This is a genomic window from Kibdelosporangium persicum (assembly GCF_013280595.1).
GTDB lineage: Bacteria > Actinomycetota > Actinomycetes > Mycobacteriales > Pseudonocardiaceae > Kibdelosporangium > Kibdelosporangium persicum.
On record NZ_JAAATY010000014.1, the window covers coordinates 1 to 44,523 of the forward strand.

The 44,523-nt window shown below is 65.9% G+C and carries 40 protein-coding genes, 2 tRNA genes and 3 rRNA genes; 28 read left to right on the forward strand and 17 right to left on the reverse strand.

Annotated elements, in window-relative coordinates; all coding sequences use genetic code 11:
* Positions 1-4: 4 nt before the first annotated feature.
* The 9 genes from GC106_RS23955 (at position 5) to GC106_RS23995 (ending at position 12,009) form a co-directional block, all read left to right on the forward strand.
* A 16S ribosomal RNA gene (locus GC106_RS23955) occupies positions 5-1,523 on the forward strand.
* A gap of 306 nt (positions 1,524-1,829) precedes the next feature.
* Positions 1,830-4,949, forward strand: a 23S ribosomal RNA gene (locus tag GC106_RS23960).
* 85 nt (positions 4,950-5,034) lie between these two features.
* Positions 5,035-5,151: ribosomal RNA gene (rrf, locus tag GC106_RS23965) — 5S ribosomal RNA — on the forward strand.
* Together the 16S, 23S and 5S rRNA genes form the textbook arrangement of a ribosomal RNA operon.
* Before the next feature lie 113 nt (positions 5,152-5,264).
* Entirely contained in the window at positions 5,265-6,083 is an 819-nt protein-coding gene (locus tag GC106_RS23970; protein ID WP_173134884.1) for a GNAT family N-acetyltransferase, read from the forward strand.
* Positions 6,084-6,102: 19 nt separating this feature from the next.
* Positions 6,103-6,921 (forward strand): GNAT family N-acetyltransferase, encoded by an 819-nt coding sequence (locus GC106_RS23975; protein WP_173134887.1) that lies wholly within the window; start codon positions 6,103-6,105, stop codon positions 6,919-6,921.
* Positions 6,922-6,931: 10 nt separating this feature from the next.
* Complete coding sequence (locus GC106_RS23980) at positions 6,932-7,678, forward strand: type 1 glutamine amidotransferase (protein WP_173134890.1); 747 nt, start codon at positions 6,932-6,934, stop codon at positions 7,676-7,678.
* Between the two features lie 67 nt (positions 7,679-7,745).
* Positions 7,746-8,882, forward strand: a complete 1,137-nt coding sequence (locus GC106_RS23985) for an inorganic phosphate transporter (RefSeq protein ID WP_173134893.1) — start codon at positions 7,746-7,748, stop codon at positions 8,880-8,882.
* A complete protein-coding gene (locus tag GC106_RS23990; protein WP_173134896.1) occupies positions 8,882-9,067 on the forward strand; it encodes a hypothetical protein in 186 nt (61 codons plus the stop codon). Before GC106_RS23985 ends, GC106_RS23990 begins: the two co-directional genes overlap by 1 nt.
* A gap of 11 nt (positions 9,068-9,078) precedes the next feature.
* Complete coding sequence (locus GC106_RS23995) at positions 9,079-12,009, forward strand: bifunctional [glutamine synthetase] adenylyltransferase/[glutamine synthetase]-adenylyl-L-tyrosine phosphorylase (protein ID WP_173134899.1); 2,931 nt, start codon at positions 9,079-9,081, stop codon at positions 12,007-12,009.
* Here the strand turns inward: GC106_RS23995 and GC106_RS24000 are convergent.
* Positions 12,006-12,671 carry a hypothetical protein gene (locus GC106_RS24000; protein ID WP_173134901.1) on the reverse strand — a complete coding sequence of 222 codons (666 nt, stop codon included), beginning with the start codon at positions 12,669-12,671 and terminating at the stop codon, positions 12,006-12,008. The genes GC106_RS23995 and GC106_RS24000 overlap by 4 nt on opposite strands.
* Positions 12,664-13,311, reverse strand: a complete 648-nt coding sequence (locus GC106_RS24005) for an RNA polymerase sigma factor (protein ID WP_217280910.1) — start codon at positions 13,309-13,311, stop codon at positions 12,664-12,666. Before GC106_RS24005 ends, GC106_RS24000 begins: the two co-directional genes overlap by 8 nt.
* A 152-nt stretch (positions 13,312-13,463) precedes the next feature.
* Here GC106_RS24005 and GC106_RS24010 point away from each other — a divergent pair, with 152 nt between their 5' ends.
* Both GC106_RS24010 and GC106_RS24015 read left to right on the forward strand, forming a co-directional pair.
* Complete coding sequence (locus tag GC106_RS24010) at positions 13,464-14,012, forward strand: isochorismatase family protein (protein ID WP_173134904.1); 549 nt, start codon at positions 13,464-13,466, stop codon at positions 14,010-14,012.
* A 35-nt stretch (positions 14,013-14,047) separates the two neighbouring features.
* Positions 14,048-14,236, forward strand: coding sequence for a hypothetical protein (locus GC106_RS24015; RefSeq protein ID WP_173134907.1), 189 nt, complete (start codon positions 14,048-14,050; stop codon positions 14,234-14,236).
* 771 nt (positions 14,237-15,007) lie between these two features.
* Here the strand turns inward: GC106_RS24015 and GC106_RS24020 are convergent.
* The 3 genes from GC106_RS24020 to GC106_RS24030 are packed head-to-tail and all read right to left on the reverse strand — an operon-like array spanning position 15,008 to position 16,293.
* The gene (locus GC106_RS24020; RefSeq protein WP_173134909.1) at positions 15,008-15,472 is read right to left on the reverse strand and encodes a protein-export chaperone SecB; all 465 of its coding nucleotides are present in this window, start codon (positions 15,470-15,472) and stop codon (positions 15,008-15,010) included.
* Positions 15,465-15,941 (reverse strand): helix-turn-helix domain-containing protein, encoded by a 477-nt coding sequence (locus tag GC106_RS49740; protein ID WP_376777762.1) that lies wholly within the window; start codon positions 15,939-15,941, stop codon positions 15,465-15,467. The genes GC106_RS24020 and GC106_RS49740 overlap by 8 nt, the downstream gene beginning before the upstream one ends.
* A gap of 1 nt (position 15,942) precedes the next feature.
* On the reverse strand, positions 15,943-16,293 hold the full coding sequence (locus tag GC106_RS24030; RefSeq protein WP_173134912.1) for a type II toxin-antitoxin system RelE/ParE family toxin: 351 nt from the start codon (positions 16,291-16,293) through the stop codon (positions 15,943-15,945).
* Positions 16,294-16,624: 331 nt separating this feature from the next.
* On the opposite strand from GC106_RS24030, the gene GC106_RS24035 reads away from it, so the two are divergent.
* The 4 genes from GC106_RS24035 to GC106_RS24050 all read left to right on the forward strand — a co-directional run bounded on the left by GC106_RS24035 (position 16,625) and on the right by GC106_RS24050 (position 19,103).
* The gene (locus tag GC106_RS24035; protein WP_173134914.1) at positions 16,625-17,866 is read left to right on the forward strand and encodes a helix-turn-helix domain-containing protein; all 1,242 of its coding nucleotides are present in this window, start codon (positions 16,625-16,627) and stop codon (positions 17,864-17,866) included.
* On the forward strand, positions 17,866-18,426 hold the full coding sequence (locus GC106_RS24040; RefSeq protein WP_173134917.1) for a flavoprotein: 561 nt from the start codon (positions 17,866-17,868) through the stop codon (positions 18,424-18,426). The genes GC106_RS24035 and GC106_RS24040 overlap by 1 nt, the downstream gene beginning before the upstream one ends.
* A 195-nt stretch (positions 18,427-18,621) precedes the next feature.
* Positions 18,622-18,849, forward strand: coding sequence for a hypothetical protein (locus tag GC106_RS24045; RefSeq protein ID WP_173134920.1), 228 nt, complete (start codon positions 18,622-18,624; stop codon positions 18,847-18,849).
* Entirely contained in the window at positions 18,849-19,103 is a 255-nt protein-coding gene (locus GC106_RS24050) for a hypothetical protein (protein ID WP_173134923.1), read from the forward strand. The genes GC106_RS24045 and GC106_RS24050 overlap by 1 nt, the downstream gene beginning before the upstream one ends.
* Before the next feature lie 199 nt (positions 19,104-19,302).
* Here GC106_RS24050 and glnA read toward each other — a convergent pair whose 3' ends face one another.
* Positions 19,303-20,727 (reverse strand): type I glutamate--ammonia ligase, encoded by a 1,425-nt coding sequence (gene glnA / locus GC106_RS24055; protein WP_173134926.1) that lies wholly within the window; start codon positions 20,725-20,727, stop codon positions 19,303-19,305.
* A 178-nt stretch (positions 20,728-20,905) separates the two neighbouring features.
* On the opposite strand from glnA, the gene GC106_RS24060 reads away from it, so the two are divergent.
* Positions 20,906-21,379, forward strand: coding sequence for an RDD family protein (locus tag GC106_RS24060; protein ID WP_173134929.1), 474 nt, complete (start codon positions 20,906-20,908; stop codon positions 21,377-21,379).
* Positions 21,376-23,370: a sensor histidine kinase gene (locus GC106_RS24065; RefSeq protein ID WP_173134932.1), complete on the forward strand. Its 1,995-nt coding sequence runs from the start codon at positions 21,376-21,378 to the stop codon at positions 23,368-23,370. Before GC106_RS24060 ends, GC106_RS24065 begins: the two co-directional genes overlap by 4 nt.
* Positions 23,371-23,375: 5 nt before the next feature.
* On the opposite strand, the gene GC106_RS24070 is transcribed toward GC106_RS24065, so the two are convergent.
* A complete protein-coding gene (locus tag GC106_RS24070; protein WP_173134935.1) occupies positions 23,376-24,104 on the reverse strand; it encodes a DUF4191 domain-containing protein in 729 nt (242 codons plus the stop codon).
* 293 nt (positions 24,105-24,397) lie between these two features.
* On the opposite strand from GC106_RS24070, the gene GC106_RS24075 reads away from it, so the two are divergent.
* The gene (locus GC106_RS24075) at positions 24,398-26,479 is read left to right on the forward strand and encodes an ATP-dependent DNA helicase UvrD2 (protein ID WP_173134938.1); all 2,082 of its coding nucleotides are present in this window, start codon (positions 24,398-24,400) and stop codon (positions 26,477-26,479) included.
* On the opposite strand, the gene GC106_RS24080 is transcribed toward GC106_RS24075, so the two are convergent.
* The 3 genes from GC106_RS24080 to GC106_RS24090 all read right to left on the reverse strand — a co-directional run bounded on the left by GC106_RS24080 (position 26,468) and on the right by GC106_RS24090 (position 28,474).
* Entirely contained in the window at positions 26,468-27,064 is a 597-nt protein-coding gene (locus GC106_RS24080) for a TetR/AcrR family transcriptional regulator (RefSeq protein ID WP_217280896.1), read from the reverse strand. The two genes, GC106_RS24075 and GC106_RS24080, sit on opposite strands and share 12 nt — an antisense overlap.
* Positions 27,065-27,922, reverse strand: coding sequence for an aldo/keto reductase (locus GC106_RS24085; protein WP_173134942.1), 858 nt, complete (start codon positions 27,920-27,922; stop codon positions 27,065-27,067).
* Positions 27,923-28,078: 156 nt separating this feature from the next.
* Positions 28,079-28,474: a contact-dependent growth inhibition system immunity protein gene (locus GC106_RS24090; RefSeq protein ID WP_173134944.1), complete on the reverse strand. Its 396-nt coding sequence runs from the start codon at positions 28,472-28,474 to the stop codon at positions 28,079-28,081.
* Positions 28,475-28,724: 250 nt separating this feature from the next.
* Between GC106_RS24090 and GC106_RS24095 the strand changes: the two genes are divergently transcribed.
* From GC106_RS24095 to GC106_RS24115, 5 genes are all read left to right on the forward strand, one after another.
* A complete protein-coding gene (locus GC106_RS24095) occupies positions 28,725-28,955 on the forward strand; it encodes a hypothetical protein (RefSeq protein WP_173134947.1) in 231 nt (76 codons plus the stop codon).
* A 122-nt stretch (positions 28,956-29,077) separates the two neighbouring features.
* Positions 29,078-29,449: a WhiB family transcriptional regulator gene (locus tag GC106_RS24100; RefSeq protein WP_281368596.1), complete on the forward strand. Its 372-nt coding sequence runs from the start codon at positions 29,078-29,080 to the stop codon at positions 29,447-29,449.
* The gene (locus GC106_RS24105; RefSeq protein ID WP_173134950.1) at positions 29,446-29,652 is read left to right on the forward strand and encodes a hypothetical protein; all 207 of its coding nucleotides are present in this window, start codon (positions 29,446-29,448) and stop codon (positions 29,650-29,652) included. Before GC106_RS24100 ends, GC106_RS24105 begins: the two co-directional genes overlap by 4 nt.
* A gap of 66 nt (positions 29,653-29,718) precedes the next feature.
* Entirely contained in the window at positions 29,719-30,600 is an 882-nt protein-coding gene (locus tag GC106_RS24110; RefSeq protein WP_173134953.1) for a class I SAM-dependent methyltransferase, read from the forward strand.
* A gap of 37 nt (positions 30,601-30,637) precedes the next feature.
* The gene (locus tag GC106_RS24115; protein WP_312872810.1) at positions 30,638-30,811 is read left to right on the forward strand and encodes a hypothetical protein; all 174 of its coding nucleotides are present in this window, start codon (positions 30,638-30,640) and stop codon (positions 30,809-30,811) included.
* A 5-nt stretch (positions 30,812-30,816) separates the two neighbouring features.
* Here GC106_RS24115 and GC106_RS24120 read toward each other — a convergent pair whose 3' ends face one another.
* The 4 genes from GC106_RS24120 to GC106_RS24135 all read right to left on the reverse strand — a co-directional run bounded on the left by GC106_RS24120 (position 30,817) and on the right by GC106_RS24135 (position 35,411).
* On the reverse strand, positions 30,817-31,167 hold the full coding sequence (locus GC106_RS24120) for a YciI family protein (RefSeq protein ID WP_173134959.1): 351 nt from the start codon (positions 31,165-31,167) through the stop codon (positions 30,817-30,819).
* A gap of 889 nt (positions 31,168-32,056) precedes the next feature.
* Positions 32,057-32,953 (reverse strand): hypothetical protein, encoded by an 897-nt coding sequence (locus tag GC106_RS24125; RefSeq protein ID WP_173134961.1) that lies wholly within the window; start codon positions 32,951-32,953, stop codon positions 32,057-32,059.
* A 101-nt stretch (positions 32,954-33,054) separates the two neighbouring features.
* Positions 33,055-34,356, reverse strand: a complete 1,302-nt coding sequence (locus tag GC106_RS24130; protein WP_173135416.1) for an ABC1 kinase family protein — start codon at positions 34,354-34,356, stop codon at positions 33,055-33,057.
* A 50-nt stretch (positions 34,357-34,406) separates the two neighbouring features.
* A complete protein-coding gene (locus tag GC106_RS24135) occupies positions 34,407-35,411 on the reverse strand; it encodes a ThiF family adenylyltransferase (protein ID WP_173134964.1) in 1,005 nt (334 codons plus the stop codon).
* A gap of 119 nt (positions 35,412-35,530) precedes the next feature.
* Here GC106_RS24135 and GC106_RS24140 point away from each other — a divergent pair, with 119 nt between their 5' ends.
* A complete protein-coding gene (locus GC106_RS24140; protein WP_312872811.1) occupies positions 35,531-36,061 on the forward strand; it encodes a M48 metallopeptidase family protein in 531 nt (176 codons plus the stop codon).
* A 49-nt stretch (positions 36,062-36,110) separates the two neighbouring features.
* On the opposite strand, the gene GC106_RS24145 is transcribed toward GC106_RS24140, so the two are convergent.
* Positions 36,111-37,406, reverse strand: a complete 1,296-nt coding sequence (locus GC106_RS24145) for a zinc-dependent metalloprotease (RefSeq protein WP_173134970.1) — start codon at positions 37,404-37,406, stop codon at positions 36,111-36,113.
* Between the two features lie 44 nt (positions 37,407-37,450).
* Between GC106_RS24145 and GC106_RS24150 the strand changes: the two genes are divergently transcribed.
* Entirely contained in the window at positions 37,451-38,551 is a 1,101-nt protein-coding gene (locus GC106_RS24150; RefSeq protein ID WP_173134972.1) for a YlbL family protein, read from the forward strand.
* A gap of 60 nt (positions 38,552-38,611) precedes the next feature.
* Here the strand turns inward: GC106_RS24150 and GC106_RS24155 are convergent, their stop codons facing one another.
* Complete coding sequence (locus GC106_RS24155; RefSeq protein WP_173134974.1) at positions 38,612-39,127, reverse strand: PPA1309 family protein; 516 nt, start codon at positions 39,125-39,127, stop codon at positions 38,612-38,614.
* Between the two features lie 123 nt (positions 39,128-39,250).
* Between GC106_RS24155 and GC106_RS24160 the strand changes: the two genes are divergently transcribed.
* Both GC106_RS24160 and GC106_RS24165 read left to right on the forward strand, forming a co-directional pair.
* Positions 39,251-42,277: a UPF0182 family protein gene (locus GC106_RS24160; RefSeq protein WP_173134976.1), complete on the forward strand. Its 3,027-nt coding sequence runs from the start codon at positions 39,251-39,253 to the stop codon at positions 42,275-42,277.
* A gap of 79 nt (positions 42,278-42,356) precedes the next feature.
* A tRNA-Met gene (locus GC106_RS24165) sits at positions 42,357-42,430 on the forward strand.
* Positions 42,431-42,979: 549 nt separating this feature from the next.
* Here the strand turns inward: GC106_RS24165 and GC106_RS24170 are convergent.
* Positions 42,980-43,921, reverse strand: coding sequence for a GlxA family transcriptional regulator (locus GC106_RS24170; protein WP_173134978.1), 942 nt, complete (start codon positions 43,919-43,921; stop codon positions 42,980-42,982).
* 116 nt (positions 43,922-44,037) lie between these two features.
* Between GC106_RS24170 and GC106_RS24175 the strand changes: the two genes are divergently transcribed.
* A tRNA-Met gene (locus GC106_RS24175) sits at positions 44,038-44,111 on the forward strand.
* The last annotated feature ends 412 nt before the right edge of the window (positions 44,112-44,523 follow it).

The following is a 44,523-nucleotide window of genomic DNA, read 5'->3' on the forward strand; positions in this document are numbered from 1 at the left end:
AGCATTGTTGGAGAGTTTGATCCTGGCTCAGGACGAACGCTGGCGGCGTGCTTAACACATGCAAGTCGAGCGGTAAGGCCCTTCGGGGTACACGAGCGGCGAACGGGTGAGTAACACGTGGGTAATCTGCCCTGCACTCTGGGATAAGCCCGGGAAACTGGGTCTAATACCGGATACGACTTCGTTGGGCATCCAATGGGGTGGAAAGTTCCGGCGGTGCAGGATGAGCCCGCGGCCTATCAGCTTGTTGGTGGGGTGATGGCCTACCAAGGCGACGACGGGTAGCCGGCCTGAGAGGGCGACCGGCCACACTGGGACTGAGACACGGCCCAGACTCCTACGGGAGGCAGCAGTGGGGAATATTGCGCAATGGGCGAAAGCCTGACGCAGCGACGCCGCGTGAGGGATGACGGCCTTCGGGTTGTAAACCTCTTTCGCCAGGGACGAAGCGAGAGTGACGGTACCTGGAGAAGAAGCACCGGCTGACTACGTGCCAGCAGCCGCGGTAATACGTAGGGTGCGAGCGTTGTCCGGAATTATTGGGCGTAAAGAGCTCGTAGGCGGTTTGTTGCGTCGGTCGTGAAAACCTGGGGCTTAACCCTGGGCTTGCGGTCGATACGGGCAGACTTGAGTTCGGTAGGGGAGACTGGAATTCCTGGTGTAGCGGTGAAATGCGCAGATATCAGGAGGAACACCGGTGGCGAAGGCGGGTCTCTGGGCCGATACTGACGCTGAGGAGCGAAAGCGTGGGGAGCGAACAGGATTAGATACCCTGGTAGTCCACGCCGTAAACGTTGGGCGCTAGGTGTGGGGCTCTTTCCACGGGTTCCGTGCCGTAGCTAACGCATTAAGCGCCCCGCCTGGGGAGTACGGCCGCAAGGCTAAAACTCAAAGGAATTGACGGGGGCCCGCACAAGCGGCGGAGCATGTGGATTAATTCGATGCAACGCGAAGAACCTTACCTGGGCTTGACATGCGCCAGACATCCCTAGAGATAGGGCTTCCCTTGTGGTTGGTGTGCAGGTGGTGCATGGCTGTCGTCAGCTCGTGTCGTGAGATGTTGGGTTAAGTCCCGCAACGAGCGCAACCCTCGTTCCATGTTGCCAGCGGGTAATGCCGGGGACTCATGGGAGACTGCCGGGGTCAACTCGGAGGAAGGTGGGGATGACGTCAAGTCATCATGCCCCTTATGTCCAGGGCTTCACACATGCTACAATGGCTAGTACAGAGGGCTGCGAGACCGTGAGGTGGAGCGAATCCCTTAAAGCTGGTCTCAGTTCGGATTGGGGTCTGCAACTCGACCCCATGAAGTCGGAGTCGCTAGTAATCGCAGATCAGCAACGCTGCGGTGAATACGTTCCCGGGCCTTGTACACACCGCCCGTCACGTCACGAAAGTCGGTAACACCCGAAGCCCACGGCCTAACCCCTTGTGGGAGGGAGTGGTCGAAGGTGGGACTGGCGATTGGGACGAAGTCGTAACAAGGTAGCCGTACCGGAAGGTGCGGCTGGATCACCTCCTTTCTAAGGAGCATTCGACCCTCGCAGAGTCTGAAGCTTTGTCGAGTGGGAGGCCACTAGCAGCGGCGTATGTTCGCTGGGTGGAGCTCAAAGAATCGTGGAACTACTGGTTTTCGGCGCTCAGACAGCGCAGATGGGTCGGCACACTGTTGGGTCCTGAGGCAACACGCGTAGGCGTGCGAGGCTTCTGGTGACCGGAGTTGCTCCGAGTTCAAACCGGCCAGGGTGACCTGGAAGAGGTGTTCTCAGTAGTGGGCGGCTTTCTGGTGTGGTGTTTGAGAACTGTACAGTGGATGCGAGCATCTTTGTGGTCAAGTTGTTAAGGGCATACGGTGGATGCCTTGGCATCAGGAGCCGATGAAGGACGTGGGAGGCTGCGATATGCCTCGGGGAGCTGTCAACCGAGCTGTGATCCGAGGATTTCCGAATGGGGAAACCCGGCACCCGTTATGGGGTGTCACCTGCACCTGAATATATAGGGTGTGTGGAGGGAACGCGGGGAAGTGAAACATCTCAGTACCCGTAGGAAGAGAAAACAACCGTGATTCCGTGAGTAGTGGCGAGCGAAAGCGGATGAGGCTAAACCTACTGCGTGTGATACCTGACAGGGGTTGCGTAGTGGGGGTCGTGGGACCCACTGGCTGGGGCTGTCAACTCAGCGGAGAGTCATAAAATCATGTTGCTAGTCGAATCAGTCTGGAAAGCTGAACCGTAGAGGGTGAGAGTCCCTTAGGCGAAAGCGCGTGATCTCTCTTGGTGGTGTTCCCGAGTAGCAGCGAGCTCGTGGAATTTGCTGTGAATTTGGCGGGACCACCCGTTAAGCCTAAATACTTCCTGGTGACCGATAGCGGACTAGTACCGTGAGGGAAAGGTGAAAAGTACCCCGGGAGGGGAGTGAAAGAGTACCTGAAACCGTGTGCCTACAAGCCGTCAGAGCCTTTCGGGGTGATGGCGTGCCTTTTGAAGAATGAGCCTGCGAGTTAGTGCTGCGTGGCGAGGTTAACCCGTGTGGGGTAGCCGTAGCGAAAGCGAGTCTGAAGAGGGCGTTGAGTCGCGTGGTCTAGACCCGAAGCGGAGTGATCTACCCATGGCCAGGGTGAAGCGCCGGTAAGACGGTGTGGAGGCCCGAACCCACCAGGGTTGAAAACCTGGGGGATGAGCTGTGGGTAGGGGTGAAAGGCCAATCAAACTCCGTGATAGCTGGTTCTCCCCGAAATGCATTTAGGTGCAGCGTCGTATGTTTCACGGTGGGGGTAGAGCACTGGATGGCCTAGGGGGCCTACAAGCTTACTGAAGTCAACCAAACTCCGAATACCATCGTGTGAGAGTGCGGCAGTGAGACTGCGGGGGATAAGCTTCGTAGTCGAGAGGGAAACAGCCCAGAACACCAGCTAAGGCCCCTAAGTGTGCGCTAAGTGGGAAAGGATGTGGGGTCGCCCAGACAACCAGGAGGTTGGCTTAGAAGCAGCCATCCTTGAAAGAGTGCGTAATAGCTCACTGGTCAAGTGGTCCTGCGCCGACAATGTAGCGGGGCTTAAGCGTACCGCCGAAGCTGTGTCATTCATGCATATACATCCAGTGATGCTTTCGAGTGTCTCTGCAGTGGCATGGATGGGTAGGGGAGCGTCCTGCACCCCTGGAAGCGAGCGTGGAAACGACTCGTGGAGGGTGTGGGAGTGAGAATGCAGGCATGAGTAGCGATAGCAGAGTGAGAACCTCTGCCGCCGGATGACCAAGGGTTCCTGGGCCAGGCTAATCCGCCCAGGGTAAGTCGGGACCTAAGGCGAGGCCGACAGGCGTAGTCGATGGACAACGGGTTGATATTCCCGTACCCGCGTGAACGCGCCCATGATGAACCCAGCGATACTAACCACCCAAAGCTATGTGTTGAGCCTTCGGGCGATTCATGTGGTGGAGCGTGGGACCTGAACTGGTATTAGTCAAGCGATGGGGTGACGCAGGAAGGTAGTTCCGCCAGTGAGTGGATGTACTGGTGTAAGCGTGTAGGGCGGTGTGTAGGCAAATCCGCACACCATTGAGCCTGAGACGTGATGCGTAGCCGATTGAGGCGAAGTGGATGATCCTATGCTGCCGAGAAAAGCCTCTAGTGAGTGTTCAAGCGGCCCGTACCCTAAACCGACACAGGTGGTCAGGTAGAGAATACTGAGGCGTTCGGGTGAACTGTGGTTAAGGAACTCGGCAAAATGCCCCCGTAACTTCGGGAGAAGGGGGGCCGTGTGGCGTGAAGGGATTTACTCCTGGAGCGTTGTGTGGCCGCAGAGACCAGCGAGAAGCGACTGTTTACTAAAAACACAGGTCCGTGCGAAGTCGTAAGACGATGTATACGGACTGACGCCTGCCCGGTGCTGGAACGTTAAGAGGACGGGTTAGTCACCTTGTGTGGCGAAGCTCAGAATTTAAGCGCCAGTAAACGGCGGTGGTAACTATAACCATCCTAAGGTAGCGAAATTCCTTGTCGGGTAAGTTCCGACCTGCACGAATGGCGTAACGACTTCTCGGCTGTCTCAACCACAGGCCCGGTGAAATTGCACTACGAGTAAAGATGCTCGTTACGCGCGGCAGGACGGAAAGACCCCGGGACCTTTACTATAGCTTGGTATTGGTGCTCGGTTCGGCTTGTGTAGGATAGGTGGGAGACTGTGAAGCTCGGACGCTAGTTCGGGTGGAGTCGTTGTTGAAATACCACTCTGGTCGAATTGGGTGTCTAACCTCGGACCATGATCTGGTTCAGGGACAGTGCCTGGTGGGTAGTTTAACTGGGGCGGTTGCCTCCTAAAGGGTAACGGAGGCGCTCAAAGGTTCCCTCAGCCTGGTTGGCAATCAGGTGTTGAGTGCAAGTGCACAAGGGGGCTTGACTGTGAGACTGACGGGTCGAGCAGGGACGAAAGTCGGAACTAGTGATCCGGCCATGGCTTGTGGAAGCGTGGTCGCTCAACGGATAAAAGGTACCCCGGGGATAACAGGCTGATCTTGCCCAAGAGTCCATATCGACGGCATGGTTTGGCACCTCGATGTCGGCTCGTCGCATCCTGGGGCCGGAGTAGGTCCCAAGGGTTGGGCTGTTCGCCCATTAAAGCGGTACGCGAGCTGGGTTTAGAACGTCGTGAGACAGTTCGGTCCCTATCCGCCGCGCGCGTAGGAGACTTGAGGAAGGCTGTCCCTAGTACGAGAGGACCGGGACGGACGAACCTCTGGTGTGCCAGTTGTTCCGCCAGGGGCATGGCTGGTTGGCTACGTTCGGAAGGGATAACCGCTGAAGGCATCTAAGCGGGAAGCTCGTTCCAAGATGAGGTCTCCCACCTTTTATAGGGTAAGGCTCCCAGCTAGACGACTGGGTTGATAGGCCAGAGATGGAAGCGCGGTAACGTGTGGAGTTGACTGGTACTAATAGGCCGAGGACTTGTTCACAAAGGTGTTACGCATCCACTGTACGGTTTCTGAGATACCAGGCTGGGCACCTCGGGTGGGGTGTGGTCTGTGAATTTCATAGGTTTACGGTGATAATAGCGAAGAGGAAACGCCCGGTCCCATTCCGAACCCGGAAGCTAAGCTCTTCAGCGCCGATGGTACTGCACTGGGTACGGTGTGGGAGAGTAGGTCGTCGCCGTAATTTATTTCCGGAAGGGCCCCACAGGTATCTGTGGGGCCTTTTCCGCATGTCATGTTCGTGAGTGTTTGTCGGGGTTAGAACACGGATAAACACTCACGAGGGGAGACGGGACGATGGAAGCACGGGCGTACGAGACGACTGCGGCGTTCCGGGAAGCCGCCGGACGGCTGCTGGCCGCGGACCCGATCAGGAACACGGTTCTGCTCACCGCGACCGCCAAACCGCTGACCGGTGCCCTGCTGCTGACATTGCACGACAACGGGAAAGTTGTCGGCGCGGTCATCCGTACTGACCCGTATCCACTCCTGGTGAGCGCCATGCCGGTCGATGCCGCGGAGTTCACCGCCGAGGCGGTCCACGACCTGGTGCCGGACCTGCCGGGTGCGAGCGGATCGCTCAAGCAGGTCGAAGCCTTCGTCGCGGCATGGACCGCCATCACAGGCAAGCAGGCCACCCGGACCTTGGCGCACCGGCTGTTCCGGCTCGACCACCTCCAACCGCCCCAAACCGCGGGCTCGCCCCGTGAAGCGACAGAAGCCGACCTCCCGCTCCTGGTCGACTGGAAGACCCGGTTCCTTCGCGAAGCCCTGCCGCCGACGGTGAAACGGGCCTCCCCCGAAGAAATCGCCAAGGAGAAACTGGGACCTGACGCGGTCACGATCCTCTGGGAAGTCGACGGAACACCCGTGTCCCTCGCAGCGGCCCGTGGCCCGTTCGAAGGCATGGCGAGGATCGCACCGGTCTACACCCCGCCCGAACACCGCGGCCACGGCTACGCCTCCGCCGCCACAGCCGCCGCATCCCAATGGGCGCTCGACCGAGGCGCCACGGACGTGTTGCTCTTCGCCAACCTGGCGAACCCGACGACCAACCGCATCTACCCGGCTATCGGCTACCGGCCTGTCGAAGACACGGCCGAGTACACGTTCTGACGCGATGGAGCCTGGACCGATGGAAGCACGGGCCTACGAGACCGCAGCGGAGTTCCGGGAAGCTGCCTGGCCGGTGCTGGCCGCCGACCCGATCAGGAACACGATCCTGCTCACCGTGACCACGAACCCGCTCCCCGGCGCACTGCTGCTGACGTTGCACGACAACGGGAAGCTGATCGGCGCGGTGATCCGGACCGATCCGTATCCCCTCGTGGTGAGTGCCATGCCGGCGGAAGCCGCGGCCTTCACCGCCAGGACAGTTCACGAAGTCCTGCCTGACTTGCCCGGGGCGATGGGACCGGTGGATCGGGTCGAAGCGTTCGTCGACGCCTGGACGAAGATCACAGGCGCGTCGGCCACCCGGGTCCTGGCCGTCCGGATGTACGAACTCGGCGAGCTCGTCCCGCCCGTGGCCGCAGGCTCACCACGTCATGCGGAAGAGAAGGACGCGCCTCTGCTGATGGACTGGTTCGCCAAGTTCGCGCTGGACACCCGTCCGGCGGGATCAAAGCTTCCCCCGGTGGAGCCGATGGTGAAGGCGACGCTCGCCCCAGGTGCGGGCGGCATCCTGTGGGAAGTCGACGCGACACCAGTGTCCTTGGCGGTGGCCAATGGTCCGGCCGAAGGCGTGGCGAGGATCGCACCGGTCTACACCCCGCCCGAACACCGCGGCCACGGCTACGCCTCCGCCGTCACGGCGGCCGCGGCCCAATGGGCGCTCGACCAGGGTGCCCGGCATGTGTTGATCAACACAGACCTGGCCAACGCGACCACCAACCACATCTATCCGGCGATCGGCTTCCGGCCCCTCGACGACACCGCCGAATACAGGTTCTAACGTGGCAGGTATGACACGCCTGCTCGTGATCCAGCCGGACGACTCCGACCCGGCTGCGAACCTCGGCGACTGGCTGACCGCCGCCGGTGCCGAACTGACCGTCGTGCGCCCGTTCGCCGAACCGCTGCCGGCACTCGACGACTACCAGGGCGTGGTCTGCCTCGGCGGCGCGATGGGCGCCCTGGACGACGCGGAACACCCATGGCTCAAGGACGTCCGCCAGCTGCTCGCGTCCGCGACCGGAAACCGCATGCCGGTCCTCGCCGTGTGCCTCGGCAGCCAACTGCTCACCGTCGCGCTGGGCGGACGTGTCACCGTCGGCGACGCCGGTCCGGAGGTCGGTCCGTCACTGGTCGCCAAACGAGACGTGGCGTGGACCGACCCGCTTTTCGCCGAGGCCCCGCTGATGCTCGACGTGATGCACTTCCACGTCGACACCATCGACCGGCTGCCACCCGGTGCCGAGCTGATGGCGTCCTCCGGCAAGTACCCGAACCAGGCGTTCCGCGTCAACGGCTGTGCGTACGGGTTGCAGTTCCACATCGAGACGACTACCGACATGATCCTCAAGTGGGCCGAGCTGGGTCCGCAGGCAGCTGCGACGGCACGTCCCGGGGCGCTCGACCGGGAGAACCTCGACCGTGTGCACGCGGACATCGCCGAGACGTGGCAGCCCATTGTCGAGCGGTTCGTGCGGCTGGCGTCGGGTGAACTTCCGCCCGCCGACCAGGCGCGGCCGACGTTGCCGCTGGTCTGATCGTCACGTTCACTTTCCGGTTAGGTAGCGTTCACTCGCAAGTTACCTTCAAACCGGAGGGGCAGGCGTGGATCCCGCGCTTCTCGTCGTCGTGGTCGTGGCCACCGCACTGGCTTTCGACTTCACCAACGGCTTCCACGACACGGCCAACGCGATGGCCACCTCGATCGCGACCGGCGCTCTGCGACCCAGAACGGCCGTGGCGCTGTCGGCAGTGCTCAACCTCGTCGGCTCGTTCCTGTCCGTCGAGGTGGCCAAGACCATCTCCGGCGGGATCGTCGACGACGCCAAGATCACCCCGGCGGTCATCTTCGGCGGCCTGATCGGCGCGATCATCTGGAACCTGATCACCTGGTACGTCGGCCTGCCGTCGAGTTCCTCGCACGCACTGTTCGGCGGCCTGATCGGCGCGACGTGGGTGGCGTCCGGGATCGACGCGGTGCACTTCGCCAAGGTCGTCGAGAAGGTGCTCGTGCCCGCCGTGGCCGCACCGATCGTCGCCGGCCTTGTCGCCGCGGGTGCCACGTACCTGACCTATCGGCTCACCCGCAACGGTGACACCAAGACTGTGGAGCGCGGCTACAAGGCCGGGCAGGTGGTGTCCGCGTCGCTCGTCTCACTGGCGCACGGCACCAACGACGCGCAGAAGACCATGGGCATCATCACCCTGGCGTTGATCGCGTCCGGTTCGCTGGCCGCGGGCTCCGGGCCGCCGATCTGGGTGATCATCAGCGCCGGGGTGGCCATCGCCCTCGGCACGTACCTCGGCGGCTGGCGGATCACCCACACCCTGGGCAAGAAGCTCACCACCATCGAGCCGCCGCAGGGCTTCGCCGCGCAGACCAGCTCCGCCGTGGTCATCCTGGCGTCGTCGCACGTCGGCTTCGCACTGTCGACCACGCACGTGTGCTCCGGCGGTGTGATGGGCTCCGGGCTCGGCCGTGCGCCGCGCGGCGTGCGTTGGGGCGTGTTCGGCCGTATGGCGCTCGCGTGGCTCATCACGTTGCCCGCCGCAGGTGCCGTTGGCGCGGTCGCGGGCATGGTGGCCGAGCGCGGCACGGTCGGCGTCATCATCGTCGCCGCCGTGGGAGTTCTGGTGTCCCTGGGGATCTGGCTCGCGTCTCGGCGTCGTCCGGTCCGGCCGGAGCATGTGGTCGACGAGATCGCGCCTCAGGCCGAGCCGCACGAGATCAAGGTGGCCTGATGCACGTCAACTGGACTGCCCTGGGCAGCGTCTTCGCGGTCAGCGTGCTGGTGACCTTGCTGGTCACGGTTCTCTTCGCCTTCGGCGTCGTGGCCCAGGGCAAGGGCAGGAACGTCGTGGCCCTCGGCAGCTTCGCCGTGTGCGGAGTGGTGACGTTGCTCGGGATCGCGGTCATTCTGGCGTAGTTTCTACGGTGATGGCTGATCGCGCGCGTACCGTCACGTCCACTGCCCGCTTCGGGCTGACGGACGACCGTGCCGACGCCGCGTTGCGAGCGGCGGGATGGTGGGGTGACGGAGGCCCGGTGCAGGGAGCCGAGCCCATGCTGACCGCTCTGTCCCGGAGTCCCGATCCGGATCTCGCGCTACGCGGAATCGACCGGATGCGGGAGTGCGTCGCCTGGGCCGACCTGGAAGCGGCGCTCCGCGACGACACGGCGCTGCGCGGCAAGCTCATGGCCGTGCTCGGTGCTTCGACCGCGCTCGCGGATTTTCTCGTGGCCAACCCGGACGCCTGGCGCTCGGTGCGCACCGGCACCGGGCCGGACCTGGTCTCCACGGTGGACGGGCTGACCGGTGCGGACGCGGTCAAAGCGTTGCGGGCGGCGTATCGGGAGCGGCTGCTGCTGATCGCCGCGGACGACCTCGGGCACCTGGTGGAACCCGATCTGCCGGAGCCTGCGTACGACGACGTGGCCGCGCGGCTGACCGTGCTCGCCGAGGAAGCACTGCGAGCCGCACTCGTGGTCGCGCAGACCGAGATCGGGCCGAACGACGCGCGGCTGGCCGTGATCGCGATGGGCAAATGCGGCGGCCGCGAGCTGAACTACGTCAGTGACGTCGACGTGGTGTTCGTCGGCGAGGACGACCTCGACGTGGCGACCAGGCTGGCCAGCCGGATGATGACGGTCGCGGGCTCGGCCTGCTTCGAGGTCGACGCGGCGCTGCGGCCGGAAGGCAAGGCGGGCGCGCTGGTACGCACCTTGGACGGGCACACCGCGTACTACCGCCGGTGGGCCCGGACCTGGGAGTTCCAGGCGCTGCTCAAAGCCCGCCCGGTCGCCGGCGACGCCGCGCTCGGCGAGGCGTATCTGGACGTCGTCCGGCCGATGGTGTGGACCGCGGCCGATCGCGACGGGTTTGTGGCCGATGTTCAGCAGATGCGGCGCCGCGTGGAGGACCACGTGCCTGCGGAGCTGGTCGAGCGTGAGCTCAAATTAGGCCGCGGCGGCCTGCGGGACGTCGAGTTCGCCGTGCAGCTGTTGCAGCTCGTGCACGGCCGTAGCGACGAGACATTGCGTCTCGGTTCGACCACGGCGGCGCTGGCCGCGTTGGGCGCGGGCGGATACGTCGGCCGCGCTGACGCGGCGGGCCTTGGCGAGTCGTACCGCTTCCTGCGCACGTTGGAACACCGTCTCCAGTTGCAGAAGCTACGGCGCACGCACCTGTTCCCTGAGGAGAACAACCTCGTTGACCTGCGGTGGCTGGCGCGTGCGGCGGGCATCCGGCCAGACCGGGGCCGTGCTGAGGAACAGGTGTTGCTCTCGGAGTTCCGGCGGCAGGCCAACCGGGTTCGCCGCCTGCACGAGAAGTTGTTCTACCGGCCGCTGCTGGAGTCCGTGGCCAAGGTGCCGACCGAGGCGCTGAGGCTGACCGCGTCGGAAGCGGCGGCACGGTTGGGCGCGCTCGGCTACGCGAGCCCGCAAGGCGCGTTGAACCACATCTCGGCGTTGACCAGCGGTGTCTCACGGCGGGCCGCGATTCAAGGCGCGCTGCTTCCCGTGCTGCTGGATCTCCTCGCGCAGACGCCGGATCCCGACGGCGGGCTGCTGTCGTATCGCAAAATGTCCGAAGCACTGGCCACAACGCCGTGGTACCTGCGATTGCTGCGCGACGAGGGCGCCGTTGTGGAGCGAATCGCACAGTTGCTGGGCACGTCGAAGCTTGTGCCGGAGATGGTCGCGCGGGCGCCGGAAGTGTTGCGCCTGCTCGCCGACACCGACGAACTCGCCGGCCGGGACCCCGCCGAAGTGGCGATGTCCTTGCGTACAGCCGTTGCGCGGCACCGTGACCTGCATAGTGCCGTGACCGCGGCCAGGTCACTGCGACGGCACGAGCTCGCGCGAATCGCGTGCGCCGACTTGCTCGGGTTGATGGAAACACCCGCGGTGTGCAGGGCACTGTCGAGCGTATGGGTTGCCGTGCTGCAGTCCGCGCTCGCGGCGGCCGAGCGCGAGAAGTCCGTCGAGTACGGCGGCTGGCCGAAAGCGAAGATCGCGATCATCGGCATGGGCCGGCTCGGCGGCGCCGAACTGGGCTACGGCTCGGACGCCGACGTCCTGTTCGTCTGTGAGGCCGTCGACGGCGGCAGCGACGACGAGGCGGTCAAGTTCGCGTCCACTGTGGTCGAATCGATGCGCAGGGCACTCGGTTCGCCGAGCCAGGATCCGCCACTGGAAGTGGACGTCGGACTGCGGCCACAAGGACGTCAAGGTCCGCTGGTGCGGACGTTGACCTCGTACATCGCCTACTACCGGCAGTGGAGCGAGGTCTGGGAAGCGCAGGCGTTGCTGCGTGCCGCGTTCGTCGCGGGTGACGCGGACCTCGGTTCGCGGTTCATCGCGGCGATCGAGGAGTTCCGTTATCCCAGAGGCGGTCTGGACTCGACCAGTGTGCGTGAGATCCGCCGGATCAAGGCCAGAGTGGACAACGAACGGCTGCCGCGCGGCGCCGACCCGGCCACACACACCAAACTCGGCCGCGGCGGCCTGGCCGACATCGAGTGGACCGTGCAGCTTCTGCAGTTGCAGCACGCGCACGAGATCCCCGCGCTGCGGACCCCTCGAACCCTCGAAGGCCTTGCCGCCGCCCAGGAAGCCGAGCTGATCACGCCCGCGGACGCCGCGGAGCTGCGCGCCGCGTGGCTGCTGGCGACCAGCGTCCGCAACGCGGCCACGTTGGTCCGTGGCAAACAGTCCGACCAGGTACCGACTTCCGGACGCGAATTGCTCGCCGTGGCAACCGCTTTGGGCTACCCGAGCGACGCCGACCCCGGCGAGTTCCTCGACGCCTACCGCCGAATGACACGACGTGCCCGAGCAGTCGTGGAACGAGTCTTCTACGACTAGCTGGACGCGATCCGGATCGCTTCGTCCTTGGTGAAGTCGCCTTCGAGCCGCATCGTGATGCCGTTCTCCAGCCAGATCAAGGTTTTGCCGGACATCCGCGCGGACTCGTCCTGCCACACGCCGTTGGGGTCGATGTACATGACCTCGTGCGGGCGCGGAATCCACAGGCCTTCGTGGCCGTTGACGCGGACTCGTTCGATGTCCTGGGCGTGCGCGAACTTCGCCATCGTGGGACGGAAGTCGCCTTCGAACTGGTCCAGCCGCTTGCCGGGGTACAACAGGGACACGACCCGTTCGGTCACCCGGACCTCGGCTGGCTGACCAAGCGCTTGGGGAACCTTGACGTCAAACCGTCTCCTGGCCTCGTCCAGGGTCGTCTTCCGCTCCCCGGGAACCGTCGGCGTCTCCGGGATCGGCGGAGGCGGCTGCCGGCTGAACTCGATCCCGGCGAACCGCAGGAACTCCGAGACCGCCGCCCGGACGTCCGGCGACACCGCGAACGCCAAGGCGAACGCCAGGAGGACGGCGGCGGCCGTGACCAGCACCGGCCTTCGCCTGCGAGGTTCGCTCAGCCGCGCGCGGACCTGCGCCTCGACGTTCGGCGGTTCCGGCACGTCGACGCGGAGTTGCCGGAGGGCGGCCTCGAGCTGGTCGTCAGTCATGGCTCACCGCCTCCCGCAGCTTGGTCAACGCCCGGGAGAGCCGGGACTTCACGGTTCCCTTGGCCAGGCCAAGCGTTTGCGCGGTCTCGGCCTCGCTCAGGTCGAGCAGGTACCGGCAGGTGACGACCAGCCTGTCCTTGTCCGGCAACGCCCTGATCGCGTTGAGCAGTTCCGTCTTCGCCGCGTCCCGCACCGCGAGGTTCGCCGGGTCCCGGTGATCGACGGGGTCCTCGGCGACCCGGAGTTCGAGGAGGTTGCGCCGCTTCTTCGTCCGGTGCAAGTTCTTGGTCTCGTTGGCCACGATGCTCAGCAGCCACGGCCGGAACTGCGCGCCGTCCCGGAACCGGGGCAGCGCTTTGAACGCTTTCACGAACGCCTCCTGCACCACATCGCTGGTGTCAGGACCGGCGCCGAGGAGGTAGGCGGTGCGATGTGCGAGCGCGGTGTAGCGGGCGACCAGGGTGCCGTAGGCGTCCAGGTCACCTGCCCTCGCCAGGGCTATGGCTTCCTCGTCCGTGATGACACCCCTTGTACACCGCGGGGTGCGTGCGGGTTCCGTTTTGTTAGGGCTCGCCGGCCGGCCGAGTGCTGCGCGCGTCGGTGAGAAGGCCGACCGGCGAGTCCGATGGTCCCGGCCCAGGACGAGTCGGGGTGATCCCGGGCCGGGCCACGATCTTCGTGACCCTTTCGTTACTCCATACGAGCAGTGCCGGGCACCGGTTCAGCGTCAGCCGGAAAAGTCCGGCGACTGTCCCCATCGCGCTGTCGGTACCCAAGCCTATGGTGACGGCCATGACAACACTGCCCAACCGGCCGAACACAGCGCTGATGGTGATCGATGTGCAGAACGGCGTGGTGAAGGACGCCCACAACCGCGATGCGGTGATCGCCAACATCAACACCCTGGTCGAGAAGGCGCGCGCGGAGAACGTCCCGATCGTCTGGGTACAGCACTCCGACGAAGACATGCCCCGCGACAGTGAGGCCTGGCAGTACCATTCTTCGTTGAAACGCGATTCCTCCGAGCCCTTGGTGCACAAGTCCTACAGTGACTCCTTCGAGGACACAGACCTCGAAACTCATCTGGCAGCCCTCGGCGTCGGCCACCTCGTAGTGACAGGTGCCCAAACCGACGTCTGCATCCGCGCCACCCTCCACGGCGCCATGGTCCGCGGCTACGACGCCACCCTCGTCGCGGACGCCCACACAACCGAAGACTTCACCTCCTACGGCGCCCCTTCCCCCGACCAAGTCATCGCCCACACCAACCTGTACTGGAAGTACGAATCGGCCCCCGGCCGCAAAGGCGGCACAACCCCCACCGCCGAGGTCGCATTCTGACTTCCCCTGGGATGCACCGTCCCCACGTAACCCGGGTGCCTTCCCTCGATGCCGACCGCGCCACCCTCGGCGCGCTCACCGACTCCGGCCAGGCAAGCGACGCCGAAATCTCGTACTACGAGGCCTTCGTCGACCCCGACGCCCGAGCTTTGGACGCGTCACGCCGTCGCCGCAGCGGACAGCACCTCCGTCGCCTGCGCCGTACTACCGATCAGACGTCGTAGCTCTGTCCCTCGCCCTTTCCGACCTGCTTTCGATGGCCGCGTACCCGCTCTGACCTGCTGGTTCTTAGTTGATGTTGATGGTCGTTGACGGTCACTTTCGAACGTCTGACGGCCTGGAGACGGCCTGATCTTGGTCCTTCGCGGCCTGCTCGGTGCGAACGTCTGACTGAGTTCGTACCTCGTCCAGAGCACCATCTGCGCGTCCATCCCGGCGGTGTCAAGGGTGGGCGCTTGCGACCATGGCGCAGCCACGCCGTAGGCGCCCTTGATGCCGATGGCCTGGTGTTAAACGATCAATCGCGAGGGACCACAAGGTGACGGTCTCTTGTCGCAATCAGGCAGAGGCCGGCGGGCATCTCGTCAGCCCGCCTGCCGGTCGATTCCGCGGTGACTTTCCCAGTTTGACCTGTGCTGGTTCATGCCGTCCGCTCTATGCCATGTGCGCCGCCGTCGGCCCAAGGAACTCACGCGGGCAGCTCGGGGTCCAGCCGATCGACCGACCGGGCGTAGCGAAGCGGGAGCCCGGTCGTCTCGGGATGGACTGGCCTGAGCTGCCAAGCGTGACGCGCGCCGCCAACGGCGGCGCGCCTTGATCCCTTAGAGCCAAATTCGGCACGTTCGTACGGCGTTTGCTTGTCGCGATCCGGCTGATGGTTGACACAACTTGTTCAGGATCGAACACTGGCCTCTGGTTTATGACGGACTAGAATTTTCACTGCTCCATCAGAACTCGGAGACGTCAAAGCTGTCCTGGTGCGCGTCAGTAGACCCCTAGGTCGGTTCGCTGGAATCTATCTCCAGGCCGCCAAGGTCACCTTCAAGATCCTTCAAGCGCAGCATAGAAAGTACATGCGGCTCAACGCCTATACGTCGCGTCGCTTCGGCGATCGCTTCGCGAAGGAAGGGGAAAATGGTGAAGATTGCATCCTTTGCGACAAATTGCTTTATCGCCCTCTCGCTGTACAATGCTTCATTCGGTACGGTGTAGATTGCAGCGAAATCTGCCCGTACTTCAGCTTCGTCGGAAAGGATCTCTGCGCGAATTCTAACGCCGAGCTCACCCTTCCTTCGTTGGATAAAGACTCTTAGCTCGGTAGGCATCTCACGGTCATCGCGAGCCTTAGGCAGTTTGAAGCCAGCGCGAGCTTTTGCGCCAATTTCGTAGCATCGCACGTCGAGCAGTTCGGCCTCGTCGAGCAGGCGGCTAACTTCAGCGTCTACCACCTCATCAGGCACTACACGTCTCACTTCCGCCACTCAGGGTCCAGTCGACCAGTCGAGCCTCGTGGTGACGATCGGAACGTGGTTGGACATGGCTTCTAGCCCGGAGGCGTCCGGCCGTCTTCCACTCGTCGTTTACGACGAGGGTGCGAAGTTTGAGCGCAGCTCCTACGGCACGCGCATACCGTTGCAGAGTTGTTACCTGTGGGTCGATCGCGGTACGCTCAAGATCGGAAACAGCCGACTGGGTGGTGCCCATGCGGTTTGCCACCTCAGCCTGCGTTAACCCCGAGGATCGACGCAGCTCGTAGAGGCTTCGCATGAGGTTGGCGAGGTCAGCGTCGTCTTCTCGGGCGGACTTTACGACCTGACTGTCAGGGTCGACTCCAAGCAGCCTGAGCAGGTCGTTTGCCATGGCGGCCTCCTCACGTGGTTCTACCATGGTGCATCGGTCCGGACCGATATCGCAAGCTGGACGCCGCATGTTACTCCTCCTCTTCCCAGTCTCTGAGACGGTCCCTGGCTTTCTTGATCGCCCGCGGTATCCGCTGTCGTTTCTTCTGTACGAAATGTAGGGCTAAGAAGACAAAACCTTCCTGTGTCCGCGCATAGAACAGTCGCCACTCGTTGCGTTGGACGCTCAGTCGGCCCTCGTAGAGACCTTGGCCTAGGTGCTTCACGTCGCGCGGCAGCGTCTGGCCAGTTCGAATTCGCTCTTGCAAACCGGTAAGCTTTACCAGCAGATTTACGTCTGACCCCAGTTCAGCCGCTATCTCTTTGATCACCACATCGCCGCCACCTGAAGCCTCGTAGTACTGCCAACTCGGCTCGGTCAACCCAACCCTCCAGCTGCCGTGACTTCAGATGGGTGACATCGACCGTACGTCATAAGGGTCGCTGCTTGCAGTGATGGATCTGCTTGATTGCCAATTTGTCATCAATGACGGCGCGATCTCACTCGAATGGCTTATTTTTGTAACGAGTCAGCCTGGAGGTGGGGGCGACGCGCTTACCGGCTGTTAGTGGTCATTTTCGGGCGGCGATTGGTTTGATCCAATGGCCAGCCTGGCCGACCACCGTTTGTGGATCAAGAGCGCTGTGTCTGCTTGGGCGGAGTGATCTCGGTTGTCATCACGCGCGAGAGCACACCAGCTGTAGCCTCGTGGTATGCGTGGGGCTGGTGATCCGCTGACGGTCGGGGAGCGTGTGGCGTTCTACCGGCGGCGTCGTGGGTTGGCGCAGTCGACGTTGGCGGGTCTTGTCGGGCGGTCTGAGGACTGGTTGAGCAAGATCGAGCGTGGTGAGCGGGACATCAACCGGTTGGATGTGCTGGTTGAGGTGGCTCGGGCGCTGCGGGTGTCCCTCGGTGACCTGCTCGGTGAGCCGGTGTTGCTGGAAGATGAGCAGAAGAACGATGACGTTCCGGCGATTCGTGATGCGTTGATGACTCCGCGTCGGTTGTCGAAGACGTTGTTCGGGCCGTCGATCTCGCCGGAGTACGTGGATCCGAGGCCGGTCGCCCAGTGGACTGAGGCGGCCTGGATGGATTACCAGGCGGGGCAGATCGGGCGTGTGGTCGCGGTCCTGCCGAGGTTGATCAAGACGGCGCAGCAGATGGAAGCGAACAACGTCGACGAGGCATACAACCGACTGGCGGCGACGGTGTCAGCGCGGATTCACCATCTCGCGGCCACGACGTTGAGCAAGATCGGTGAAGCGGACTTGGCGTGGATCGCGGCTGAACGCGCAATGCACGCGGCCGACATCGCTGACGACCCGCTGGTGTTGGCCTCGGCGGCCAGGTCGGGCACGCACGCGCTGTTGGCAACGGGGCGGTTCGAAGACGCGTTGGAGCTGGGAGACGCGGCGGCGAAGTACCTCGAGCCAAGATTGAGGGAAGGCCACCCGGGCGCGCTGAGTCTGTACGGGATGTTGCATCTGCGGGCGGCGGTGGCTGCGGCGCGGCATCAGGAGCGGGCGACGGCGAACGAGCTGTTGGGCAAGGCGGAGCGGGCGGCGAACGCGCTGGGGCGGGACGCGAACTACTGGCAGACGGGGTTCGGTCCGGGCAACGTGCAGCTGCATCAGCTCTCGGCGTCGCTGGACCTGGGGGATATCTCCTATGTGGTCGACCGTGGCGGCCAGGTGGACACAGACGGGTTGCCGGTCGAGCGGCAAGTGACGCACCTGATCGATCTGGGGCGGGCGTTGAGCCTGCTCGCCAAGGACGAAGAGGCGTTGCAGGTGCTGTTGTCCGCGGAACAGAAGTCACCCTCACTGCTGCGGCACAGTTCGATCGCGCGTGAGGTCGTGCGGACGTTGTATCGGCGGGCACCTGTGACGGGTGGCAAGAAGTCCTCGTTGCTGCTGGTGCTGGCGGAGCGGTGCCGTGCGGTGAGCGAGAGTTGATGAACGCGCCTGTGGTGGGTCTGGTTGGCTGCGCGGCCGGCGGGTTGGAAGAGGTCGCGTCGAAGCTGATCGAACCGGTGATGCAGCGTGGCTTGCGGGTGGCGGTGACGCTGACTCCTACGGCGTGGACGTGGCTGAATGCCATGGGTGCGGTCGACAAGATCGAGCAGCTGACCGGGCTGCCGGTGCGGCACAAGCCCCGGATGCCGTGGGAGGACAGTCCACACCCGAAGGTCGACTGTTACGCGGTGGTGCCAGCGACGTCCAACACGGTCGCGAAGATGGCCCTGGGCATCGCGGACAACCAAGCCTTGACCCAGGTCTGCGAGGCGATCGGGCTCGGTGAAGTGCCGGTCGTGGTGTTCCCGCGCGTCAACGCGGCGCACGCGAACCAGCCTGCCTGGGATGACCACATCACCAAGCTGCGCCAGGCCAACGTGCGGCTAGTGATGGGTGAGGACATCTGGCCGTTGCACGAGCCGCGCTCGGCTCCGGGCAAGGAGCTGCCGTGGGCTGCGATCCTTGAGGCCATCGTGTCGGCAGTTCAGAAGCGCCACTGAGGTATACCCGGACAGTTTGTCCGGGGTGTTGTAGCTGATCGCCGGTTTCCTTGACCTGCACGCACCCAATCCCGGGTGTCATCAAGGGAGCCGGAGGAGCCATGACCATTTTGCCGATTATGGCTGTGCCACAAGGAATGTCGCTCGCGACCATGCTGCTCAACCAAGCCGCTGGCGATGAGAAGGCGGCGTGACATGACCACAGGGACTCAGTGGCAGATCGGGGCAGACACGCGAGTAATCGTGCACCCACAGGACGAGTGTGATGCGGCGCGGCTGTTCATGGCAGACGCGTCCTACTCGGTCACGCTGATGCCGCCCACCGATCCCGAGACGTACCCGCAGTTCACCAAGTTCCTGGAGGACTTGGCGGAGGCAGCGTCTGAGCTGGCGGCGGTGTATCAGACGCCGGAGCAGACGTGATGACCATGCAGCGACCGGACCGGTCGCCAATGGAGGTGGTGCGCGCGTTGCGGTCCAAGGCGTCGTGTTTCACGGTGCTGGCGGACGTGCTCGACGGTGTGGACGAGACCAATGCCGCTATGGCGCGAGAAGAGGCTGTGCAGTTGGGGTGTCGCGCGGCGGTAGTCGAGCAACTGTCCGAGTTGTACGAGGACTTGGGCGAGCAGGCCCGACAGTGGAGTGCGCTCACGGCCACGTTGAGAGGCACGCCGTGACTACGCCATCTGGAAACGACAAGCACTGGTTAACCAGCTTCGGAAACTACGTGAGCGGGTTCCGATGACGCAGGAGGACGCGACGACGCGCTCAACGAACACGTAGATCAAGTCTTCGGGACAGCGGCATGAACGTGATCAGGCCGGGTGGCCGAGGAAACCCTCGACCACCCGGCCTGGTGCCGTTACGTACTACCGATCAGACGTCGTAGTACAGCGAGAACTCGTACGGGTGCGGGCGGAGGCGGAGCGGGTCGATCTCGTTCTCGCGCTTGAAGGCGATCCACGTCTCGATCACGTCCGGCGTGAAGACGCCGCCCTCGAGCAGGTAGTCGTGGTCGGCCTCGAGGGTGTCGAGGACGGTGCCCAGGTCGGCGGGGACCTGCTTGACGTTCTTGGCCTCCTCGGGCGGGAGCTCGTAGAGGTCCTTGTCGATCGGGGCGGCCGGCTCGATCTTGTTCTTGATGCCGTCGAGGCCTGCCATCACCATCGCGCTGAAGGCGAGGTAGGGGTTGCCGGAGGAGTCCGGGCAGCGGAACTCGATGCGCTTGGCCTTGGGGTTGTTGCCGGTGATCGGGATCCGGACGCAGGCCGAACGGTTGCGCTGCGAGTAGACCAGGCTGACCGGGGCCTCGTAGCCCGGCACGAGGCGGTGGTACGAGTTCACCGTCGGGTTGGTGAAGGCCAGCAGCGACGGCGCGTGGTGCAGGATGCCGCCGATGTAGTGCCGCGCCACGTCCGACAGGCCAGCGTAACCGGACTCGTCGTGGAACAGCGGCTCGCCTTCCTTCCACAGCGACTGGTGGCAGTGCATGCCCGAGCCGTTGTCGCCGAACAGGGGCTTCGGCATGAAGGTGACGCTCTTGTTCGCGTGCCAGGCGGTGTTCTTGATGATGTACTTGAACAACTGCAGGTCGTCGGCCGCGTGCAGCAGCGTGTTGAACTTGTAGTTGATCTCGGCCTGGCCTGCGGTGCCGACCTCGTGGTGGCCGCGCTCGACCGAGAAGTTGGCGTTCATCAGGTTCAGCACCATCTGGTCACGCAGGTCGGCGAAGTGGTCGACCGGCGAGACGGGGAAGTAGCCACCCTTGTACTTCGTCTTGTAGCCGCGGTTCCCGCCTTCTTCGTCGGCGCCGGTGTTCCACCAGCCCTCGACGGAGTCGATCTCGTAGAAGGCGCCGTTCTCGGCGTTGTCGAAGCGGATCGAGTCGAAGATGTAGAACTCGGCCTCAGCACCGAAGTAGGCGGTGTCGGCGATACCGGACTCGTTGATGTACTGCTCGGCCTTGCGCGCGATGTTGCGCGGATCACGGCTGTAGGCCTCACGCGTGAACGGGTCGTGCACGAAGAAGTTCAGGACCAGGGTCTTCTCCACCCGGAACGGGTCGATCCGGGCGGTGTAGGGGTCCGGCAGCAGCAGCATGTCCGACTCGTGGATCGACTGGAAACCACGAACCGACGACCCGTCGAAGGCGAGGCCGTCCTCGAACGCCGAGGCGTCGAACGACTCGGCGGGCACCGTGAAGTGCTGCATGATGCCCGGCAGGTCGCAGAACCGGACGTCGACGAACCGAACCTGCTCGTCCTTGATGAAGCGCAAGACCTCGTCGGGGCTAGTGAACACGCTCGTAGGCTCCTTACTCAGTGCTTGGCGCCGACGGGCGCCCCACTTCCGTCGTGAAGCTATGAGCGTGGTGTTGCCCGACCGTCACCCGGGTGTTTCGCCGATGTTAACGAGCCGCGTGATATTCGAAATGTCGACCGTTGGACGCCGCCGGGTGACGTCGTTCTACTCTGGTGGGGTGACAAGGTGGACCGGATCGTGGTTGTCCGGGCCCCGCGCCGCGCTCGAACCTGGCGCGGATGCCGGCGACCGTCCCGTACAGAGCTACCCCGGCGAGCGCCTCGGCCTGCCCAAAGACGGCCCCGGATCGGTGGCCGGAACGGGTGTGCGCGCGCTCGCACTCGTGATCGACGCGGTGCTGGCCGGCCTGGTCGCCGGCCTGTTCACCGCGCCCGAGCTGCCCCGCAACTGGAGCCTGCTCGCCTGGTTCGTGATCACCGTGATCGCCGTCGCCTTCTTCGGGTCCACCCCCGGCATGAAGGTGCTCGGCATCCGGGTCGCCCGCCTCGGCGAGAACCCGCTCGTCGGCCCGCTGCGCGCGGTGCCGAGAACAGTGCTGGTCGCGTTGATCATCCCCGCCGCGATCTGGGACGCCGACCGCCGGGGACTTCACGACAAGCTCTTCGGCACGGTGGTCGTGCGCACCCGTTGACCGGCAGGGTCGTCGCCGCGAGCCTGGGAGCGCTCGGGCTGGTCACCGGCGTCGCCGCGGCGGTCGTCACCGAGGCGCTCGACGCGTGGGGCTACTCCGGCTACGCGGCCATGCCGCTGGACGTCGAGATAGCCATCTTCTACGCCGTCATGGGCGTCCTGGTGACCTGGCAGAAGCCGGGCAACCTGGTCGGCTGGGCGCTGGTGACGATCGCCGCGTGGGACGGCGTCATGGCGTTGGCCACCGCACTGGTCGGCGCGTTCGATTCACCGGACCAGCCGATCGTGCTCTTCCTCGAGGCGATCCAGCACGCGGGGTGGTCGCCGCCGATCTGGGCGATCGCGACCCTGCTGCCCCTGATCTATCCGGACGGACGGTTGCCGAGCCCGCGTTGGTGGTGGGCGGTCGGACTCGCGTCGTTCGGGATCCTGGCGTATCTCGTCGGCGGAACGTTGTCCGAAGGCGTGCACGGCAGCAAGTACACCGTTCACAACCCGGCTGCTGTGCCCGAGCTGCAAGGGTTCGCCACGTTCCTGACCGATGCGGCCGTGGTGATCCTGGTCGCTTCGTCGGTGATCGCTTTGCTCAGCTTGGCGATGCGGTGGCGCCGGGCGACGGGCGTGCAGGCGCGGCGCCTGTCGTTGCTGCTCTGGGTTCTGCTTTACGGTGGGGCGCAAGCGGTTGTGCGCGAGTTCGTGCCGATGCCCCTGGTGCTGCACCACATCCTCGAGGTGCTCGCGTCGGCGCTCATCCCCGGCGCCGTCGCGATCGCGGTGACGCGGGATCGCTTGTACGACTTGGATCTCGCGGTCCGCCGGGCCATCGTCGCGGTTGTCGTCACGGCCAGCCTGATCGCGTGTTACCTCGGTCTGTACGCCGTTTCGTCCTTCGTCATCCCCATCGATTCGGCCTTCGAGGCCGGGATCATCGGTGCGGCGATCTTCCCGATCGCGTTGCTGTTGACGCGGTGGGTCCGGCAAGTCGCGTGGGGCCGACGTGTCGACATCGTCGAGGCCGTGACCGCGTTGGGACAACGGATGCGCGACCGCATCGAGGTCTCCGAAGTGCCCGCGGCGGTGTGCGAGGAGATCGTCAACTCGCTGCACCTGCGGTTCGCCCGGCTCGAACTGGAGATCAACGACGGCGTGCGCACCCTGGCCGAAGTGCGCAAATGCGTGGACGACGAAGCCGAACCGGTGACCTTCGATCTCCGGCACCGCGGCGTGGTCGTCGGCAGGCTGCTCGTCGCGCCGCCTGAAGGCCGTACGCACCTGGACGAAATGCTGACCCAGGCGCTGGCGTCGTTGGCGGACCAAGTGGCGCCCGTTGTCGCCGCGCTGCGGTTGGACGAAGAACTGCTGCGTAGCCGCGAACAGCTGGTCACCGCACGCGAGGAGGAACGGCTACGGCTGTCGCGCGACTTGCATGACGACGTCGGGCCGACGCTCGCGGGTATCCGCCTACAGCTGGACGCGGTCCGTGCGAAGTTGCCAGACGACACGCCCGCCATCGAGCTGATGGACCGTGCGGTCAGTGCGATCCACGACGCGTTGGGCATCGTGCGTCGCGTCGCGTACCGACTGCGGCCGCCGGAGCTGGAAACGCTGGGGCTGGTGGGTGCGCTTCGTGAGCTGGCGGTGTTCCTGTCCGCGCCGACGCTGAAGGTGGAGACCCACCTTCCGGACGACGTGTCCGCGTTGTCGCAGACCATCGAGGTCGCCGCGTACCGGATCGTCGCGGAGGCGTTGACCAACGTGGTCAAGCACGCGAAGGCGACCTCGGCGTCGGTGCGCCTGTCGATCAACGGCGAAGGTGTCGTGCTGGAGATCAAGGACGACGGCGTCGGGCTGCCCGCGGACGCCGGCAGCCGCGGCATGGGACTGAAGTTCATGGCCCAGCGGGCGCAGGAGATAGCTGGTCAGTTCTCCTGCCGCACCACTGAGCACGGAACGCTCGTCCGGGCTGTGCTTCCGTTACGAAATCGTGTCTGACCGGGTCACCGGCGGCGGATGGTGCGCTGCACGTTGCGCATCTTCGCGCCCTGCGGCATCGGGCCCTTCGGCAGCGCCGCACCGCGGCTGGCCAGCGCGGACAGCCGCTTCTCGATCGCGTCGACCTGCTTGGGGCCGAGGTTGCGCGGCAGCTTCATCAGCCGCGACTGCAGCTTGGCCAGCGGAACCTGGCCTTCCTCGTTGCCGATGATCATGTCGTAGATCGGGGTGTCGCCGACCAGCCGCGAGATGCGCTTCTTCTCCTGCGCCAGGAGCGTCTTCACCCGGTGCGGGGCGCCTTCGGCGACCAGCACGATGCCCGGACGGCCGAGCACCCGGTGCACCGCGTCGAGCTGGGTCGTGGCGGCGACGGTCGGCGTGACGCGCCAGCCCCGCTTGAGGTTCTCCAGCGCCCACGCCCCCGCGCCCGGCTGGCCGTCGGCCTTGTTGAAGACGTTCTTCTGCACCCGGCGGCCGAACACGATCACCGCGCCGAGCACACCGAACATGATGCCGACCGGCAGCGCCATCCACTGGATGTCCAGCAGCATGCCGAGCAGGAACACCGCCCCGGTGATCACCAGGAAGACACCGAGCATCCAGGGGATCAGCAGCTTGTCTTCCTTGCGCTGCATCTTGAAGGCCTGCCAGATCTGGCTCCGCTTGGCCTTCGACTCAGCCTTGCGCGCGGCCTTAGCCGCCTTGAGGGCTTCCTTGTCCTGCTTACCAGCCATGAATCCAGGATACGGCCCGGGCGAAACCGTACGAACGGACCGTTCGACCTGGCGCCCACAGCGCCACAGACCCCCGCACCGACGTCCTGCGGCCCTTTGCGCCCCGCACCGCCCCCTTTGCATCCCCCACCACTCCCGGGGGGCGACCCCGAGCCCAGTCTACCGGTGATAAGGGCTGGTCACAGGGGTTACTGGCGGGTTGTGGACAACTAAATTCGCGAACGGACCGTTCGCACCGACACGCCCGGCCAACGCGTTGACGGCGCCGAGAGGGGCTCTGTCAGGATGAAATCATGGTCGGCGACGCAGAAAAAAACCTCCTGGAGGGCCTGGATCCGGAGCAGCGCGCGGCTGTGCAGGCCCCGCGCGGACCGGTCTGCGTACTCGCCGGCGCGGGAACGGGCAAGACCAGAACGATCACCCACCGGATCGCCTACCTCGTCCACACCGGGCACGTCGCGGCGGGACAAGTCCTCGCGGTGACGTTCACCAACCGCGCGGCCGGTGAGATGCGCACCCGGCTGCGGGCACTGGGCATCCCGGGCGCGCAGGCACGGACGTTCCACAGCGCGGCCCTGCGTCAGCTGCGGTACTTCTGGCCGCGGGTCGTCGGCGACGCGCCCTGGGAGCTGATCGAGGGCAAGCTGCGGCTGATCGGCCAGGCAGCGCACAAGGCCGGCGCGCCGACCGAGATCGAAGTCCTGCGTGACTTGGCGAGTGAGATCGAATGGGCGAAGGCGTCGCTGATCTCGCCGGACGACTACCCCGACGCGGTCCGGCGCAGGCACCGCACGCCGCCGATCCCCGCCGACCAGGTCGTGAAGGTCTACCAGGGCTACGAGAAGCTCAAGAACAACGCCAAACTCCTGGACTTCGACGACCTGCTGCTGCACACCGCGGCCGTGCTGGAGGAACACCCGCAGGTCGCGGAGGAGTTCCACGAGCGCTACCGCTGCTTCGTGGTCGACGAGTACCAGGACGTCACGCCGTTGCAGCAACGAGTGCTCAACGGTTGGCTCGGACAGCGCGACGACCTGACCGTCGTCGGTGACGCGAACCAGACCATCTACTCGTTCGCCGGTGCCTCGTCGCGGCCCTTGCTGGAGTTCACCCGGCGCTTCCCCGAAGCGACCGTGATCCGGCTGGAACGCGACTACCGCTCGACACCGCAGGTTGTCGGCCTGGCCAACCAGGTGATCTCGGCGGCGCGCGACCGCCCGGCCGGATCGCGGCTCAAGCTGATCGGCCAGCGTCCGGCCGGTCCAGTGCCGCAGTTCCACGAGTACGACGACGAACCGACCGAGGCCGCGGCAGTCGCGAAGCGGATCCAGGACCTGGTCGACGCGGGCACGCCGCTGAGCGAGATCGCGGTGCTCTACCGGGTCAACGCCCAGTCGGAGGCGTACGAGCAGGCGCTGACCGAGGCCGGCATTCCCTACTTGGTCCGGGGCGGCGAGCGGTTCTTCGAGCGGCAAGAGGTCCGTCAGGCGATGTCGGCCCTGCGTGCGGCCAGCATGGACGCGCCCGAAGGCGAGTTGCCGGAACTTGTGCGGCGGCTGCTGGAACGGGTCGGTCTGACGGCCGAACCACCCGCGGGCGGATCGGCGCGGGAGCGTTGGGAGTCGTTGCTGGCGATCGTGGAGCTCGCCGAGGAGCTCACCGCCACAGTGGAAGGCGCGGACCTGCCCAAGTTCGTGGCCGAACTCGAAACCCGTGCGGCCGCGCAGCACCCGCCGACCGTCGAGGGCGTCACGCTGGCTTCGCTGCACGCGTCCAAAGGTCTCGAATGGGACGCGGTGTTCCTCATCGGACTGGTCGACGGCACTCTGCCGATCCAGTTCGCTGACGGCGACGAGGCGGCGGTGGAGGAGGAGCGCCGGCTGCTCTACGTGGGCGTCACGCGTGCTCGTGAGCACCTATGGCTGTCGTGGTCGCTGTCGCGTTCACCAGGCGGGCGTCGGCACAGGCGACGCTGCCGTTTCCTCTACGGCCTCATCCCGGAGGAGCACCCGACCGCTCGGCTGGCGCGCAGCAGCACCAACGGCGCCAAGGGCCCGGCGCAGAAACTGTCGTGCCGGATCTGTGGCCGTTCGCTGGTCGGCACGGTTGCGACCAAGCTCGGCCGGTGCACGGACTGCCCGTCGGACGTGGACGAGGAGCTGCTGAGCAAACTGCGCGACTGGCGGATGACGCGGGCCAAGGAACTCAAGGTCCCGGCGTATGTCGTGTTCACCGACGCGACCCTGATGGCCATCGCCGAGCAGCGCCCGACCGACCCGGCCGGCCTGGTCTCGATCTCCGGGATCGGCGCGGCCAAGCTCAACCGGTTCGGCGGGGACGTCCTGGCTTTGGTGAACGGCACGTCAGCGGAGTAGCCCGCCCAACGCGGCCGCGGTGATCTTGTCGGCCTCTTCCGGGGTGAGCGGCTGGTGGCCGCTCATCAGCCGGAAGACCAACGGGCCGAACAGCACGTCGGTGGCTGTTTCGGCGTCGATCTCCGGCTTGGCCTCGCCGCGTTCGATCGCACGCTGCCACAGCGTCGCGATCGCCTTGCGCCGATCGGCGAGGAAGAAATGCCGGAAGTACGGCGCACCGGTTGGATCGGTCACGCAGGCCGCGAGGAGCTGGGCGAACACCGGCTGGGCGGCGTAGAACGCGCTGACCTGGCGGACCTGCTCGGTCAGGTCACCGACCGCCGATCCGGTGTCCGGCAAGGGCAGCGCGTCGCCCATCAACGTGCCGAAGGCTTCCGCCGCGATGGCCGTTTTGGACGGCCAGTGCTTGTAGATGGTCGCCTTGCTGACACCGGACCGAGCCGAGACCGCGTCACACGTCGCCGCGGTGAGCCCGCCTTCTTCCAGCAGCTCGATGGCTGCCGCGACGGCGGCGTCGTGCACCCGTTGGCTGCGAGCGCCACTCGGAAAGGCCTGGATGCCGGTCCCGGGCTCAGACGCTGACAATCACACCGCCTTGGCCAAGGCTTCGAACTCGTCGTCGCTGAGCTGCACGCCGGCCGCGGCGATGTTGTCCTCCAGGTGCGCCACCGTGGACGTGCCCGGGATCGGCAGCATCACCGGCGAGCGCTTCAGCAACCAGGCCAACGCCAACTGCGACGGCGTGGCGTCGTGTTGCTTGGCGAACTTCGCCAGCGGGCTGGTCTCCTGGGCCAGGGCACCGACCGCGAGCGGGTTCCACGGGATGAAGCCGATGTTGTTGGCCGTCGAGTAGTCGAGCACGTCCTCGGCCGACCGGTTGCCGAGGTTGTAGAGGTTCTGCACCGACACGATTGGCGCGATCTTGTTCGCCGCCTTGACCTCGTCGACCGAGACCTCGCTCAGCCCGATGTGCCGGATCTTGCCCTCGTTCTGCAGTTCCTTCAGCGCGCCGAGCTGCTCGTCGAGTGGCACCGACGGGTCGATCCGGTGCAGCTGGTACAGGTCGATGCGCTCGACACCGAGGTGCCGGAGGCTCAGCTCGGCCTGCTGCTTGAGGTACTCCGGCCGCCCGACGACGGCCCACTCGCCAGGGCCCTGCCTGGTGAACCCGGCCTTGGTCGCGATGACCAGGCCCTCCGGATACGGGTGCAGCGCCTTCTTGATCAGCTGTTCGGACACGAACGGCCCGTACGAGTCGGCCGTGTCGATGAAGTTGACGCCGAGTTCGACCGAACGCCGCAGCACTCGCAGTGCCTCGTCGGGATCCGCCGGGTCGCCCCAGATGCCTGGGCCGGTGATCCGCATCGCGCCGAAGCCGAGCCGGTTGACCGTGAGATCTCCGCCGATGGTGAAGGTCCCCGAGGCTTGAGCCGTCGTGGTCACGGTTGTCCTCCCGCTGAATTGTCATCTGAAAACTGAACTGAACGACTAGTTCACTTTAGTGCGCATCGAAGCACCAGCCACCGCGCTTCGACTGGGTTCGCCCCGGCCAACCCAGCCTCGGCGAGCGTAGTGATCAGGACCTGGCTCGGCGAATGGTCAGTCGAACGCCTCGATGGCTTCCTTGACCGTCCGGGCCGAGTGGTCGTCATGGCCGGCGAACCGGACATTCGCGATCACCTGCTTGGCGATCGCGTACCAGTTGGGCTCCGCGGACCAGTACGACCGCGGGAGGCTCAGAACCGCGACAAGGAGGTCGCCGGGGTAGTAGCTCGCTTCGAGCAACGGTTCTTCTTGCAGCATCGCCAGTGCCCGGGGCGTCAGGACGTCGATGCCTTCCCGCTGTCCGAGCAGGACCCGGACGTCGCCGGGTGTCAGCTGACCGATCGGCTTGGCGCGCAGAGCGTGCACTGTCCTCATCAGGCCGGTCGCGTCATCGGGGGCAGGTCCCCACGCGTCGTTCTCGAGCTGTTCGAGCGAAACTTCTTCGGCCATGATGGGTCCCCTGTGGCTGCACGGCGGTCGCGCCGGACTGCGGGTGACCGCTTGGCGACGGTAAACGCCCAGGTTGACGGCTTATGTCGCCCAATCGGGCGGCGGTGTGACCGGCGTCACCAGATTCTGTCAAAAACCTGTTGCGGGGACCCCGGTACCACCAATAACCTGCAGTAGCCGGGCTGAGAAGGCCCGAAGATTTTCGAAGTCTCCGGCAGGGGACGACGGTAGAGAAGGGGGGCGATCCACGGTGACGAACTATCTGCTCATCTGTGACGCTCCCGGCATCCCGTTGTCCACCGGTTCGCTCATGCACGCCGAATGGCGGGCGTTCGAGCTGCCGGCCGCCGTGAGGAACCCGGGCGGCGTCATGGTCGCGCCCAAGCAGATCTCGATCCAGGGGACCAGTGTGCGCACGGTCCGAACTGGCGATTTCCCGTACTTCCCTGTCCGCGCAGGAGCGCAGGAGGACCTGACCTAGGTCAGGAACCCCCAAGGCTCACGAAGGCCGCGGACCCGGAAACGGATCCGCGGCCTTCGTGTTTTTTGTGTCCCACAAAGAAAACCCAGCACACCACACACAACCGACAGGAGCTCCACCAGATGTCTCCGATCGCTGTCCCTCGCACCGAGGGCAGATCACCTGACAACCCCATCGACTTGGCGGAGGCGGGAATGACCGGCCTGCTCGACGCTGCACCCCTGGCAGGGCTCGACTTGCCCTGCCGTTCTGCCACCAACCCTGACCTCTGGTTCGCCGAGGCGCCCGCTGACCTCGAGCGGGCCAAGCAGCTCTGCGGAAGCTGCCCCGTCCGGGCCGAGTGCCTGGCCGGAGCGGTCGCCCGGCACGAGCCGTGGGGCGTCTGGGGTGGCGAGATCTTCGAGCGCGGTGTCGTGATCGCGCGGAAGCGGCCTCGTGGCCGTCCGCGTAAGGACGCGACTGTCGCGGCGAGCGCGCAGGGGGCGGCGGCATGACCCCGACAACCGACTACACGACCATCCTCAAGGGAGACAACACGATGTTGCTTTATGAAGATCTCGCGAGAGCACGAATGCGCGAGGCGGAACAGGCAGCGAGCGAGCTGCGTCTGGTCCGCCGTTTGACCGCCGCGAAGCGGTGGAACCGGGTGTCGAACTGGGCCGCCAAGCGCGCGGTGAAGGTCGCATCCTCGCTGTGACAAGCGAATCTGCCGACGGGTGCTCGTCTTCGGACGGGCACCCGTCTTTTTGGTTAAGTAGACGCCATGGGCGTGCACACACATGACGACTTCGACTGGACCACACGGCTGGTCGACCTGCGACGCCGTGACTCCATCGCGGCCGAGGCGTACCGCGGCACAGCCGACCGCCTCGTCGGCATGCTGCAACCAGGCTCGACCGTCGTCGACATCGGTTCCGGTGCCGGCGGGATGGCCGCACAACTCGGCCTCGCTTTGCGGGCCCGCGGTGGCGGACGGCTCGTTCTCGTCGACGCCGTCCAAGAACTCCTCGACGCCGCAACCGAACACGTCCGCACAGTGCTGTCCGGTCCAGGCGCGACAGTCACTGTGGACACTGTGCTCGGCGACGCGGCCAGTGACGAGCTCGCCAACCAACTCCCCGCGGCGGACCTGGTGTGGGCCGCCGCGGTTGTGCACCACTTGCGTGATCAGCAGGAGGGCGTGAACCGGCTGGCCGGTCTGCTCGCGTCAGGTGGTTGGCTGGCCCTCGCCGAGGACGGCCTGGGAACCCAATGCCTCCCTTGGGATCTCGGCGTCGGCGCACCCGGCCTGACCGACCGGCTGATCGCGGCGCGTAAAGCGTGGTTCGCCCAGATGCGCGCGGACATCCCCGGTTCCGTACGCCTGACTGTCGGCTGGACCCGGTCACTCGCGGACGCGGGCCTGCGGGACGTCACCTCCTTCAGTTACCTGATCGACCACCCCGCGCCGGTCTCGGAGGAAGTGCGGACCGCGGTGATCGGCTGGCTGCACCACACCGCCGAGGTCGTCACCGACCTGCTCGCCGAGGACGACCGGACCGCGCTCGCGCGTCTGCTCGATCCGGCCGACCCGGCGTTCGTCGGCGCCCGTGACGACCTGTTCTACCTGGCCTCGACCACCGTCAACCTCGGCCGGCGCGGCTGAGCCCTTCCGTCGCGTTTCCATGTTTTATGGTCTGCGGGTGAGTGACGCGACATGCTCCCGGTGTGGCAGACCGAAGTCCGCCGCCACGCCCGCGGAGGCGCTGGCTTGGGTTTCCGAACGGTCCAACGGCCGTCTGACCTGGCTGTGCCCGGCGTGCGCCCGGGCGCACGTGCGGGACATCGAGGGCAAACTGCCGGAGGAGTACTGGTGATCGGCTCAGCAGTGTCCCCAGTGCATCGGCCGGACCTCGATCGGTAGGCCGATCACCTTGGCGAACTTGCGGCCCCACGCCAGCGCGGCGTCCAGGTCCGCCGCCTGGAGCACGGTGAATCCGCCGATGTGCTCCTTTCCCTCGATGTAAGGCCCGTCGGTGACGAGCATGTCGCCGTCCTTGTGGTGCAACACGGTCGACGTTCCCGGCGGGTGCAGCCCGCCTGCGAACACCCAGGCACCCGCGTCCCTGATCTCCTGGTTGAGCGCGTCGAGCTCCCGCATGATCGGATCGAGCACTTCCGGCGGAGGCGGATCGCCGTCGGGCTGGTAGATGCTGAGCAGGTACTGCTGCATGACTGGTCCTCCTTGAGTCGGCCTTTCACCCCCTACACGAACGGCCTGCGCCAGTATCGACACACGAGCGGAGAAACTTTCGGGCAGTCGATGACCAGGGTTCACCCATCCGTGGCTGTACGCGGAGTACCGGATCGGACTGGCGCATGTGGACATTCGTCCCTGGTTCTCCTTGCCTTGGCGGAGTGGCGGATCGGCCGTGCATGTGAGGTGGCTCTGATGATGGGGTGTGCCTGCTTGTGTGAGCAGTCGTGATCGAGGCTGGAGTAGCCACGGTGGCTGGGTCGGTGTTGGCAGAGTCCGGCGCGGTGATCGACAAGCAAAAGGATGTGGGTTGGGCCGGTCAGATCGACGCGGCGGACTGGTGATGGCGGGGGAGTTGCGATGGGTCGCGCTCGGCGGCGACGAGTAGCCGGTGTCAGCGGCCAGCCAGAGTTCCCCCTGTACGGCCGGTCGCGGCGGCCAGATGCGCATCGGGTGACGATGGTTGCGACGGCTCCCTGCAACCGGTCGGACGGCTCGGCCGCGCAAGCGGGCCGTCGGCACGGTGTCGCGCGACATGGCACAAGCCATGGCCAGCGGCACGGCCGCTCGGTGCTGTGGGCGGACGAGCTGGTCGTCGGCCAGGACTCGACGAGCCCTGGACAGGCATGGCACTCAACGCGTTCCCGGCACGACCGGTTACCTCCCCGGTAAGTGGCCGTCAGCGGGAATGTGAACTGGCCACTGACAAACCGGGAACGGGACGGCACGTGGTGGTCGGGGATGGCGTTGCCAGGCCGTGTTGGGTGGGTCTGTGCCGGTGTTGTCTTGGGCGTTGCTTCTTTGTGGTGGGTGCGGGCGGGTGGTGTCCTGAATGGACGGTTGAGGCTGCATGAGGGCTCCAGGGTCAGGCGACGGCGTGGACTTGGGGGCGCGGGCGGTTGGCCGCGGCGTAATAGGCACGGGCGAGGGCCTGGACGACGCCTTCGATGTTGTTGCGAAGTTCGGTCGCCGTTGTGGAGACGACGACTATGCCTGCTCTGAGGAATGCCTCCTGGCGCTGGCGGACGCCGTAGTCACGTTGGTTGCCGAAATCCCAGGCCACGCCGACTCCGTCCCACCATGCGTCGGCGATGCCGAGGGCTTGACCGGAGTCACTGTGAATGGACACGCGCCATTCCGGGGGTGGCAGCGGCGCCTGGTGCAGCACGCGCTTCGCCCAGCCTTGCTGGACCGTGTTCGTCATGGAGGGAAGCAATGATTCTTCGAGCATGCTGCGCAGCGCCGCCGTGCCGCGTTGGGCGCCCGCGTCGATCTCGACACGGATTTGTTCGATCGTGCACAGGCCGGAGTCGATGGGTGCGTAAAGCAAGGCGCGTTGTTGCGACGGATCTCGGTTCCGGCGTGCGGCGTCGACTGCCGCTCGGTGTGGCGGGGCGTATCTCAGACCTTTGATGACCCGGGGCCTGGGCAATCTCGTCGTGCGTTCCACGCGTACGTATTCGCGCGAGGACAATCGGCGGGTACCGGGGATCAGCATGTGCACTTCGTCGGCGTCGAAAGCGTGCAGGCCGTGGGCGCGCAGGGATTCGATGCCGGTGATCACCGCGTCCTCCCCGGCATAGAGCACCGCGGCTTTCACCCGTTGTCGTCTTGTCGGCGGACCGCTTTTCAACAACAGGACGCCGGGCAGCAGTTGCTGCCACGGACCGTCCGGGCGGCACCGGACGGCGACGGAGTAATTGGAGTGGCCCGCAGCCATCAACGTGCTGCGACGGACTACTGATTCGGTGTTCGTGGTCATGCTTCGATCTTGCGGATCTCGGCTCGACCGGGAAAGTCCATCGGGTCCGGCTGTGGACAACTCCTCGGGCGTGTGGCTTGTTCGCTCTGGTTTTCCGCAGGTCAGGCCTTGAATCCTGGTTGCCAGCGCTCGACGATCTCCCGCGCGGGCAGTTCCGCGTCGAGCTGGCAGAGGATGCCGGTCGACCCGGCCAGCACCCGGTGGATCAGCAGGTACTGCGGCGGCAGGTTCAGCGACCGGCCGGTGCGGAAGTCCTGCCCGCCCAGGTCGCCGACCCGCTCGGCCTGCGACTGCATCCACTGCCGGGTGAAGTGGAACCGCTCGGTCAGCAGCGGCTCGACGAACGGCGCCAGGTAGGCGTGCACGTGCTCGGCGGGCACGCGCGTGCCGGGACGGACAAAACCCTCCTCGCGGAGGGTCTCGTACAGGCTCTCGGAATCCCCTTCCACGGCGAACCGCATCAGCCGCCCCAGCGACTCGGGCGTCCCGCCAGGCAACTTGGCGACGCCGCCGAAGTCGATCACGCACATCCGGCCGTCTTCGGCGAGCATGAAGTTGCCCGGGTGCGGGTCCGCGTGCAGCATTCCCGCCCGCGAGGGCGCGGAGTAGTGGAAGAGCGCCAGCAGGTATCCGGCGTGGTCACGGACTTCTTTCGAACCTGACCGGATGATCTTGGCGAGCGGTGTGCCGTCCACCCATTCGCTGACGAGGACCTTCGGCGCGCTGGCGACCACCTTGGGGACGATGAAGTGCTCGTCGCCGTCGAACGCCGCCGCGACCGCGCGCTGGTTGTCCGCCTCCTGCCGGTAGTCCAGCTCCTCGCTCATCCGGGCGGTCAGCTCCGCCAGCAGCGGTTTGATCTCGGTACCCGGTACCAACGCCTGGAACAGTCGGCTGAACCGGGAAAGCTGCCGCAAATCGGACATCAACGCCTCGTCGGCACCCGGATACTGGACTTTCACCGCCACCGGACGTCCGTCGTGCCAGACACCGCGATGCACCTGACCGATACTCGCCGAGGCCGCCGGGGTGTCGTCGAACTCCGCGAACCGCGATCGCCATGAACGGCCCAGCTGCTCGGCGAGCATCCGGTGAGTCGCTCGGGTGCTCATCGGCGGCGCCGCGGTCTGCAGCTTGGTGAGGGCCTCCCGATAAGGCTCGGCCATGTCGTCCGGCACCGCCGCCTCGAACACCGACAGGGCCTGCCCGAACTTCATCGCACCGCCCTTGAGCTGCCCCAATACGGCGAACAGCTGCTCGGCGGTCCTCGCGGACATCTGGGCGTTCACCTCGGCGGCGTCCTGGCCGGCGAGGCGTTTCCCCCAGCCACCGACCACCCGGCCGGCGACCCCCAACGGGAGGCTGGCGAGCCGTGCCGTTCTGGCGACGGTCTTGCGCGGCATCTCGTTCACTAGGTGATTCTCCCCTGTAGACGGCCCATCTCGCAGCAATTTCACTGTCGGGCTCCACACGTGCAGAACACATGGGGCGGCCAGGGCCGACGATCCAGTGTGCCGTGGAAAGGATCAAGTTCGAGAGTGTTGTTCCAGATCGGCGGCTGATCGCCGCCGTCCGACAGCCACTCCAGGGCACGCATCGCCTGCTCGGCGCCCATGGCGGCGGTCGCGTGCGCGCACATCAGGTCGGCATGCTGACGCTGGCCCACCAACTGCGCGGCGACGGCGGGCCAGTCGCGGTCGAGATCCGCCCGGTGCAGATCGGCACAGCCCAGACAGCTGCTCCGGCCCGGCACGACGAGCGGGCCGACGATCCCGATGCCCTCACGAACCCGCACGCTCATGTGCGGCACCGAACGGGACAGCAGACTCGCGACGAACTCCGGCGTCGGCACCGCCGAATCGGTCAGCACCACGAGGTCGGCAGCGGTCACCGGCGTGGACGGCAGCAGCGACCGCGCCACCTCGGCCCGCGGCTTGCCGACGTCCTCGTCTCGGTAGCCACAGCCGGTGTCCTCGGCCTCCACGACACCGTCCGCCTCGAAACCGACCGCGCCGATGCCCGCCGTCGCGAGCAATCGCGCGACGGCGATACCGAGCCTGCCGGAGCCGTGCACCAGCACGGAGGACTTCGTTCTGGCGGCAGCCAACTGGCCCGGCCGGTTGCCGGTCCGCAGCGACCACGTCGCGGCGTCCGCCGCGAGCCGTCCGGGAATCCCGGTATCGGTCACGTCCTCGACCAGACCGAGCTCGTGCAGGTCCCGCAGCAGCGCCGCCAGAGCTGCGCGATCATCCGGCGGAGCCTGCTCCAGCAGCTGCCTGAGCCGGGCCCGGCCGTCCAGGTTTTGAATACTCTCCGCAATCGTTTTGGTTACTCCGCCGATCACGACGGCGTGCCGGGGATCGAGCCCGAGCTGGATCTCGTCGTCGCCGCGACGCAGCACCGGCAGGCCCGTGAGCACCTTCGGCCGACGGGGCAGCGGCCTTCCACCATATGACATACCTCAAGGCTGGCAAGGGATCCACGACAAGCCAAACCTTTGTCCACAGGGGGCTGTGGGTAGAAGGTCACCCTCCTGGCAGGTCCCAAATTGTCGGTGGGTGGTCGTACCGTTGTCGCGTGGCCGAACCAGTCGTCGAAGTACGTCGCAGTAAGCGGCGTACGCGGACAGTCACCGCGTACCGGGAGGGCGACGCTCTGATCGTCCTGCTGCCTGCGCGGATGTCCAAGAGAGAAGAAGCGCATTGGGTCGCCGAGATGCAACGCCGCCTGCTGCGCAGCGAGTCCCGTCGCCGCTCCCCGGCGCGGACGTCGGACAGCGCGCTGCTCGCCAGGTGTGCCGAGCTCTCGTCCCGACATTTGGACGGCGAAGCCGTCCCGCTGAGTGTTCGTTGGGTGCCGCCGATGCGGACGCGTTGGGCATCCTGCACGCCTGTTGACCGGACCATCCGCGTCAGCGAGCGCCTGAGGGAGGTGCCGTCCTGGGTCCTGGACTACGTGCTGGTGCACGAACTCGCGCACCTGCTCGTGCCAGGGCATGACGAGCAGTTCTGGGGCCTGGTGCGGCGATATCCCAGGACAGAGCGGGCCATCGGGTACCTCGAGGGCCTTGCCTCTGCCGCGGGATCGGGGCCGATGGTCGAGGACTAGCTCCTCGAACGCACCGGAGGCCACCTCGCGCGGGTGGCCTCCGGTCGTGTCAGGACTCGTCTTCGTCCTTGTCCTTCTTCTCGGTCCGCTCCAGCTCGGCGATCGGGTCCATGTCCGACGCCGCGCCGACGCGGTCGGCGAAGTCCAACGGCTCGTCGAGGTCCTCGGCGGTCGGCACCAGGTCCGGGTGCGCCCAGACGCCGTCACGCTTGTCGATGCCGTGCTTGTCGCCGACCAGACGCCACAGCGCCGAGGCCGCGCGCAACCTGCGGGGCCGCAGTTCCAGTCCGACCAACGTGGCGAACGTCTGCTCCGCCGGGCCACCGGAAGCACGCCGCCTGCGCAGCGTCTCGCGCAAGGCGTCGGCGCCGGGCAACCGGTCGCCGACGGCGTCCGCGACCACGACGTCCACCCAGCCCTCGACCAGCGCGAGCAGGGTCTCCAGCCGCGCCAGGGCGGCCTGCTGTTCGGGCGTGGTCTGCGGCTCGAGCATGCCGGACTGCATGGCCTGCTCGATCGACTGCGGGTTGGCCGGGTCGATCTGCGTGGCCAGCTGCTCCAGGGCCGAGGTGTCCACCGTTATGCCGCTGGCGAACTCCTCGACGGTCGCCAGCAGACGCTGCCGAAGCCACGGGACGTGCGCGAACAGGCGCTGGTGCGCGGCCTCCCGTGCCGCCAGGTACACGAGCACCTCGCTGGCGGGCCGCTCCAGGCCTTCGCTGAACTTCGAGATGTTCGCGGGCAGCAGAGCACCGGTCGCCTCGGGACCGAGCGGCAGGCCGATGTCGGTCGACGTCAGCACCTCCGCGCCGAGCTGGGCCAACGCGTTGCCCAACTGCGAGCCGAACGCCATCCCGCCCATCTGGCCGACCATGGACAGCAGCGGACCGGCCGCCGCCTTGGCCTCCGCGGGCAGCGCCTCGACCCAGGCGCCGGACATCCGCCTGGCCACCGGGTCGCACAGCCGCTGCCAGGTCGGCAGGGTCTTCTCCACCCAGTCCTTGGCCGTCCACGACTTGGTCGACGTCGCGCCCGCGGGCAGGATCGTGGCGGCGTCCAGCCACAACTCCGCCAGCCGGGCGGCGTCGGCCACCGCCTCGGGCGACTCCGCGCCGGCCGGCTCGGTCTCCGCGAGCCGCTGCATCGCGATCTGTTTGGCCAGGTCGTAGTTCACCGGTCCGGTCGACGAGCCCGCCCGGCTGAACATCTCCCCGAGCTGGCTCAGCATCTGGCCGAGCTGGTCGAACGGGTTCTCCTGCCCGCCGCCCGGCCCCTGGCCGGACGGGTTCTTCTTACCTTTGTCATCGGGCTCCGGCATGCTGAAGCCGAAGGGGAGCTCGTTCATACCTCCACGGTACGCGGGGTGCGGTGGTCGTAGGCTGTTGCCTCGTGAGTACTCCCAGCAAAGAGGCGACGCCTGAGGCCGACGCAGCCGCCGAACGGCGGGCGCGGGACGAACGCTGGCAGATCTCCCGGCGCGGCTGGACGGTTTTGCTGAGCTTCCTGATCGTGGTCACACTCGGGCTGGCGGGCGCGTTCGTACCTGTGCCGTTCGTGGCGCTCGGCCCGGGGCCGACGTACGACACCCTCGGCGCGGTCGAGAACACGCAGATCGTGCAGGTCGACGGGGCGCAGACGCACCCGACGACCGGCCAGTTGCGGATGACGACGGTGTCGCTCAAGCGTGAGGTCACGTTGTTCAGCGCGTTCGGCCTATGGGTGAGCGGGCGGTACGCGCTCGCGCCGCGTGAGGAGTACATCAGACCTGGTCAGACCGAGGACGAGGTCCAGCAGCAGAACGTGAAGATGTTCCAGGACTCGCAGAGTGACGCCGAGGTGGCGGCCATGCGGTTCCTCAACCACCCGGTGAAGGTCGTGGTCAACGAGGTCACCTCGGGTGCGCCCGCGGATCGCGTCATCGAGCCGGGGGACCGGCTGCTGCGGGTCAACGGCAAGCAGATCACCCAGCAGGACGACGTGATCGTCGCGGTCGAGAACACCAAGCCCGGGCAGGCGATCGAGATCGTGCTGCAGCGCGGCGGCCAGGAGCGGACGGTGTCGGTGACGCTGGGCAAGGCCCCGGACGACCGGCCGCAGGGCTACATGGGCATCCGCGGCGTCGACCGCGCGGACGTGCCGTTCAAGACCACGATCCACCTGCAGGACGTCGGCGGCCCGTCGGCCGGGCTGATCTTCTCGCTGGCGATCGTCGACCGGCTCACCCCGGACGACCTGGCCGGTGGTCAGCCGATCGCGGGCACCGGCGAGATCGACGTGAAGGGCAACGTCAGCCCGATCGGCGGTATCGGGTTCAAGCTGGTCGCGGCCGCGGAGGACGGCGCGAAGACGTTCCTGGTGCCGGCCGCGAACTGCGCCGAGGCCAAGGCCGACCCGCCCGCCGGCCTGCAGTTGATCAAGGTGGAGACCCTGGCCGGGGCCGTGCGGGCACTCGAGGACAAGAAGGCCGGCCGCCCCGTCCCCAGCTGCTGAAAAAGACCTCGTGAGTGGTTATCGGTGTTCTAACCCTGATAACCACTCACGAGGGGGATTTCAGGTGAAGGTGGCGTGCAGGGCGGCGGTCAGGTTCGGTGCGAGCTCGGCGCCTTTCAGCAGGTCGTCGTGGTCGCGCAGGCGCATGACGCACGCCTCGCCGCCGTCCCGGAGAACTGCCGCGACCAGCCGTGCTTCCTGGCGCTGCGGGTGCTCGGCCGCCAGCTGACGCACTCGGTCTTCGTCCTCGCCTGAGGCGTTCACCTCGGCCTCGGCCTCGGGAGGCAGCACGACGATCTCCTGGACCAAGGCGCATCCGTGCACCGCCTCCGGCCACATGATGCCCGCGAGGGCCGAGCCAAGGTCACCATCCGGCAACGAATCCTGGGCTATCGGGGTGAGCACCGAGGCGGCGTCCAGCTGACCGGCCAGCTCCGGTTGCATGCGCAGCAGTTCGGCCGTCGGGACCAGGGCGAACAGCTGCGGCGGCTGGTCCCAGCCGGCCGCCGCCACGAACTGCTCGACCTCTTCGGCGAGCGCCGGCAAGGCATCAGAAGTGCTCGACACGGCGGTCATCGTCGCATTCCCACAGCCGGTGACGGGAACCGGAACACCGTCCGTAGAGTTGGACATCTAGGACAGCTGTTTCAGCACACGGCTGTCGGCCAGACTCAAGATCGCTATTCAGGAGCGTGTCCAGTGGCCTCTCGGCCCTCGATCGGCTTGCCGAAGCTGTCTCGCCGCAGCCGCATCCTGCTGACCATCGCGGCGGTAATCGTCTTTCTGCTCATCGTCGGCGCCCGGCTGATCGACACATATGTCGACTGGCTGTGGTTCGGTGAGGTCGGGTTCCGGTCCGTCTTCACGACCGAGATCCTGACCAGGATCGGGCTGTTCTTCGCCGTCGCCGTGTTCGTCGGCGGCCTGCTCGCGGTCAGCCTCACCATCGCCTACCGGACCCGTCCGGTGTTCGTCCCGGTGTCCGGCGCGGAGGATCCGCTGGCCAGATACCGGTCGACGATCGTGCAGCGGATCCGCCTGTTCGGCATCGGCCTGCCGGTCGTCACCGGCCTGATCTCCGGATGGGCCGCGCAGGGCGACTGGCAGCGGGTCCAGCTGTTGCTCAACGCCGTGCCGTTCGGCAAGACCGACCCCGAGTTCGGCATCGACATCGGCTTCTACGCCTTCAAGCTGCCCTTCTACGAGTGGCTGATCAGCTGGTTCTACGTGGCGCTCGTGGTCGCGTTCATCGGCGCGGTCGTCGTGCACTACATCTTCGGCGGCATCCGGCTCGCCGGCCGCGGCGGTCAGCTCTCCGGCCCGGCCCGGGTGCACCTCTCCACCGTCGCGGGCCTGTTCGTGCTGGTCTACGCGGTCGACTACTTCTTCGACCGGTACGAGCTGCTGTACTCCAGCCGCAACGACACCTTCACCGGTGCCACGTACACCGACCTCAACGCGGTCATGCCGGCCAAGCTGATCCTGATGTCGATCGCGATCTTCTGTGCCATCGCGTTCTTCGTCGGCGCGTTCCTGCGCAACCTGCAGCTGCCCGCGATCGCCCTGGTCCTGCTCGTGCTGTCCGGTCTGCTGGTCGGCGTGGCCTGGCCGGCGATCCTCGACCAGTTCTCGGTCAAGCCGAACGCCAACGAGAAGGAAGCGGCGTCGATCCAGCGCAACCTGGACGCCACCAAGGACGCGTTCGGGCTGACCGACGACAAGGTCAAGATCGAGGACTATCCCCCGGCGGGCGCGACCGAGCCGTCGGCGGCCGAGATCCGCAACGACACCGGCACCATCCCGAACGTCCGGCTGCTCGACCCGAGCATCCTGTCGCCGACGTTCACCCAGCGCGAGGCCCGGGCGAACTTCTACGGCTTCCCGGACAAGCTGGACGTCGACCGCTACAAGGTCAACGGCAAGGTCCAGGACTACGTGGTCGCGGTCCGCGAGATCAAGACCTCGGGCCTGACCGAGCAGCAGAACTCGTGGATCAACCGGCACATGGTCTACACGCACGGCAACGGCTTCGTGGCCGCGCCGGCGAACACGATCGACCGGGCGCCGACGCCCGTCGGCGGCACCTCGGCGGCCAACGCCAGCCAGCAGGGCGGGTATCCGCTGTTCACGGTCAGCGACCTGAACGCGATCAACGCCAAGGTCAAGATGGACATCCCGGTCACCGAACCGCGGATCTACTACGGCGAGCTGGCCACCACGTACGCGATCGTCGGCGGCACGCCGGGCGAGGCCCCGGGCGAGTACGACTCGCCGGGCGACAGCGAATACCTGTACAAGGGCGCCGGTGGCGTCCCGATCGACGGGCTGTTCAACCGGCTGGTGTTCGCCGCCTACGAAGGCGAGCGGAACATCCTGTTCAACACGGGCATCAGCGAAGGCTCGAAGATCATGTACAACCGTGACCCGCGGGAGCGGGTCCGGAAGGCCGCGCCCTGGCTGACCGTGGACACCGATCCGTACCCGGCGGTCGTCGACGGCCGGATCCAGTGGATCGTCGACGGGTACACCACGCTCGACAACTACCCGTACTCGCAGTCGACCTCGCTCGGCCAGGTCACCACCGACTCGCTCGCCAACGTCCCGCGCCAGCAGGACAAGAAGATCGGGTACATCCGCAACTCGGTGAAGGCCACCGTCGACGCGTACGACGGCACCGTGACGCTGTACGGGATCGACGAGAAAGACCCGGTCCTCAAGGCCTGGTCCGGCGTCTTCCCCGGCACGGTGAAGCCCGCCTCGGCCGTGCCGCAGTCGCTCAAGGAGCACTTCCGGTACCCGGAGGACCTGTTCAAGGTCCAGCGAGACCTGCTGGCGAAGTACCACGTGACCACGCCGCAGGACTTCTTCTCCACGCTGACCTTCTGGGACGTGCCCTCCGACCCGACCAAGGAAGGCAGCGAGACCGGCGGCGCCAAGCAACCGCCGTACTACGTGCTCGCCCAGGCACCGGGCCAGAGCAAACCGAGCTTCCAGGTGACCAGCGCGCTCACCGCGTTCCGTCAGCAATTCCTGGCCGCATGGGTCTCGGTGTCCTCCGAACCGGAGGACTACGGCCAATTCAGGGTGCTGCGACTACCCACACAAGGGGACGTGACACCGGGTCCGAACCAGGTCCAGAACCAAATGCGGACAACGGACAAATTCACCCAGGAAAGAACGCTGTTCCAGAACACGGGTGTCGACGTGCAATACGGAAACCTGCTGACCCTCCCGGTCGGCGGCGGACTGATCTACGTCGAACCGGTCTACCTGAAGCAGAAGGACATCAACGCCTTCCCGCAGCTGGCCCGAGTGCTGGTCGCGTACAAGAACCGCGTCGGATTCGCCGCGACCCTGTCCGACGCGCTCGACCAGGTCTTCGGACCGGGCAGCGGATCGTCGACGACACAACCCGGGCAAGGCCAGCCGACAACACCACCGTCGACGCCGACCCAACCACCGAACACCGGCGGCGCGCCACCACCACCCAACAACGGCGGTGGCACAACACCTGAGCTCAACCAGGCCATCACCGAACTCAACGCGGCAGTGGCCAAACTCAGGACCGCGAACCAAGGCGGCGGCCTCGCCGAAGTCGGCAAAGCCATCGAAGAACTCGACGCCGCACTGAAGAAGTACGAGCAGGCCAGAACGGCAGCACAAACAGCGCCGCCAAGCCAGCCAAGCACGCCACCGTCATCGCCGACACCACAAGGCGGAGGGTGACCCAGAACACGGACAGGAACCCCTGACCCCACCCGATTTGCCCCGCCCCGCAACCCCCAAGTAAGCTGGAAACAACCAACGCGGGGTGGAGCAGCTCGGTAGCTCGCTGGGCTCATAACCCAGAGGTCGCAGGTTCAAATCCTGTCCCCGCTACGCGAGTGGGCGAGCCATGGTCGGTGCTGATGCACCTTCCATGGCTCGCTTCGTTTTATTTTGGGGGGCCGAGCCCCCCAAGCCCCCCACGGTGCGTGCTCCTTACCTTCCAGCGCTGGTTACCTTTCAGCTGAACCAGCTGCGCGGCTTTGCCGCGAGGCGCCTTCGGCGCCTTTTTCTTTTGGGGCGAGTTGGGTGNTGTCTAAAGCGAGTGTCGGGGGTGGTGGGCAAGGGCGGAAGGTGGGGAAGCCGCGGGGCGGTGATCCGGCTACGCGGACCGGCCCCGGGCGGTAGTCATACGGATCTCCGTCGTTAGGTGCGCGGGAGCGCGGGTGGTCTTCGTGCTCCCTTCCTGCCGTTTGGCCTGGACGTAGTCCAACCATGGGGGTCAAGGGGTCGGCCCACGCGAAGAACCTGGCTGGAAGTCGAACCGATCCCCTTGACGGCCATGGTTGCCTTTGGCAGGCCGGGCGGGAGGAAGGGAGTGCGGCCCCCTCTCCTCTTGGTGGCCTGCCCGTCCGGCGAGGACACCCTCTTTCAAAAGACGGCTCAGAAGCGGCGGCGGTACTCGGCGGGGGAGACGCCAAGGGCGCGGATGAAAGCACGGCGCATGGTTTCGGGTGTCCCATATCCACAGTCCCGGGCGACACGGCTGATGCCGGCGTTGGTGTCCTCCAGCAGACGCCGAGCGGTCTCCAGGCGGACACGATCGACGTACCGCCCCGGCGTCATCCCCGTCTCCGCTGTGAAGGCCCGAGTGAACTGCCGGGGCGACAGATTGGCCCGTTCGGCCAACGCTTCGACGGACAGCTTCGCCGCCGGGTGCTCGATGATCCACTGCTGGACCTCCCGGAGCGGTTCACGCACCGCCGCCTGCAACTTCAACGGAGCGCTGAACTGCGTCTGATTGCCCGGGCGCCGCAGGTACATCACCAGATGCCGGGCGATGGTCAACGCGCACTCGCGCCCCAGGTCCTCTTCGACCAGAGCGAGTGCCAGGTCGATGCCGCTGGTCACGCCCGCGGACGTCGAAATCTTCCCGTCCCGCACGAAAATCGGCTCCGGGTCCACTTCGATGTCCGGGTGCTGCCGCGCCAGCAGGTCACACGCGAACCAGTGCGTCGTCACCCGGCGCCCGGACAGCAACCCCGCCTCCGCCAACAGGAAGACACCACTGCAGACAGACACGACCCGCTCAGCCCGCATGGCGTGCTCCCGCAGCCACTCCACCAACTCGGGCTGGCCGTCCAAAGTCCCGTAGCCACCGGGCACGATCAGCGTGTGCGGCTTCGGGGCCGAACACAGGTCGATGTCAGGTGTGATCCGCAGCCCGCTCGAACCACGGACCACAGCGCCGCCGATCGACGCCGTGACCACTTCGTACGCGTCCCGGCCGGAGTACCGGGCCGCACCGGCGAACACCTCGAGCGGCCCCGTCACGTCGAGGCTCTGGAACCCGTCGAACAAGGGGATCAGCACGAGCTTCGACATGCCCTCATGGTGGTCCTGACCAGGCATCGCCCGCAATGACGAACAGCCACCTTTCCGGACACGACACCCCCCTGAAAACCCCTCGACACCACCATGTAGAGTTCTAACTACAACGACGCGGGGTGGAGCAGCTCGGTAGCTCGCTGGGCTCATAACCCAGAGGTCGCAGGTTCAAATCCTGTCCCCGCTACGCGGATGGGCGGAGTGTGGTCGGCGCTGGGGCGCCTTCCGCACTCCGCTTCGTTTTGTTTTGGGGGGCCGAGCCCCCCAAGCCCCCCACGGTGCGTGCTCCTTACCTTCCAGCGCTGGGCGCGTACCTCTTGGACCAGCGACTTGGTTTGCGCAGCTTCCAGCGCTGGGTGCGTACCTCTTGGACCAGCGACTTGGTTTGCGCAGCTTCCAGCGCTGGGTGCGTGGCTCTTGGACCAGCGGCTTGGGTTTGCGCAGCTTCCAGCGCTGTTGCTTGGGGGTGACCAGGACTTGGGGGTTTGGCTTCTTTCAGCCATGGTTGCTTGGGCTTGGGCCGGTGGCTTGGGTTGGCTTCTTTCAGCGGTGGTTGCTTGGGGTGGCCATTGGTTTGGGATTGGTTGTGGGGGTGGGGT

Coding starts and splice junctions, on each gene's coding strand:
- GC106_RS24090 (WP_173134944.1), bottom strand. CDS start 28,474: ATGGCCGAAGAAGTTTCGCTCGAACAGCTCGAGAACGACGCGTGGGGA.
- GC106_RS24050 (WP_173134923.1), top strand. CDS start 18,849: ATGACCATGCAGCGACCGGACCGGTCGCCAATGGAGGTGGTGCGCGCG.
- GC106_RS24145 (WP_173134970.1), bottom strand. CDS start 37,406: ATGAACGAGCTCCCCTTCGGCTTCAGCATGCCGGAGCCCGATGACAAA.
- GC106_RS24075 (WP_173134938.1), top strand. CDS start 24,398: ATGGTCGGCGACGCAGAAAAAAACCTCCTGGAGGGCCTGGATCCGGAG.
- GC106_RS24035 (WP_173134914.1), top strand. CDS start 16,625: ATGCGTGGGGCTGGTGATCCGCTGACGGTCGGGGAGCGTGTGGCGTTC.
- GC106_RS24155 (WP_173134974.1), bottom strand. CDS start 39,127: ATGACCGCCGTGTCGAGCACTTCTGATGCCTTGCCGGCGCTCGCCGAA.
- GC106_RS23990 (WP_173134896.1), top strand. CDS start 8,882: ATGCACGTCAACTGGACTGCCCTGGGCAGCGTCTTCGCGGTCAGCGTG.
- GC106_RS24105 (WP_173134950.1), top strand. CDS start 29,446: ATGACCCCGACAACCGACTACACGACCATCCTCAAGGGAGACAACACG.
- GC106_RS24040 (WP_173134917.1), top strand. CDS start 17,866: ATGAACGCGCCTGTGGTGGGTCTGGTTGGCTGCGCGGCCGGCGGGTTG.
- GC106_RS23975 (WP_173134887.1), top strand. CDS start 6,103: ATGGAAGCACGGGCCTACGAGACCGCAGCGGAGTTCCGGGAAGCTGCC.
- GC106_RS24120 (WP_173134959.1), bottom strand. CDS start 31,167: ATGCAGCAGTACCTGCTCAGCATCTACCAGCCCGACGGCGATCCGCCT.
- GC106_RS24010 (WP_173134904.1), top strand. CDS start 13,464: ATGACAACACTGCCCAACCGGCCGAACACAGCGCTGATGGTGATCGAT.
- GC106_RS24135 (WP_173134964.1), bottom strand. CDS start 35,411: ATGTCATATGGTGGAAGGCCGCTGCCCCGTCGGCCGAAGGTGCTCACG.
- GC106_RS49740 (WP_376777762.1), bottom strand. CDS start 15,941: ATGCGGCGTCCAGCTTGCGATATCGGTCCGGACCGATGCACCATGGTA.
- GC106_RS23970 (WP_173134884.1), top strand. CDS start 5,265: ATGGAAGCACGGGCGTACGAGACGACTGCGGCGTTCCGGGAAGCCGCC.
- GC106_RS24100 (WP_281368596.1), top strand. CDS start 29,078: ATGTCTCCGATCGCTGTCCCTCGCACCGAGGGCAGATCACCTGACAAC.
- GC106_RS23995 (WP_173134899.1), top strand. CDS start 9,079: ATGGCTGATCGCGCGCGTACCGTCACGTCCACTGCCCGCTTCGGGCTG.
- GC106_RS24000 (WP_173134901.1), bottom strand. CDS start 12,671: ATGACTGACGACCAGCTCGAGGCCGCCCTCCGGCAACTCCGCGTCGAC.
- GC106_RS24170 (WP_173134978.1), bottom strand. CDS start 43,921: ATGTCGAAGCTCGTGCTGATCCCCTTGTTCGACGGGTTCCAGAGCCTC.
- GC106_RS24045 (WP_173134920.1), top strand. CDS start 18,622: ATGACCACAGGGACTCAGTGGCAGATCGGGGCAGACACGCGAGTAATC.
- GC106_RS24070 (WP_173134935.1), bottom strand. CDS start 24,104: ATGGCTGGTAAGCAGGACAAGGAAGCCCTCAAGGCGGCTAAGGCCGCG.
- GC106_RS24130 (WP_173135416.1), bottom strand. CDS start 34,356: ATGCCGCGCAAGACCGTCGCCAGAACGGCACGGCTCGCCAGCCTCCCG.
- GC106_RS24110 (WP_173134953.1), top strand. CDS start 29,719: ATGGGCGTGCACACACATGACGACTTCGACTGGACCACACGGCTGGTC.
- GC106_RS23980 (WP_173134890.1), top strand. CDS start 6,932: ATGACACGCCTGCTCGTGATCCAGCCGGACGACTCCGACCCGGCTGCG.
- GC106_RS24125 (WP_173134961.1), bottom strand. CDS start 32,953: ATGACCACGAACACCGAATCAGTAGTCCGTCGCAGCACGTTGATGGCT.